Annotated in this window: 51 protein-coding genes (2 of these 51 only partly in view); 32 read left to right on the forward strand and 19 right to left on the reverse strand. The window is 33.3% G+C overall.

Annotated elements, in window-relative coordinates; translation table 11 throughout:
* The 8 genes from ABD963_RS14440 to ABD963_RS14475 all read left to right on the forward strand — a co-directional run.
* On the forward strand, positions 1-333 hold the 3' end of the coding sequence (locus ABD963_RS14440) for a T9SS type A sorting domain-containing protein (RefSeq protein ID WP_345278022.1). 2,133 nt of this gene lie to the left of the window's left edge; the window shows 333 of its 2,466 coding nt (coding positions 2,134-2,466); its start codon lies off the left edge, out of view; its stop codon occupies positions 331-333.
* A 12-nt stretch (positions 334-345) separates the two neighbouring features.
* Positions 346-3,552 (forward strand): SusC/RagA family TonB-linked outer membrane protein, encoded by a 3,207-nt coding sequence (locus ABD963_RS14445; RefSeq protein ID WP_345278024.1) that lies wholly within the window; start codon positions 346-348, stop codon positions 3,550-3,552.
* 11 nt (positions 3,553-3,563) lie between these two features.
* Positions 3,564-5,150 (forward strand): RagB/SusD family nutrient uptake outer membrane protein, encoded by a 1,587-nt coding sequence (locus ABD963_RS14450; RefSeq protein WP_345278026.1) that lies wholly within the window; start codon positions 3,564-3,566, stop codon positions 5,148-5,150.
* Positions 5,151-5,164: 14 nt separating this feature from the next.
* Positions 5,165-6,991, forward strand: a complete 1,827-nt coding sequence (locus ABD963_RS14455; RefSeq protein ID WP_345278029.1) for a sulfatase family protein — start codon at positions 5,165-5,167, stop codon at positions 6,989-6,991.
* A gap of 28 nt (positions 6,992-7,019) precedes the next feature.
* Positions 7,020-8,348, forward strand: coding sequence for a sulfatase-like hydrolase/transferase (locus tag ABD963_RS14460; protein WP_345278031.1), 1,329 nt, complete (start codon positions 7,020-7,022; stop codon positions 8,346-8,348).
* A 189-nt stretch (positions 8,349-8,537) separates the two neighbouring features.
* Entirely contained in the window at positions 8,538-9,272 is a 735-nt protein-coding gene (locus ABD963_RS14465) for an alpha/beta hydrolase (protein ID WP_345278033.1), read from the forward strand.
* A gap of 178 nt (positions 9,273-9,450) precedes the next feature.
* A complete protein-coding gene (locus ABD963_RS14470) occupies positions 9,451-9,774 on the forward strand; it encodes a hypothetical protein (RefSeq protein ID WP_345278034.1) in 324 nt (107 codons plus the stop codon).
* 27 nt (positions 9,775-9,801) lie between these two features.
* On the forward strand, positions 9,802-11,304 hold the full coding sequence (locus ABD963_RS14475) for a T9SS type A sorting domain-containing protein (protein WP_345278036.1): 1,503 nt from the start codon (positions 9,802-9,804) through the stop codon (positions 11,302-11,304).
* Positions 11,305-11,448: 144 nt separating this feature from the next.
* On the opposite strand, the gene ABD963_RS14480 is transcribed toward ABD963_RS14475, so the two are convergent.
* Positions 11,449-12,468, reverse strand: coding sequence for a LacI family DNA-binding transcriptional regulator (locus ABD963_RS14480; RefSeq protein WP_345278038.1), 1,020 nt, complete (start codon positions 12,466-12,468; stop codon positions 11,449-11,451).
* Positions 12,469-12,619: 151 nt separating this feature from the next.
* Between ABD963_RS14480 and ABD963_RS14485 the strand changes: the two genes are divergently transcribed.
* Both ABD963_RS14485 and ABD963_RS14490 read left to right on the forward strand, forming a co-directional pair.
* Positions 12,620-13,666, forward strand: coding sequence for a PfkB family carbohydrate kinase (locus ABD963_RS14485; protein ID WP_345278040.1), 1,047 nt, complete (start codon positions 12,620-12,622; stop codon positions 13,664-13,666).
* Between the two features lie 32 nt (positions 13,667-13,698).
* The gene (locus tag ABD963_RS14490) at positions 13,699-14,367 is read left to right on the forward strand and encodes a bifunctional 4-hydroxy-2-oxoglutarate aldolase/2-dehydro-3-deoxy-phosphogluconate aldolase (RefSeq protein ID WP_345278042.1); all 669 of its coding nucleotides are present in this window, start codon (positions 13,699-13,701) and stop codon (positions 14,365-14,367) included.
* Positions 14,368-14,557: 190 nt separating this feature from the next.
* On the opposite strand, the gene ABD963_RS14495 is transcribed toward ABD963_RS14490, so the two are convergent.
* Positions 14,558-15,403 carry an AraC family transcriptional regulator gene (locus ABD963_RS14495; RefSeq protein ID WP_345278044.1) on the reverse strand — a complete coding sequence of 282 codons (846 nt, stop codon included), beginning with the start codon at positions 15,401-15,403 and terminating at the stop codon, positions 14,558-14,560.
* A 154-nt stretch (positions 15,404-15,557) separates the two neighbouring features.
* On the opposite strand from ABD963_RS14495, the gene ABD963_RS14500 reads away from it, so the two are divergent.
* The 5 genes from ABD963_RS14500 (at position 15,558) to ABD963_RS14520 (ending at position 21,985) form a co-directional block, all read left to right on the forward strand.
* Positions 15,558-16,487, forward strand: a complete 930-nt coding sequence (locus tag ABD963_RS14500) for a dihydrodipicolinate synthase family protein (RefSeq protein ID WP_345278046.1) — start codon at positions 15,558-15,560, stop codon at positions 16,485-16,487.
* A 174-nt stretch (positions 16,488-16,661) separates the two neighbouring features.
* Complete coding sequence (locus ABD963_RS14505) at positions 16,662-18,245, forward strand: aldehyde dehydrogenase (NADP(+)) (RefSeq protein ID WP_345278048.1); 1,584 nt, start codon at positions 16,662-16,664, stop codon at positions 18,243-18,245.
* Between the two features lie 14 nt (positions 18,246-18,259).
* Complete coding sequence (locus tag ABD963_RS14510; protein ID WP_345278050.1) at positions 18,260-19,270, forward strand: 4-hydroxyproline epimerase; 1,011 nt, start codon at positions 18,260-18,262, stop codon at positions 19,268-19,270.
* A 1-nt stretch (position 19,271) separates the two neighbouring features.
* Positions 19,272-20,519, forward strand: a complete 1,248-nt coding sequence (locus tag ABD963_RS14515; RefSeq protein WP_345278052.1) for an NAD(P)/FAD-dependent oxidoreductase — start codon at positions 19,272-19,274, stop codon at positions 20,517-20,519.
* 137 nt (positions 20,520-20,656) lie between these two features.
* Positions 20,657-21,985 carry a sugar MFS transporter gene (locus ABD963_RS14520; protein WP_345278054.1) on the forward strand — a complete coding sequence of 443 codons (1,329 nt, stop codon included), beginning with the start codon at positions 20,657-20,659 and terminating at the stop codon, positions 21,983-21,985.
* Positions 21,986-22,099: 114 nt separating this feature from the next.
* On the opposite strand, the gene ABD963_RS14525 is transcribed toward ABD963_RS14520, so the two are convergent.
* Positions 22,100-22,252, reverse strand: a complete 153-nt coding sequence (locus tag ABD963_RS14525) for an SsrA-binding protein (protein ID WP_345278056.1) — start codon at positions 22,250-22,252, stop codon at positions 22,100-22,102.
* A gap of 545 nt (positions 22,253-22,797) precedes the next feature.
* Between ABD963_RS14525 and ABD963_RS14530 the strand changes: the two genes are divergently transcribed.
* A complete protein-coding gene (locus tag ABD963_RS14530) occupies positions 22,798-24,768 on the forward strand; it encodes an endonuclease (protein WP_345278058.1) in 1,971 nt (656 codons plus the stop codon).
* A gap of 62 nt (positions 24,769-24,830) precedes the next feature.
* On the opposite strand, the gene ABD963_RS14535 is transcribed toward ABD963_RS14530, so the two are convergent.
* Together ABD963_RS14535 and ABD963_RS14540 are read right to left on the reverse strand one after the other, a co-directional pair.
* A complete protein-coding gene (locus ABD963_RS14535) occupies positions 24,831-26,648 on the reverse strand; it encodes a M56 family metallopeptidase (RefSeq protein WP_345278060.1) in 1,818 nt (605 codons plus the stop codon).
* A 1-nt stretch (position 26,649) separates the two neighbouring features.
* Positions 26,650-27,009: a BlaI/MecI/CopY family transcriptional regulator gene (locus tag ABD963_RS14540; RefSeq protein WP_345278062.1), complete on the reverse strand. Its 360-nt coding sequence runs from the start codon at positions 27,007-27,009 to the stop codon at positions 26,650-26,652.
* A 220-nt stretch (positions 27,010-27,229) separates the two neighbouring features.
* On the opposite strand from ABD963_RS14540, the gene ABD963_RS14545 reads away from it, so the two are divergent.
* A complete protein-coding gene (locus ABD963_RS14545; RefSeq protein ID WP_345278064.1) occupies positions 27,230-28,180 on the forward strand; it encodes a calcium/sodium antiporter in 951 nt (316 codons plus the stop codon).
* A 307-nt stretch (positions 28,181-28,487) separates the two neighbouring features.
* Here ABD963_RS14545 and ABD963_RS14550 read toward each other — a convergent pair whose 3' ends face one another.
* A complete protein-coding gene (locus ABD963_RS14550; RefSeq protein WP_345278066.1) occupies positions 28,488-29,510 on the reverse strand; it encodes a glutamine synthetase beta-grasp domain-containing protein in 1,023 nt (340 codons plus the stop codon).
* Between the two features lie 268 nt (positions 29,511-29,778).
* Between ABD963_RS14550 and ABD963_RS14555 the strand changes: the two genes are divergently transcribed.
* The 5 genes from ABD963_RS14555 to pyrF all read left to right on the forward strand — a co-directional run bounded on the left by ABD963_RS14555 (position 29,779) and on the right by pyrF (position 36,718).
* On the forward strand, positions 29,779-31,965 hold the full coding sequence (locus tag ABD963_RS14555) for a glutamine synthetase III family protein (protein WP_345278068.1): 2,187 nt from the start codon (positions 29,779-29,781) through the stop codon (positions 31,963-31,965).
* A gap of 82 nt (positions 31,966-32,047) precedes the next feature.
* A complete protein-coding gene (locus tag ABD963_RS14560; RefSeq protein WP_345278070.1) occupies positions 32,048-33,226 on the forward strand; it encodes an AIR synthase related protein in 1,179 nt (392 codons plus the stop codon).
* Positions 33,227-33,387: 161 nt separating this feature from the next.
* A complete protein-coding gene (locus ABD963_RS14565) occupies positions 33,388-34,347 on the forward strand; it encodes a DUF3078 domain-containing protein (protein WP_345278072.1) in 960 nt (319 codons plus the stop codon).
* 399 nt (positions 34,348-34,746) lie between these two features.
* Complete coding sequence (prfA, locus tag ABD963_RS14570) at positions 34,747-35,823, forward strand: peptide chain release factor 1 (RefSeq protein ID WP_345278074.1); 1,077 nt, start codon at positions 34,747-34,749, stop codon at positions 35,821-35,823.
* Between the two features lie 79 nt (positions 35,824-35,902).
* Complete coding sequence (gene pyrF, locus ABD963_RS14575; RefSeq protein WP_345278076.1) at positions 35,903-36,718, forward strand: orotidine-5'-phosphate decarboxylase; 816 nt, start codon at positions 35,903-35,905, stop codon at positions 36,716-36,718.
* Here pyrF and ABD963_RS14580 read toward each other — a convergent pair.
* Both ABD963_RS14580 and ABD963_RS14585 read right to left on the reverse strand, forming a co-directional pair.
* Positions 36,711-36,860: a hypothetical protein gene (locus ABD963_RS14580; protein ID WP_345278078.1), complete on the reverse strand. Its 150-nt coding sequence runs from the start codon at positions 36,858-36,860 to the stop codon at positions 36,711-36,713. The two genes, pyrF and ABD963_RS14580, sit on opposite strands and share 8 nt — an antisense overlap.
* A gap of 78 nt (positions 36,861-36,938) precedes the next feature.
* Positions 36,939-37,139, reverse strand: a complete 201-nt coding sequence (locus ABD963_RS14585; RefSeq protein ID WP_345278080.1) for a Lacal_2735 family protein — start codon at positions 37,137-37,139, stop codon at positions 36,939-36,941.
* Between the two features lie 173 nt (positions 37,140-37,312).
* On the opposite strand from ABD963_RS14585, the gene ABD963_RS14590 reads away from it, so the two are divergent.
* Entirely contained in the window at positions 37,313-37,816 is a 504-nt protein-coding gene (locus ABD963_RS14590) for a hypothetical protein (RefSeq protein WP_345278082.1), read from the forward strand.
* 33 nt (positions 37,817-37,849) lie between these two features.
* Here the strand turns inward: ABD963_RS14590 and ABD963_RS14595 are convergent, their stop codons facing one another.
* The gene (locus ABD963_RS14595; protein ID WP_345278084.1) at positions 37,850-38,554 is read right to left on the reverse strand and encodes a DUF4197 domain-containing protein; all 705 of its coding nucleotides are present in this window, start codon (positions 38,552-38,554) and stop codon (positions 37,850-37,852) included.
* Positions 38,555-38,598: 44 nt separating this feature from the next.
* Here ABD963_RS14595 and ABD963_RS14600 point away from each other — a divergent pair, with 44 nt between their 5' ends.
* On the forward strand, positions 38,599-39,561 hold the full coding sequence (locus tag ABD963_RS14600; protein WP_345278086.1) for an MBL fold metallo-hydrolase: 963 nt from the start codon (positions 38,599-38,601) through the stop codon (positions 39,559-39,561).
* Here the strand turns inward: ABD963_RS14600 and purU are convergent.
* A complete protein-coding gene (purU, locus tag ABD963_RS14605) occupies positions 39,556-40,410 on the reverse strand; it encodes a formyltetrahydrofolate deformylase (RefSeq protein ID WP_345278088.1) in 855 nt (284 codons plus the stop codon). The two genes, ABD963_RS14600 and purU, sit on opposite strands and share 6 nt — an antisense overlap.
* Positions 40,411-40,556: 146 nt before the next feature.
* Here purU and ABD963_RS14610 point away from each other — a divergent pair, with 146 nt between their 5' ends.
* The gene (locus ABD963_RS14610; RefSeq protein ID WP_345278090.1) at positions 40,557-43,997 is read left to right on the forward strand and encodes a methylmalonyl-CoA mutase family protein; all 3,441 of its coding nucleotides are present in this window, start codon (positions 40,557-40,559) and stop codon (positions 43,995-43,997) included.
* Between the two features lie 384 nt (positions 43,998-44,381).
* On the opposite strand, the gene ABD963_RS14615 is transcribed toward ABD963_RS14610, so the two are convergent.
* A complete protein-coding gene (locus ABD963_RS14615; protein WP_345278092.1) occupies positions 44,382-44,777 on the reverse strand; it encodes a hypothetical protein in 396 nt (131 codons plus the stop codon).
* A 123-nt stretch (positions 44,778-44,900) separates the two neighbouring features.
* On the opposite strand from ABD963_RS14615, the gene ABD963_RS14620 reads away from it, so the two are divergent.
* The gene (locus tag ABD963_RS14620; RefSeq protein WP_345278094.1) at positions 44,901-45,344 is read left to right on the forward strand and encodes an Lrp/AsnC family transcriptional regulator; all 444 of its coding nucleotides are present in this window, start codon (positions 44,901-44,903) and stop codon (positions 45,342-45,344) included.
* Here ABD963_RS14620 and ABD963_RS14625 read toward each other — a convergent pair.
* Positions 45,337-46,314: a YpdA family putative bacillithiol disulfide reductase gene (locus tag ABD963_RS14625; protein ID WP_345278096.1), complete on the reverse strand. Its 978-nt coding sequence runs from the start codon at positions 46,312-46,314 to the stop codon at positions 45,337-45,339. The genes ABD963_RS14620 and ABD963_RS14625 overlap by 8 nt on opposite strands.
* Entirely contained in the window at positions 46,290-47,525 is a 1,236-nt protein-coding gene (locus ABD963_RS14630; RefSeq protein WP_345278098.1) for an MDR family MFS transporter, read from the reverse strand. Before ABD963_RS14630 ends, ABD963_RS14625 begins: the two co-directional genes overlap by 25 nt.
* A gap of 262 nt (positions 47,526-47,787) precedes the next feature.
* Between ABD963_RS14630 and ABD963_RS14635 the strand changes: the two genes are divergently transcribed.
* Complete coding sequence (locus ABD963_RS14635) at positions 47,788-48,390, forward strand: DUF1684 domain-containing protein (RefSeq protein WP_345278100.1); 603 nt, start codon at positions 47,788-47,790, stop codon at positions 48,388-48,390.
* Between the two features lie 79 nt (positions 48,391-48,469).
* Here ABD963_RS14635 and ABD963_RS14640 read toward each other — a convergent pair whose 3' ends face one another.
* The 3 genes from ABD963_RS14640 to ABD963_RS14650 form a co-directional block, all read right to left on the reverse strand.
* Complete coding sequence (locus ABD963_RS14640) at positions 48,470-49,096, reverse strand: tRNA (guanine-N1)-methyltransferase (RefSeq protein WP_345278102.1); 627 nt, start codon at positions 49,094-49,096, stop codon at positions 48,470-48,472.
* Between the two features lie 140 nt (positions 49,097-49,236).
* Complete coding sequence (locus ABD963_RS14645; RefSeq protein ID WP_345278104.1) at positions 49,237-50,685, reverse strand: glyceraldehyde-3-phosphate dehydrogenase; 1,449 nt, start codon at positions 50,683-50,685, stop codon at positions 49,237-49,239.
* Positions 50,686-50,824: 139 nt separating this feature from the next.
* Positions 50,825-52,234: a trypsin-like peptidase domain-containing protein gene (locus ABD963_RS14650; RefSeq protein WP_345278106.1), complete on the reverse strand. Its 1,410-nt coding sequence runs from the start codon at positions 52,232-52,234 to the stop codon at positions 50,825-50,827.
* Between the two features lie 152 nt (positions 52,235-52,386).
* Here ABD963_RS14650 and dapF point away from each other — a divergent pair, with 152 nt between their 5' ends.
* The 5 genes from dapF to ABD963_RS14675 all read left to right on the forward strand — a co-directional run bounded on the left by dapF (position 52,387) and on the right by ABD963_RS14675 (position 56,409).
* The gene (gene dapF, locus ABD963_RS14655; RefSeq protein WP_345278107.1) at positions 52,387-53,160 is read left to right on the forward strand and encodes a diaminopimelate epimerase; all 774 of its coding nucleotides are present in this window, start codon (positions 52,387-52,389) and stop codon (positions 53,158-53,160) included.
* Complete coding sequence (locus ABD963_RS14660; RefSeq protein WP_345278108.1) at positions 53,157-53,681, forward strand: GNAT family N-acetyltransferase; 525 nt, start codon at positions 53,157-53,159, stop codon at positions 53,679-53,681. The genes dapF and ABD963_RS14660 overlap by 4 nt, the downstream gene beginning before the upstream one ends.
* Complete coding sequence (mltG, locus tag ABD963_RS14665) at positions 53,682-54,725, forward strand: endolytic transglycosylase MltG (RefSeq protein WP_345278109.1); 1,044 nt, start codon at positions 53,682-53,684, stop codon at positions 54,723-54,725.
* The gene (locus ABD963_RS14670; protein WP_345278111.1) at positions 54,725-55,636 is read left to right on the forward strand and encodes a DUF2279 domain-containing protein; all 912 of its coding nucleotides are present in this window, start codon (positions 54,725-54,727) and stop codon (positions 55,634-55,636) included. Before mltG ends, ABD963_RS14670 begins: the two co-directional genes overlap by 1 nt.
* A gap of 110 nt (positions 55,637-55,746) precedes the next feature.
* Positions 55,747-56,409 carry a peptidoglycan-binding protein LysM gene (locus ABD963_RS14675; RefSeq protein ID WP_345278113.1) on the forward strand — a complete coding sequence of 221 codons (663 nt, stop codon included), beginning with the start codon at positions 55,747-55,749 and terminating at the stop codon, positions 56,407-56,409.
* A gap of 6 nt (positions 56,410-56,415) precedes the next feature.
* On the opposite strand, the gene ABD963_RS14680 is transcribed toward ABD963_RS14675, so the two are convergent.
* The 3 genes in view from ABD963_RS14680 to dnaA are tightly spaced (at most 11 nt apart) and all read right to left on the reverse strand, a layout consistent with a single transcriptional unit that may run on beyond the window.
* Positions 56,416-57,132, reverse strand: a complete 717-nt coding sequence (locus tag ABD963_RS14680) for an SAM-dependent methyltransferase (RefSeq protein ID WP_345278115.1) — start codon at positions 57,130-57,132, stop codon at positions 56,416-56,418.
* Entirely contained in the window at positions 57,125-57,583 is a 459-nt protein-coding gene (locus ABD963_RS14685; protein WP_345278117.1) for a low molecular weight protein-tyrosine-phosphatase, read from the reverse strand. The genes ABD963_RS14680 and ABD963_RS14685 overlap by 8 nt, the downstream gene beginning before the upstream one ends.
* Before the next feature lie 11 nt (positions 57,584-57,594).
* Positions 57,595-57,671, reverse strand: the final stretch of a protein-coding gene (gene dnaA / locus ABD963_RS14690; RefSeq protein ID WP_345278119.1) for a chromosomal replication initiator protein DnaA. 1,351 nt of this gene lie beyond the right edge of the window; the window shows 77 of its 1,428 coding nt (coding positions 1,352-1,428); the start codon falls outside the window, past its right edge — the gene reads right to left on this strand; the stop codon is at positions 57,595-57,597.

Below are 57,671 nucleotides of genomic sequence, written 5' to 3' on the forward strand. Positions count from 1 at the left end.
GGTAAGTGGATAAAAGAACCAGATGGAACTTGGGGTGTTGCTGCCAGTTTTTTGATGGAACAATGGGCTTCGACGCTTTCTTCTGAAATAAATATAGCATTGAAAAATCAAATTAAATTATTTCCAAATCCAGCTAAAAGTTTTATTCAGTTTAAAGGTCTAAAAGACAATAATAAAATTTCATTTTTTGATATGAATGGAAGAATCTTAAAATCACTACCCTATTCAAACAATGATATAATAAATATTAATGACTTTAAATCAGGGACTTACATTGTAAAAATTCAAGATTCTTATAATGCAATTGTATTTAAAAAACTAATTATAAACTAATTATCTAAACTAATGAGAAAATTATTTCTATCAATTTTATTGTTACCTATGGTATTGGTAGCTCAAGAAATTACAATAAACGGAACTGTTATGGAAGAAGAAACTAGGCAACCACTTCCAGGAGCTTCGGTACTTCTAAAAGGTACCGCAAAAGGAACCGTTACTGATTTTGATGGAAAATTCCAATTGGATGCCAAAAAAGGTGATGTGTTGGTATTTTCTTTCATTGGTATGAAATCCAAAGAAATTACGGTGTCATCAACTACTGTTGAGGTTTTTTTAGAAACAAATATTTCACAGCTTGATGAAATTGTTATCAGTACTGGTTATTTTGACATAAACAAAAGAGACTTATCAGGCTCTATTTCCCAAGTGAATTCTGAAAAATTAGAGCAACAAAGAACGCAATCTGTAGAACAACTTTTGCAAGGCCAAGTTGCAGGTGTTGTGGTTACAGAAAATGGAGAACCTGGTGGGGGTGTAGCCATTTCTATTAGAGGTACAAACTCATTCCTGGGAGGTACCCAGCCTCTATACATTGTTGATGGTTTACCAGTAGATTCGGTAGAAGACGCACAAGGAAATGCAGGTGCTGGAGCTTCTCAAAATTCTTTAAGTTTTCTTAATCCAAATGATATTGAAAAAATTGAAGTTTTAAAAGATGCTGCAGCGACTGCGGTGTATGGGGCAAGGGGTGCGAATGGGGTAGTTTTAATTACTACAAAAACAGGTGGTAGTACAAATGGAAGAGATAATCTGACAATTACAGTAGATAATTTTTTAACCACCATTACCAATAAGATAAATGTTATGGATGGTCCTACGTTTGAAAATTACATGAATAGAAGAGCCATTAATCAATTATATATTAATATTACAAATCCATTGGATAATACGGATCCATTTGATGGTTCTCAAGCTTTAACGGTTGCTAATTACCCTCAATTAGATGGGTTTAGCATTCCTTATCCAACAACTACAGGTGTTAATACAGACTGGCAAGATGTGGTTTTTACAGAGGCTTTTTCACAATCATATAATCTGTCTTATAGAGGAGGTGATAAAAAAAATAATTTCCTCGTAAGTCTGGGTCTTATTGACACTGAAGGTGTTATTATAAATACAGGCAATAAAAGAGTTACCTTAAATGTAAATGGAAGTAGAAAAGCATTTAATGATAAAATAGATATTTTTTCTAAAACAAATATTGCTTATAACAAAGGAAATTCTGCCTCAGTAGGAAATGGCGACTTATTGTTAAATAGAAGTGTGACTTCTCAAGCTCTTCAATTTCAACCTGTTTTTGGACTTTTAGCTATTGGTGAAGATGACACTGAATATGCAGAGCTCAATGAAGGTAACATAATTTCTAATCCTTTCACTTTAGCAAGAGATGTTACCGATCTTAAAGAGAATTACAACCTTATTCAGAATCTGGCTGTAACGGCAAAGATTACCCCTAATCTTACTGGTGTTGTAAAAGGAGCATATAATTTTCAAAAAAGTGACCGTGATATTTATTACCCAACTAACACTACAAGGGGGAGACGAAACAATGGGGAAGCATCTCAAGCCTCCAGACAATACAGAAAATTATATGGTGAAGTTAATTTGAGGTACAGAAACCGTTTCGGAAAACATAGAATCGATGCCGTAGCTATAGGAACCGTGGAGGATGTCAGAATAAGAACTATGTTTAATAGAGCCTTTGGTTTTGGGAGTGATGTGTTGGAATTTTACGATCTCAGCGCCGCAACTGATATTTTACCACCTGAGTCTAATTTTTTGGATTCTAGGTTGTTATCTAGTATCCTAAGAGTAGGATATAATTATAAAAGAAAGTATTTTTTAGACGTTAACGCTAGGATAGATGCTTCATCTAAACTTGCCAAAGGAAATAAAGCTAATTTCTTTCCATCTGTGGCATTGGCTTGGTTGGCATCTGATGAGAAATTTCTAAGAAAATCAGAAGCAATCTCCAATCTTAAATTTAGATTATCCTACGGTAGAGTGGGTAATGATGCCATTCCACCATTCCAATCATTATCGCTAGGTGAAGCTATTCGTTATAATTTTAATGGTCAAATAGCTACTGGTTTCATAGAATCTAATTTGCCAAATCCCAATTTAAAATGGGAACTTACAGACCAATTTAATTTTGGTGTAGATTTAGGATTAAAAAATGATAAGGTAAATGTTACTATAGATACCTATTACAAGCTTACAAGTGATTTATTGCAAAATGTTATTCTTCCAGCTTCCAATGGTTTTGTTACAATATTAGACAATTTTGGAGAAGTAGAAAATTATGGTCTCGAAATAGCTTTAAACTCCAACATTATTAGTAACGATAATTTTAAATGGGATTTTGGAACCAACTTTACCCTAAACCGAAATAATCTTAAAAGTTTAAATTCGAATTTAGATTTTCAATTGGGACCCAACGTGGGTTTTGCTCAAGAAAATCCTATTTTATTCAATGTTGGTAGTCCTTTAGGAATTTTCTGGGGTGCTCAAACAAATGGTATATACGAATCTTGGGAAGAAGCTAATGCCAGCGGTATAGCAGGTGCAGCACCAGGAGAAAGAAGATATATCAATAATGATACGAATACTGTTGACAGTAATGGCAATCAAGTTATTAACTTTGATGATTACGCACAAATTGGGGACCCTAATCCTGATTTTAATATTGCTATAAATAACAATTTTAAATATAAAAATTGGGATTTGAGTATGCTTATTACAGCACAAAAAGGAGGCGATATTTTTTGGGTAGATACTTGGCCAATAGCTGGCAACTCAAATACTAGAAATGGTCTAGCTTCTGCTTTCCAAGATTCTTGGCAAGCGCCGCTAAATGTTGATGCTACAGGTAATGTCTTTTCTGATCCATCTGTAGGCAAAACATCAGGTGTTGCATATCCAGCTCCAATTATCGATGCCAATAGCCCAAGAATAATTTCATCCGATAGAAACGTGTTTGATGGCTCTTTCATAAGATTAAAAAACGTCAACTTGGGTTACACTTTTAATTTTAAAAATAGCAATAGCCTTAGAGTATATGCTACAGCTCAAAATTTGGTAACTATTACAGATTATCCAGGATATGATCCTGAAGTGACAACTTTTAACAAAGACCCTCAACGTAGAGGTGTGGATTTTGGAGGATACCCTGGTGTTCAAACCTACTCTTTTGGCTTAAATTTCAATTATTAAAACTAACAAACATGACAACGACGTACATTCAAAAAATTATATTGTTTATCACTTTGCTGTTAACCTCGGCTGTATTTACAAGTTGTGAAGGATATCTTGATGAAGAACCACGAATACAGGTTGATATCGATGCTTTTTATCAAAATGAATCCAATGCTCTGGCCGGATTAACGGGTGCTTATGCTCAGCTTAAAAGTGCTAATGGGTATTATAGGCAACAATTTTTATCCAACTTATATGCAGCTTCAGATCAAGGGCAAGGTAGTTTTAATCATCGCGACTTTAGGTTTGGGACTATAACAAATGCAGAACCTTTGATAGAAAGATCTTGGGTAGATATTTATGTAGCCATAAAGGAGGCGAATAATGTTATTGCAAGAGTACCAGATGTGCCAGAAATGGATGAGGAATTAAAGTTAAGAATTCTTGGTGAAGCAAGATTTTTAAGAGCATTACATTATTTTAACTTAGCGAGATGCTATGGGGAAGTACCTCTTAGATTAACTCCAGTCTTGCCTGGTGAAAAAGGTTTACCATTATCACCATTGGAAGATATATATGGGGCAATAATCGAAGATTTAGAATTTGCTAGCGAACATTGTTGGGGTTACAATGAAACTAGAAGCGGGTTTAGTAACAACATTGGTAGAGTAACCAAGGCATCGGCTCATGCGCTTTTAGCCAAGGCTTATATTCAAATAGCTTCATCCTTAAGAACGGCACAAGCTGGTATTGAAGGCAATGCTAAGTATTTAGGATTCACCAACAATCCAAATTTTTATTATCAAAAGGCCATTGAACAGGCAAATTTCGTGCTTCAAGAACCTTTTTATAGACTATCAACAGACTTACAAGAATATGAAACAATTTTTGATGCTAAAAACGGCAACAATTTTGAAATGCTTTTTGATATCCAAGGGGCATCTATAGCAGGTGAAGGTACTGCTGTTTCTAACTTATTTACGCCTCGAAATTCTGGTCTTGCAGGTGGTGGTTTTGGAGGAACAAATATGCTACAACCACAATTTATCAACGCGAGTATAGATAAATTTGATGCAAGGTATCTTAATACAATCATTCAAAATTATCAAGATGAAAACTTTATTTATGCATTAGGTTCTGGTCTAACAGGTTATGCAAGAACAAGAATTGAAAATGGTTCTCCAGCAGGTAATTTATTTAGAGTTTTTACAGGTAAATACATAGATACCGATGCTACTACCGAATATACAAGTCAACAAAATTGGCATGTAATTAGACTTGCCGATGTTTATTTGCTTCGAGCAGAGGCACTGGCAGAGGCAAATCAATCTCCCGAATTGGCAAATAATGATATTAATGCGCTAAGAAATAGAGTAGGATTAGATGATGTAGATTATTCTGGATTTTCCATGGATGATTTTAGGAAAGAATTATTAAGAGAGAGAGGCGTAGAATTATATATGGAAGGTCACAGGTTTTTTGATTTAACTAGAATGGGTGTTTACGACGAGTATTGCAGAATAACCTACGGTAATTCAGTTGGAGCAAGAGGACCGGAGGATTATACTTGGCCTATTCCGCTGATTGAAAGTTCTGCAAACGAGAATATTGATTAATTTAAAATGATACTTTGAAAAAAACAAGAGCTAATATTTTAATTATATCCTTATTTACAATATTTGGTTTTTGTCAAGAAAGTCAAAAGCCCAATGTTGTTTTAATTATATCCGATCAGCATAAATTAGAAGCCACTGGAGCATATGGAAGCGACTTAGCAATTACGCCTAACATCGATGCATTGGCAAAAACTGGGGTCATTTTTAATCATTGCTATACGCCGGCACCAGTTTGTGCACCTGCAAGAGCCTCCCTAATTACAGGAATGTATCCTTATGCTAACGGAGCTATTTATCATAAAGCCCCAGTTACCATGCCTAACGGAAAAATAAAAAACATTGGAAGTGGTTATTTAAGGGAAACAGGCTATCATGAGGGTATTAAAACCATGCCAGAAGTTTTTAGGCAACAAAATTATATGACGGCTTCTCCTGGAAAGATGCACGTTCATGGTGAATTACAAAAAAATGTTGATGAGGATTTTAAAGATGGAAACGATTTAGGATTTGATGAAATTAGTGTTCGTTATTACACTTATTTCCCTGGAGGTCATTATGAAGATGAGGTTGGTGAAGATGCTTATATGCGCTACAGACAATTTAAAAAATACAGCGATGTTTACAAAAGAGGTGCCATGCATTTAAACGAGGAGTACGTTCCTAGTTTAGTAGAAAATGATGAAGACAATTTTGATATGGTGGTTGCCAAAAAAAGTACAGAGTTTATAGAAAAAAGGGGAAAAGACGGAAAAAACTTTTTTTTACACGTAGGCTTTGAAAAACCACATGCCCCTTTTACGACTACCAAGAAATACTTGGCCATGCATAATCCCGATGATTTTGAATTACCCACAACCCATGATGATTGGTATAAAAAAGGTAAATATCCGTGGGTCTCTAATTGGGTGCATTCAGGAATACCAAAGCAACTTCAAAATGCTAAAAATGTCATGGCGGCATACAATGCTTGTATAACAGAAATGGATGATATGGTTGGAAGAGTTGTTCAATCACTTAAAGATAATGGCTTATATGAAAATACCATTATTATCTATACTACAGATCATGGAGAGCATATGTTTGAACACGGTTTAAGGGGAAAACATAATATGTATGAAGATGCGGTTAACGTGCCATTTATAATTTCATACCCAAAATTATTCAAACAAAACGTATTCAATAATACGAATGTTAGTTTTGTTGATGTTATGCCAACTCTTATCGAATTGATTGATGGTGAAATACCAGAAACTGCTCAAGGCATATCATTAGTAAAATTACTTAAAGATAATTCAGAAATTAAGGACAGAGTGGTATTTTCAGAATTTAGAGGAACCGATTATAATCTTATACCAGGTATCAAAAATCTACCTTCAAGAATGATGAAAAAAGGGGATTATAAGTTTATTTATACTCACGGTATTATTGATCAGCTTTATAATTTAAAAGACGATCCAGACGAACTGAATAACTTAATTTTTAGTAAATCCCATCAAACCATATATAAGGACATGTATTTCCAAACTATGGCCGAATGGCGATTTCAAGAGTACTCCCCAATAAAAACCACTATTAAAAACAATCAAATAAGCTGGAATGCTACAAACGACTTTAAATCATATTCGTTGTTTTATTCAAAAAACCCTGATTGTAAAGATGCTTTTTTATTGAAAGATAATATTGAGGAAGCGTTTTACGCACCAAAAGAAAAGGGCTTTTATTGGGTATTAGCTTCACCAAAACTAACTAAAACCTCTGATTTTTATGGTGAATCTGTACCAGTAGCTGTTAAAGACTATTCGTACATACTCCCAATATCCGATATTATTGAATTTGATTAATAGTTCAAATTTTAAAAACCGGGAAAAAATGAAAAAATTTATTCAAAAAAGTAAATTAAAAACAATCATTATTCTCGGTTTTTCTTTGTTTTTTATCGGCGTTAGCAGTCAAGAAAAACCCAATATTATTTTCATCCTAGCGGATGATCTTGGTTATGGCGATTTGAGTTGTTATGGCGCAAAAGATATACAAACTCCAAATATTGACAAATTGGGTAAAGATGGTATTCGGTTTACTAGAGCTTATGCAAACAGCACGGTTTGTTCCCCTAGTCGCGCAGCTATTCTTACTGGGAATTATCCCGACATGGTTGGTGTGCCAGGTGTGATTCGTGATATGCCCTACAACTCTTGGGGAAACTTAAAGGATGATGTTAAAACACTTCCAGAATCTTTAAAAACCTTAAATTATTCAACGGCACTCATTGGAAAATGGCACCTAGGCTATAAAGCTCCCGATTTACCCCACTATAGAGGTTTTGATTTTTTTAAAGGTTATGTAGGCGACATGATGGATGATTATTATACCCATCAAAGACATGGTATAAACTGGATGCGAGAAAATAATTTGGAAATCAAACTTGAAGGGCATGCTACGGATTTGTTTACAGATTGGGCTTTGGATTATATTCAAGAACAGAAAACTCCTTTTTTTCTGTTTTTAGCTTATAATGCTCCTCACGATCCAGTACAACCCCCCAATGAGTGGTTGATTAAAGTTCAAAGGAGAGAATCTCATTTAACATTAAAAAGGCAAAAGATGATTGCCTTAATCGAGCATTTAGATTATAGTGTTGGCCGTATTTTAAATCATTTAAAAGTTAATCAATTAGAAAATACCATCATTGTATTCACTTCAGATAACGGTGGAGCGCTTCAATATGGTGCAAGTAATGCACCTTACTCTGGAGGTAAAGGCGATATGTTAGAAGGTGGTATTCGCGTGCCTTGTTTGGTGAAATTACCCAATCAATCACAAAACGAAGTTGTTAACACACCTTTAATTTTAATGGACTTTTATCCAACTATTTTGGAGTTAGCTGGATTTAATAAAAAACTTGATCTTCCATCTAGACCAATTCCTATTTTAACAAGCCCTCAAGAGCCTATTAATGCCAATAGAAGTTTGATTTGGATGCGCCGCGAAGGACATAAGTATGGGGGTAGGAGCTATTATGCGATTACTGATGGTCGATACAAACTGTTACAAAATGATCCTTTTTCATCCTATAAATTATTTGATTTGTTGGAAGACCCTTTGGAAACAAAGCCAATTAACCTTAAAACTAAGGAAGAATCCTTGTTCAAAGAATTAACGAAACACATCCAAACTTCTGGTTCTATTCCTTGGCAATAGATTGATTTTTAATCACTTTAATTCTTTTTAATGGTTCCAATGATCAATAAAATAAAAATCCAGCAAATAAAAACAATTATGAAGGGAGCATATATTTTTACAATACTAATTAGTTTATTATTTATTAAAACTAATTGCTTTTCCCAAGAAAAAATCCAGTATAAACAAATAGATAGTACTAAATTATTTATGCAAGTATACTATCCTGAAAAAATGGATGCAAAACAACAATACCCTGCCATGGTATTTTTCTTTGGCGGTGGTTGGAATAAGGGCAGCATGAAACAATTTGAACCACATGCTAAATATTTTTCTAAACGTGGTTTAGTTTGTTTTCTTGTGGATTATAGAGTAACAAATAGACACCAAAGCACACCATTTGAATCGCTTAAAGATGCTAAATCGGCTATTCGATTTGTTAGAGAAAACGCAATTAAATATCATATAGATCCTTCAAAAATTATTGCTTCAGGTGGTTCTGCAGGAGGGCAATTGGCTGCTGCGGCCGCATTGATTGAGGGTTATAATGAGGACACAGATAATACAATAATAAGTTGTAAGCCTAATGCTTTAGTTCTTTTTAATCCGGCAATTGATAATGGTCCTGCTGGTGTAGGTTATGATAGAATCGGTAACGCTTATAAAAATTTTTCACCACTGCACAATATTGAAAAAGGCGCGCCACCTACCATTATTTTTCAGGGAACTATAGATAATTTAATTCCCGTTGAAACCGTAAAATACTACCAAACCGTTATGCAAAAAGTAGGAAGCCCATGTGAACTTTTATTGTATGAAGGAAAAGAACATGGATTCTTTAATTATAATAAAATCGAGAATTACAAGGATACAGTTTCTAAAACGGATACATTTTTACAGACGCTTGGGTACTTAAAAAAGGAACCGATAATAGAAATTAGATAATAAATTTTCTATCAATTATTCTATAAAAGTCACAAAAATGTTCACATAGATACTTCAAATCTTCCATTTAAAATCGTTTATAGTTTGAGTGGTTAGTATTTAAACCTTTTCGATTAGTGCGAAAACCATATTCAATTTATAACTATCTACTTTTATGTAAACTTAAACAAATATAACTATGAGATTTTTAATTACAATAATGGTATTAATGTTCGCGCTAACTTTAGGCGCTCAACCAAACCCTGCAAAAAAAGCACAAAAATTTGCAGATGAAATGACAGAAGTTTTATCCTTAAGCAAGGAGGAGTCCAAAGCTATTTACCAAATACAATTAGACCGATTTAAAGAAAATCAAGCTATTCAAAAGGAATATGCCGGTGACCCTGAAATTATAAAAGAGAAACAAAAAGAATTAGGTAATAAAGTTTACAATCAAGTAAAAAATGTTATTGGTGTTGAGCGCCAAAAACAATGGAAGGCCTATAAATCAAAAACGAAATAATTAACTAAACAATTAAAAATTAAAATTATGATTCAAAAAATTACTTTTTTATTTTTTACTGTTTTTTCTCTGGTGCTATCTGCACAAACAGTAAATATTGAAGGAGACCCCTATGCAGGTAATCCTTACGCCACTATTACCGACGCTATTGCGGCTTCTACAAATGCTGCAGATGTGATTTTGATAACTGGGATTCATACTGAGCCCATTACAATAGACAAAAGTATCACAATAAGAGGGACAGACCCTTTAACTGATATAATTCAAGCGGCAGCATCGGCAGTTTCAAATGGAGCAGGGAGTAGAGCAATCAGTATATCTGAAGGAGCTTTTACAATCAATATCGAAAATTTAGGTGTGAGATATGGCAACGATCCTGAAAATGGAGGAGGTGTAAACATAGATAAAGTAACTGGATTCGTTACTCTAAATAATGTGATTATAGAAGAAAATTACACAGCTAAAAATGGTGGTGGAATTGGAGTAGCTGGCTCTAATGCCAATATTGTTAAATGTATTATTAGAAACAATTCATCAGCTTTAGATGGTGGAGGTATGATAGCTGCCCCAAATAATGGCTCAGGAATAAACAGCACTGTAAATCTAACCCAATCTTTAATATTCAATAATTTAGGACGAAATGGTGGTGGTATTTACATTAATGGCAACAACAATTTTGGAAACGATTATTTAATCGATGTAAATATAGAGAACAGCACTATTTCTACAAACTCAGCTTTCAGTGCATCTGGCGGTAATGGTGGCGGTGCTATTTTTTCGGCGTCATTTCCCTGGACTTCCAACACATCTGTTGGCAATGTAACTTTGAAATTAGTACACGCAACTGTTTATAATAATACACATGCAGCTTTAAATAAGTCAGGGCTTCAGTTTGGCTCGGGTGCTGCTACAAATTTAAGTGCTTTTAATTCTATTATTGTTAGTTTTGGAGATGATGTGGCTACCAAAGCATTAAATTTTGCTAATAGCAACACAACTGATGTAGTTAATTGTATTCTTGGAGGCCTTAATGCACCACCTTTAGCAATTATTGATGATGTTGCCAAAAACAATCAAAAAGGAAGAACTGCAAACCAATCTGGATTAACTGGAGCACTTACAGATGAGGGAGGAAATACGTTGGTAATGGCCATAACCGATGGTAGTGCAGCTGATGATTATTGTACGGCTGCCACTGGAGAAACTATTCCTACAATTGATCAAAGGGGCTTTAACCGTGAAGGAATAAATGACGCTGGAGCATTTGAGTTTGCAGGTACCCTATCCACATCCAATTCAATTTCAGGAGGCTTAGATGTAAGAATTTTTCCTAATCCAGCTAATGATTTGGTTAAGATAAGTGGAGTTCTAAATATTGATTTAGTTCGAGTTTACTCCATATTGGGAACTCTAGAAAAAGTCGTTTATAGCCAAAAAGAAATTGATGTTTCTGACTTGTCAAGTGGATTACACATGATGGAAATTCAAAGTGAAGGGCAAAAAACGGTTAAGCGTATTATAATAAAATAGAGCTTTATAAATCTTTCTTACCAATGAAGCCAAATACATTTGTTTATTTGGCTTCATTTTTTTAAATAGTTAAAAAAAAGCTTAATGGTTTAACAAATTATAATTGCATTTTCGTTAAATTTTATCTTATAGTTTAAAGTCGTTTTATTTGGAAGAATCTCTAATAATTAATTCGGCATCCAGAATTTTTTTAGTTAGACTTTGTTTTAAATTTTCAGATTTAACCAGGCTTAAAAAAGTTTCTGCTGCTAATTTACCAATATCGGCACTATGTTGATTTATACTGGTAATAGAAGGTGAAACTAATGAAGTAAAAGGCTCATTGCCAAATCCCACTAAACGCATATCATCAGGTACTTTAATATTATTTTCCTGTAAAATTTGTAAAGCTCCCAATGCGGCATAATCACCAGCTACATAAACTGCATCCGGTTGCTTGTTTAGGTTTAATAATTTTTGCATTTGGATGCGACCATCTTCAAGTGTTAAATCACTTTCAATAAGTAAGTCATTTTCAAAAGACAAATGGTGTTTTTTAATGGCATCTAAATAACCTCTAATTCTGTTATTAAAAATCCGAGTTCTTTTAAAACCACCTATATGGGCAATTCTTTTACAACCTTTTGAAATTAAATGCTCTACAATCATGTGGCTACTATCGTAATCATTAATTCCTATATAATCAACATTTAAATCATTTTCACCTCTATCAAATAAGATGAGTGGAATTCCTTTAGATTTTATTTTTTCATAATGCGATAAATCAACGGTTTCATTAGCCATAGATGCTATGATGCCATCAACCTGAGTAAATAATAAGGTGTCTATGTTAGCACATTCTTTTTTATAGGATTCGTTGGATTGGGTTATGATGATATGATAACCTTCTTTATTTAAAACTTCTTCAATATTTTCAATAACTGAGGAGAAGAAATTACTATTGGTTCTTGGTACTATAACCCCAACTAAATTACTTTTCCCTTTACGTAAGGCACTAGCTAAATGGTTCGGTTGGTAATTTAAATCTTTGGCAACTTTTTTTACGGCCTCTTTTGTTTTTTTACTTATGCGAGAGTCATCATGTAAAGCTTTAGATACGGCGGCTGGGGAAATATTAAGAACATTGGCTATGTCTTTTATGGTTATTTTTTTTTTCGTATTCAAATTTTTTATATATTTGCTTAAACGTTTAAGCAAATATATTGTAATAGTTTGTATAATCAAAACAAGACATGTAATATGTGGTTTTGATTTTATTTTAAAATATTGCTTAAACGTTTAAGCAAATACAAAATTTAAAATAAAACCAATTAATATGAGTAGAGTAGTAACATTTGGAGAAATCATGTTAAGATTAGCTCCACAAGGATTTTTAAGATTTTCTCAAGCCGATAATTTTGATGTGGTTTATGGCGGTGGAGAATCTAACGTAGCGGTGTCATTAGCAAACTATGGCATTTCAGTCGATTTTGTAACACGCTTGCCAAAAAATGATATTGGGCAATGCGCGATGATGGAAATGCGTAAGCGCGGCGTTGGTGTTGATAAAATTGTATGGGGAGGTGATCGTTTAGGTATTTATTTCTTAGAAACAGGAGCGGTATCTAGAGGAAGTAAAGTGGTTTACGATAGAGCCCATTCTGCAATGGCAGAAATTCAATCTGGAATGGTTGATTGGAATAGTGTTTTTGAAGGCGTTGAATGGTTTCACTGGACAGGAATAACACCGGCAATTTCTCAAAGTTCGGCTGATGTTTGTTTGGAAGCTGTTAAAGCGGCTAGTTCGAAAGGGATTACTATATCTACAGATTTGAATTATAGAGCTAAGCTTTGGAAATATTGTGATTCAGCTCATAGAGAAAAAATAATGACAGAATTAACATCTTACTGTGATGTTGTTTTAGGGAACGAAGAAGATGCAGAAATGCACTTTGGAATAAAGCCAGAAGGATTAGCCGTTCAAACTCATGGACATGATGTAAAGGCTGAAGCCTTTTTATCTGTATGTCAGCAAATGATGAAAAAATTCCCAAGAGCTAAAAAAGTAATTACTACTTTAAGAGGATCTATTTCAGCATCTCATAATACTTGGGCTGGCGTTTTATATGATGGTAAGCAAATGTTGCAAACTCGTCAGTACCAAATTACTGATATTGTAGATCGCGTAGGTGGTGGCGATTCCTTTATGGGAGGTTTAATTTATGGTTTGTTAATCTATCCAGACAACGATCAAAATGCTTTAGATTTTGCAGTGGCTGCATCTTGTTTGAAGCACACTATTAAAGGTGATGCTAACTTAGTAACGGTTGAGGAAGTGACAAAATTAATGGGTGGCGATGCTTCAGGTAGAGTAGCTAGATAATAAACCATTCAACAAATAAACATTTATATAAAATGGCACAATTTTCAAGATTAGAAGTGGCGCAAGCCATGAAAGAAACAGGTATGATTCCTCTGTTCTTTAATAACGATTTAGAATTAAGTAAAAACATTTTAAAAGCATGTTATGATGGAGGTGCCAGATTAATGGAGTTTACAGCCCGTGGTGACTTTGCTCACGAAGTTTTTGGTGAGTTAACAAAATACGCGGTTAAAGAACTTCCAGGCATGATTATGGGTGTAGGTTCGGTAACGGATGCAGCCGCAGCATCTCTATATATGGCTTTGGGAGCAAATTTTATAGTAACACCAGTTCTTAGGGAAGATATTGCTATTGTTTGCAACAGACGCAAAGTTTTATGGTCTCCAGGCTGTGGCAGTTTAACTGAAATTGCTAGAGCGGAAGAGTTAGGCTGTGAAATAGTAAAATTATTTCCAGGAGACTTATACGGTCCTAAATTTGTAAAGGGTATCAAAGGGCCGCAACCTTGGACAAGTATCATGCCAACAGGTGGTGTATCACCAACAGAAGAAAATTTAAAAGGCTGGTTTGATGCTGGTGTAACCTGTGTTGGAATGGGGTCTCAATTAATATCAAAAGAGATTCTCGTAAATAAAGATTATGATAAGCTTAAGCAAGATGTTGCCAATGCTTTAAACATCATTAAAAATTTAAATAAATAACATGAACAATAAAATCCTATTTATAAAGAAACAAATGTTTTCATGTTTTATTATTTGATAAGTTCTTACTAGATAGGTTTTAAAATTTAATCTTTTTTAAACGAAAATAAAATCCTAATGCACAAATTTGTGTACTAGGATTTTTATTTTACATAGGTTTTTAACGGATTTATTTTATTAACGATTGTTTTTAGATATTCATTTTTCTGTACTTGGATGGCGATTCTTTTTTATAAATCTGAAATTGCCTATTAAAATTAGAAATATTATTATACCCGCAATGTTCCGCTACTTCAGCTATACTTATTTCTTTATTTTTTATTAATAAATTACAAGCATTTTCAATCCTTAATTCTGTTAAAAACTGAATGTATGTTTTATTAGTTCTTTTTTTAAAGTATTTACAAAACGCATTTTTGGTCATATTTGCTATACCAGCGATGGTTTGTAAAGAAATTTCTTTTTCAAAATTATTCATGGTGTATTCAAATACATTTCTAATTCTATATCCTTCATTATCAGAGTATTTTTTATCGTATATGTAGGATGATAAATTTTTATAGTTGCACTTAGAACCTATTTTTAAAAGCTGAAGTAATATCAAGAGTTTTTCAAGTTTTGTAGATTTTTCGAGGTCTAAAAATAATTTTTTAGCTAGTTTGTTTTTTGAAGTCAATTTAAACCCTTGTTTAGACCTTTTAAAAAAGGTCTGAATTTCTTTTAGTTCTTCCAATTCAAAAAACGACTTTCCAAAAGAAATTTGAGTAAAAAATAAAGAAAGCATTTTTGAGTTTGTAGAAGTATTCAAATCACTTTTAAATACATGTGGAATGTTACTTCCTAGAACTATAATATCATCTTTTTTATAATAATTAACACGATCGCCAACAATTAAAGTGCCTTCACCTTCAACAATAAAACTTATCTGTATTTCTTCATGCTGATGTAATTTGTCAAAAAAAGTAATATCATTATCTATTTGAAACACAAAAGCATCTGGCTCTGGTTTAGGTATTTTAAAAGGTAATACTTTCATTAGGTAGTATTGTAATATATCAATATTGTGCAAATAATATTCAAATATATATTTAAAATTAATAAAATGGATAATATAGTACTATTTAAGGATAATAATTCATTATTTGAAAGCCTTTTCAATAGGTAATTTTGTGTTATTAAAAAATTAAATTATGAGTATCCAATGGAAAGGGGTAATGCCTGCTATAACAACACAGTTCACAGCCAGTGACCAGCTAGATTTAGAGTTATTTAAAATTAATATTAAGGCACAATTAGATGCGGGAGTACACGGGTTGGTTCTAGGAGGTACTCTTGGAGAAGCAAGTACTTTAACTGATGAGGAGAGACGTATTCTAACTAGAGAAGCTGTCGCTTTGGTAGAAGGTAAAGTTCCTGTTTTAATGAATATCGCAGAACAAACTACTAAAGCCGCCATTAATTTGGCAAAAATAGCTGAGGAAGATGGGGCAAAAGGTTTAATGATGTTGCCACCAATGCGCTATAAAGCTAGTGATGATGAAGTTGTTGCCTATTTTAAAGCGGTTGCAAATAGTACCTCTTTACCTATCATGATTTACAACAACCCTATAGATTATAAATTGGAAGTGACCTTAGATATGTTTGAAGAATTATTAGTAGCATGTCCTAATATTCAAGCAGTAAAAGAGTCTACCAGAGATACCACCAATATTACCAGAATAAAAAACCGTTTTGGAGATAGATTAGCAATCATGACGGGTGTTGATACCCTCGCTTTAGAAAGTTTAGTGCTTGGTGCCGATGGCTGGGTAGCTGGTTTAGTGGATGCGTTCCCAGCAGAAACTGTTGCTATTTACGAGTTGATTAAAGCTGGAAACATAAAAGAAGCTATCAAAATTTACCGTTGGTTTATGCCATTGTTAGAATTAGATATTCATCCTAAATTGGTGCAATACATTAAATTAGCTTCTGTACACACCAACATAGGCGCAGAGTATGTAAGAGCACCTAGATTAGTTTTGGAAGGAGAAGAACGTAAAAGAATTGAAAAAATAATAACAGATGCATTAGCTTTAAGACCAACATTACCCGATTACAAAAACTTGAGTATTTTAGTTTAAATCATTTGGGTATTACCCTTTAGGTCGGGCTTTTCACGATATCTTTTGCAAAAGCAAAAGGATGCCGTTACAATCCCTAACACAAAAACAACTATTAAAAAGAGATTCAGTTTTAATAAAAATGGTTTATAAACCAGTAAATTTGGTAACGCACTACACAAAGATTAACAAAACATGATTACAGGAAAAAATTATATAGGGCATCAAGCGTCAGCAAGCGGAACCAAAGTTTTTAAAACATTTAATCCTTTATTGAATGTTGAAAACGATTGGAAGTTTACAGAAGCGTCTATCCAAGAAGTAAATGAGGCTACGTCATTGGCTTCTGAAGCATTTAAAACATATTCAAAATTTCCTGGACCCAAAAAAGCTGAATTTTTAAGAGCTATTGCATATGAAATTGATGCACTTGGCGAGGAATTACTAGATGTTTATACCTCAGAAAGCGGTTTACCCAAAGGGAGAGCAATTGGAGAAAGAGGCAGAACCATAGGGCAATTACGAGCTTTCGCAAATCATGTTGAATTAGGAAATTGGGTTGATGCAACAATTGATACTGCAGAACCAGAACGACAACCAATTCCTAAAGTAGATTTAAGAAAAATGAATATCCCTTTAGGGCCGGTGGTAGTTTTTGGAGCTAGTAATTTTCCTTTAGCATACTCAACAGCAGGCGGGGATACTGCCGCAGCCTTGGCAGCTGGTTGTCCGGTTATCGTTAAATCGCATCCTATGCATGCGGGAACAGGCGAGTTAATAGCTTCGGCTACTGTTAAAGCAGCTAAAAAAACAGGAATGCCAAATGGTGTATTTTCAAATTTAAATAGTAGTGGTATTGAGGTTGGACAATTATTGGTAAAACACCCCAATATTAAAGCAGTTGGTTTTACTGGTAGTATTGTTGGTGGTAGAGCTTTATATGATTTGGCTTCTCAGCGGGCAGAGCCCATTCCAGTTTTTGCAGAAATGGGCAGTGTTAATCCAGTGATACTTTTACCAAAAGCGTTAGATAACAGAGCTACAGATATTGCTAAGACTTATGCAGGTTCAATTACTTTAGGAACGGGACAATTTTGTACTAATCCGGGTTTAATTTTAGGAATTAAATCTGAGGGTCTTACTAATTTTGCAAATACACTTGCAAAAGAAATCGTAAATATACAGCCAACTGTGATGTTACACCCTAACATTATAGGAGCCTTCGAAAAAAATAAAACCAGAGCATTATCACAAACAGGAACGCAACTTTTAGCTGGTTATAAAAATGAAGTAAAACCTAACTTCGCAAAACAAGTTGTTACAACAGTAGAAGGCGATACTTTTTTAAATAATTCAGCATTGCATCAAGAAGTTTTTGGACCCTATTCCATGGTTGTTCAATGTGAGAATTCTTCACAATTAGAAGACATTATTTCAAGATTAGAAGGTCAACTTACAGGTACAATTATTTCAGATGATAATGAACTAATTAGTTATTCAAGTTTAGTGAATGCACTTCAAGATAGAGTGGGACGAATTATTTTTAATGGGGTTCCAACAGGTGTTGAAGTGTGTCCTGCAATGGTACATGGGGGGCCTTATCCCGCTTCCACAGATAGTCGTTTTACAGCAGTTGGAGTCGATTCTATCAAGCGTTGGGTTCGACCTTTTAGTTATCAAAATTGGCCAAATGAATTATTGCCTGACGCATTAAAAAACGAAAATCCTATAGGGATATTTAGAATTGTTAATGGGAAATTGACAAAAGAAAGTATTTAATAATAATTTATTAAATGAGTAAATCAAAATTTGTGTGTATTGATGCGCACACATGTGGTAATCCGGTTCGCGTTATAATTGAAGGACATCCAAACTTATTTGGTAATTCTATTAACGAAAAACGACAACATTTTTTGAAAGAGTATGATTGGATTCGCACAGGCCTTATGTTTGAACCGCGTGGACATGATATGATGAGTGGAAGTTTTTTATTCCCACCTAATAATCCAGAAAACGATTTTGCTATATTATTCATCGAAACCTCAGGATGTTTGCCCATGTGTGGGCATGGAACTATTGGCACTATTACGGTGGCTATTGAAGAAGGTTTGGTAATGCCAAAAATACCCGGTAAAATTAGAATGGAAGCACCTGCAGGACTTGTTGAAATTGAATATCAGCAAACTAATGATAAAGTTGATTGGGTAAAATTAACCAATGTAAAAAGTTATTTAGCCGCTGAAAATTTATCCATTGAATGTCCAGAATTGGGAGAGATTACTTTTGATGTAGCCTATGGGGGAAATTATTATGCTATTATAGATCCTCAAGAAAATTTTTCAGGAATTCATGATTTCACCGCAAGTAAAATTATACACTATTCCCAAGTAGTTAGAGAAAGAATCAAAAACAAATACCCAAATTTCTTTATTCATCCTGAAAATGACACTATTAGAGATGTTTCGCATATATTATGGACAGGGAATCCAATCGATGCTGCGTCATCAAGTAGAAATGCCGTATTTTATGGAGATAAAGCTATTGATCGCTCACCTTGCGGAACAGGAACTTCTGCAAGACTCGCTCAGTTATATGCTAAAGGAAAACTAAAAATTGGAGAGCCTTTTATTCACGAAAGTTTTATTGGTAGTAAATTTATTGGTCGTATTGAAAAAGAAACTATTTTAGATGGTAAAATTGCTATTATTCCAAGTATTCAGGGTTGGGCAAAAGTGTATGGGTATAACACTATTTTTATTGATGATAAAGAAGACCCCTATGCTCACGGATTTCAGGTAATGTAATATGCAAAAGAAAATTATTATTATTGGAGGAGGAATTATAGGCTTGAGTACTGCTTATTTTCTCAAAAATGAGGGCCACAAGGTTACGATAATAGACCAATCGAATATGGATGCTGGAGCCTCTTATGTGAATGCTGGTTATTTATCGCCAAGTCATATTATTCCGTTATCTGCTCCGGGTGTTATGAAGAAAGGATTAAAATGGATGCTCAATTCCTCAAGTCCATTGTACATCAAGCCTCGTCTAGATTTGGATTTTTTCAAATGGACTTTAGCTTTCAACAAATCTTGTAATGTAAATCATGTAAAAAAAGCGATTCCTATTATTAAGGAAATATCCTTATTAAGTCAAAGATTATATGAGGATATTAATAATACGGAAGGATTTAATTCCCATTATGAAAAGAAAGGATTGTTGATGCTTTGCCAAACAGAGCAAATGCTAGAGGAAGAATTTAAAACCGCTCAATTGGCTAAACAAGAGGGTTTGGATGTTATGGAGTTAAACACTGAAGCGATAAAACAATTAGAACCCAATGTGAAATTGGATGTTAAGGGTGCTACTTACTATAAATGTGATTCGCATTCTACGCCAAATGAATTTATGGAATCAATAAAAAAGCACTTAATAAAGGAAGGTGTTCAGTTTTATTTTAATGAAACTGTTGATGATTTAGAGGTTGAAAACGGTCAAATAAAAACCATTCAAACAAGTAAACAAACTTTAAAAGCTGACGAGTTTGTTTTATCCGCTGGCTCTTGGAGCGCTTTATTGAGTAAAAAGTTGGGTTTAAAATTATTGCTTCAAGCAGGTAAGGGATATCGTATTAATTCTTTTCAACACACTGGAATTTCAATACCAGCCATATTAGCCGAAGCGAAAGTAGCGGTAACTCCTATGCATGGATTTACACGTTTTGCTGGCACCATGGAAATTGCAGGAATAAACCCTAATATAAGAAAAGAACGTGTTGAGGCTATTGCAAATGCTGTAACTAGATATTACCCAGACATTCATTTAACATCAGAAGAAAAAAGCAGGGTTGCTTGTGGTTTAAGACCTTTATCACCAGATGGATTACCTTATATTGGGAAATCTTCAAAATGTAAAAACTTATCCATAGCAACAGGCCATGCTATGATGGGTTGGAGTATGGCTACTGCGACGGGTAAGTTAGTTTCAGAAATTATTTCAAACAAAAATACCTCAATGGATTTATCACCATTTCATCCAGATAGAGGATTTTAATTAAATTATTGTTATTGAATCTAAAAGCCAAGATTAAATTATTTTCCATAAGGTTCATTTAAAACATCAATCGTTAAGTGTTGATATTTTTATAAATTGCAGCCATTACAATTGTATTAATAAACTAAAAAATAAAAATGTCTAGCGTAAATAAATTGTCGTCATCAAATAAAAACAATACAGTGCCCATAATCATTATAGCTGGACTATTTTTTATTTTCGGGTTTGTTACTTGGATTAATGGAGCTTTAATTCCTTTCATGAAAACTATCAATGAATTAACTGAAGCGCAATCTTATCTTGTAGCTTCTGCATCTTATATTTCATTTGTTGTAATGGCCTTACCAGCTTCTTACATTTTAAATAAAATTGGCTATCAAAAAGGGATGTCATTGGGTTTAATTATTATGGGAATTGGAGCCTTAGTTTTTATACCTGCTGCCGAGGCACGTACCTATAGTTTGTTCTTACTTGCAATTTTTATACAAGGTTTAGGAATGACCATACTACAAACGGCCGCAAATCCATATATTACAATTTTAGGCCCCATTGAAAGTGGTGCGAAACGAATAGCAATAATGGGCATAGCTAATAAAGTAGCTGGAGCCCTCGGATCGTTAATATTTGGTGCCATTTTGCTGTCTGGTATAGATGAAGTGAAAGATAAGTTAGGTTCAGTTTCAGATGTAGATAAAGTCCAATTGTTAGATAAAATGGCGGATAGTGTGGTTATGCCTTATATAGTAATGGCCACTGTACTATTTATTCTAGGAATATTTATTAGAAAAGCACCCCTGCCGCACGTTGAAGCGGCTTCATCGGAAGAAGTGAAAGCAGGTGAGACTGAAAAAACGAGTATTTTTCAATTTCCACATTTATGGTTTGGTGTTTTAACTTTGTTTGTTTACGTTGGGGCTGAGGTTATCGCTGGAGACAGTATTATAGCATATGGTATTTCATTAGGTTTTTCATCTGAAGATGCTAAGTTTTTCACCACATTTACTTTATTAGCCATGGTGGTAACTTATGCTTTAGGGGTATTTTTAATACCTAAATATTTAAAACAAGATGCTGCTTTAAAAATCAGTGCTATTTTAGGGATTGTTTTTAGTATATGTATTTTATCGACAACTGGATTTGCATCTGTATTATTTGTTGCAGCTCTTGGAATTGCAAATGCTTTAGTTTGGCCGGCTGTTTGGCCACTTACCTTAGAAGGTTTAGGAAAGTTTACAAAAACAGCATCAGCTTTGTTAATTATGGCTATCGCTGGAGGTGCTATCATACCTCCTCTTTATGGGCGATTGGTAGATGCGGGTAAACATGCCTTATTATCCAATGGAATGGATGAAGCTTTGGCAACCGCTTCTGCATCAACACGTAGTTACTGGATTTTAATACCCTGTTACACAATTATATTGCTTTTTGCTTTTTGGGGATATAAATTAGGGAATAAAAAGGGTTGAGAAAACTTTAGATGTTATTAGAAAATGGTACAACTATTTTTTTTCTAACATAAACTTCAAATCATGTTTTCTAAATATAATTTAAATAAAATAGGAGTTACAGATTTGCAAAAACTAATCTAAGGCGTTTTTAGTAACAAACCATTTCCAGCCAATAATAGCCATTTGAAGCTTGGTGGCTTTGGCTAAATCTAAGCGTTGTTTTGAGTAACTGGGTAAAATTAACTTATTAATCTTCGATAAGAATTTAAAAACTTGCTTTCTCACATCATTTGGCTTGTATTACAAAAATAGTAAAACTTATTCTAGACTAAGTTTTACCTTTTGTTAATTTAAATTAATGATATAATTAACATGATTATATCGATTACAAATTCTGCAAGTAGTATCATAGTTTTTAGGTTTTAAAGGTTAGCAAATAGGCTGTTTTTTAATTATGTTTTTTGAAGATATATAATAGCCAATATTCCTTCCAAGATTTTTTCTCAAAATCTATAAATTTGAATACAGATTAGTAACTAAAAAAATCAATATTGTTTTAAATATTATATATTATTCTATAATAAAGTATTTATTTGTAACTATAAATAGGTTTTTGGTTATAAATAGTAATTATTGTAGCGTATTTTTAAGTTACTTTTTTTAAACCTAGAGAGCCTTTATTAAAAAAAATGCTATTTTTTTGATTTTTATCTTTTTTCTTTTTTAATTATCATCTAAATAAACCAATAAGCCCATTATTAATGTTTTTTATATTGTTTGAGATTTTAAGTGATTCAAATAACAAGTGTACATTTGCATAAATCATCTTTATGAAAAAGAATCTACTAGTCTTTGCTATTTTTTTACTAAGCCAATTTGCAATTTCACAAATAGTTATAAATGAATTGGATTGTGATACACCTGGAATAGACATACTTGAATTTGTAGAATTAAAATCTGATACACCAAATTTTCCTCTAGATGGTTATGTTGTCGTGTTTTTCAATGGTTCTACTAATACTACTACAGGACAGGGTAGAAGCTATTTAGCGCTAGATTTAGATGGATATATAACTGATGTAAATGGGTTATTATTAATTGGGAGTAATTCAGTGTCTCCTTTACCACAGTTAATAATTCCTGAAAATACTATTCAAAATGGAGCCGATGCGGTTGCTATTTACCAGGCAGATGATTTAGACTTTGAGATACCTACTTTCGCTTATGTAGATGAAACGCTTATTGATGTGTTGTTATATCAAACAAATGACAGTGACGGTGCAGAATTAATTCCAATTTTCTCTCAATTCAATTCAAACATTCAGATAATAAATGAAGGACCTGGAAATAATACTAATTCCATACAAAGAAATAGTGATGGGTCTTATTTTGTTGGAAGCCCAACACCAAGACAGTTAAATGACGGCAGTGGAGTAGTACTTAATGGTATTGCCATTACCATTGCCCAAAACCAGTATAACGAAGGTGATGTTTTTGATATCACTTTTACAACGGAACAAAATGTAACATCCAATTTAAACTTCGATATTATTTTGGATTTTGGTACATTCAACACTTCAGATTTTACAGGAAATACCTCCTTAACAATACCAAGCGGCCAAAACACAACCTTTACAACTATCACATTAACAGACGATTCAGATGATGAAGGCGATGAAGTTTTAAAAATTAGTTATGTTAGTTTACCACCTGAGTATTTAGTCTTGAATAGTAATTTACAAATTAGAGTAGTTGACAATGATTTTAGTGTAGCATCTTTTGGAACCCCATTAAATCCTACTTTTGGAACAGTAACTAGTACACAACCGAATGGCTATTATGATAGTCTCGATGGATTGTCTGGTGATCCTTTAAAGCAGGCTTTACAAGATATTATAGCTAATCCAGCTATTGTAAGAGCACAAACTTATGCCGATATTGTAGATATTTTAAAAGAAGCCGATCAAAACCCAGCAAACAGCAACCAAGTATGGTTATTATATACTGAACAGGGTAGAGCCAAATTAGATTACCAAACATCATCAAATAATACAGGGAAATGGAATAGGGAACACACTTTTCCACGTTCTTTGGCAGGTTATTTTAGTATAGAGGCTGATGATATAGCCGATGGTAAAAATATTTTCTGGACCACAAAAGCAGATTCACTTCGACATGGAAACTCTGATGCCCATGGGCTTAGAGCTGCCGATGGTCCCGAGAATAGTATTAGAAACAACCAACACTATGGTCAATATACGGGTCCTTCAGGAAATGCAGGTAGCTTTTATGGTGATGTAGCGAGAAGCCTTTTATACATGGAAATTAGATATAATGGGTTACAAATTGTGAATGGTTTTCCCAATGTTACTGGTCAGATGGGGGATTTGGCAACACTTCTAAATTGGCATAGAAATGATCCTCCTGATGATTTTGAAATGAATAGAAACAATGTAGTTTACACGTGGCAGTTTAATAGAAACCCGTTTATTGACGAACCTGATTTGGTAGAATATATTTGGGGTAACATGGTGGGGCAAGTTTGGAGTAAATCTTTAAGTATTAACGAGAATTCAGAGTTAAAAGTTCAATTGTATCCAAACCCAAGCGATGGTGAAATTTTTATAAAAGGACTTCATAGCAAAGCCATGATTGAAATATTTTCAATTGAAGGCAAAAAGATTAAAACCTATCACAATTTTAAAGAATCATCTTTAAAATTAAACCTTCAAACAGGTATTTATTTATTGAAGATAAATTCTGATGAGAAAAAGGTGATAAAAAAGATTGTTATGTTTTAAAAAATATAAAACCTCCTCAAATCAGAAATTTGAAGAGGTTTGCTTTTATTTTGTTTAGTAAGCTAGTTTTTCTTTTTTGTGATAATTTCAATAACACCATTTTTGGCTTTTTCACCGTGCTTTTCAATTGCAGAATTACCTTTTAAAACATTGATACTTTCAAAATCACTTGGATCAAGATCCTTCATCTTAACTTTCGTTTCTACCTTTCCATCAATGATATATAAAGGGTCTCCATCATCTTCAGTGGTTATAATAATTTTGCTATCACCTTTGGTTTTACCAATGGTTTTTGCTTTATAAGCTTTCCCAGTTTTCACTTTAGCAATAATGATATCTTCAGTTTCATTTCCAGCATCGCTTTCAACGATAACTTCTACCTCCTTATCATCATCAGAAATAATTTCCACGTTATTGTTTCTTCTAATTTTTATGTGTTTGGTTTCATTACCTGAAGTAACAAAATGGATAGAATCTCCATGAATTTCATGTACTTCATCATTATCCGAAATAAAGTAAGCTTTAGAACCTTTTCCTGAAGCATGAACCTTATGGACTTTTACATTATCATCTTTAGAAAAAACATAAGATTCTCCTTTTGCTTTTCCTAAATTACCAATGGAGAGGGAATCATCTTCATTGTTATATGAAATCTTTATGGGTTTAATGGGCTCATCTGAGTTCAGATTAAAATTCGTATTCGAATTTTTTGAGCTCGCATCAATTTTAATTGCAGTTATCTCACCGTTGCTGTTGCGCTTAACACTTTTAAATTTAATTGTAACACGATGGTCTTTCAACATAGATGCTATTTTATCAAATTCAGCATCGGTAGTGTTTTTTGTAACCATAGCTTCTACCAAATCTTTTTTTGGAGATGCCTTTTTTGTCTGTTTTTCAAGACTTGGTTTTACAGGGGTTTCAGGTTCCTCAATTTTACTTTGAGAAATAGCTGTAATATTATTAGTCATTGGTTTATTATCAACTTCCAAAGCAATTTCAGGAACAAGTAATTCGTTTACCGGAATTTCCTTTTCTACATAAACCGTTTTAGTATTAAAGCTCATTAAAAAGAGCACCAATAATGGAATAACTAGAGCAAATTTAATTTGATTGATTTTTTTTGATTTTGATTTGTGTAACATAACGATTCGTTTTTTTATTAATGAATTATAAAAATGATTACTTAAAGCCAATTGATGAGTTGGCAAACTTGTTTTAAGTAAGGTGTATTGATACGCTTTTTTGCAATGGGAATAGTTTATGGCAGCATGGTCTGCCAAAAACTCCAAATTTTGTTTTAAATCTTTGTTGTAAAGCCATATAAACGGATTAAACCAAAGGAAAATACAAGTTATTTGTATTAACAGAACATCCACAGAGTGGTATTGCTTTACATGTATTTTTTCATGGGTTATAATCTGCTCCAACTCGGTTTCACTAAATTGGTTTGGGTTGTAAACAATATAATTGAAGAAAGAAAAAGGAGATATATCTTTATTAGTTTCCACATAAATATACGAGCCCTTTTTGCTGCTTTTATTCTTGGAAATTAAATGGAATAAAGAGCTTATTTGAATTAAAAATCTTAAAGCAAAAAACACAACACCTGTAGCATATACCAAAGGTAAATAGTCCATAATGTTAAAACTGTTAACGGTTTTATTGGCAATTACCTCACCAAAAGCATTGGTATCAATAACCATAGGAGTATATTCAACATACTCGGTAATTACAAATAAAGGAACCAGAAAAGCAGAAATCAACCCAACTAACAAAAACCATCGGTTCTGCTCAAAAAAAGTGTCACGTTGTAAAAATAGTTTATAGATAAAATAAAAAATGACAACAACTGCACTAACTTTCAATAAATATTCCATGTTATTTCTTTTTTTCTATTAAAGCAATAATCTCTTTAAGCTCTTCAACACTTATTTTTTCTTCCTTAGCAAAAAATGATACCATGTTTTTGTAAGAGTTGTTAAAATAGTTGTCAATGGCATTATTCATGAACCCTTTACGGTACTCCTCTTTGCTTACAATAGGATAGTATTGATGTGTTTTTCCATAGGCATTATAAGACACATATCCTTTTTCTTCCAAATTTCTTATGATGGTAGAAAGCGTGTTGTAATGAGGTTTATCGTCTTTAATTTCGGCAAGCACATCCTTTACAAAGGCCTTTTCTAGCTTCCATAAAATATGCATGATTTCCTCTTCTTTGTTAGTTAATTTTTCCATGTGTTGCTTATCCTTTTTTGGTGTTACCCTATCGGGTCGGTCTTTCGGTACTAGGCGTTAGTTTTCTTTAATCCTTAACACAATACAAACTTAAAACTATTTTTATAGTTATACAACTAAAAATATAGTTATTTAACTAAATTTTAAGTTTTCAAAAAAAACTTTTCACTTTTCACTTCTCAATTTTCACTTTCATTTATCTTCGCAAAAAAAATAGTTTATGAGTTTACTATGGGTGATCCTAGGTTTTATATTGTTGGTAGTAGGAGGTGAGTTTTTAGTACGTTCATCTGTGGCCTTATCATTTAAATTCAACATCTCCAAAATGGTGATAGGGATGACGGTAGTTTCCTTTGCAACTTCAGCACCAGAATTGTTGGTGAGTTTACAAGCGGCTCTAACGGGCTCTCCGGCTATTGCTATTAATAACGTAGTGGGCTCCAATATTGCAAACATTGGTTTAGTGCTCGGCATTACAGCTATGGTTAGTGCTATTTCTGTAGATAAGTCCTTTTACAAACTCAATTGGCCTGTAATGATAATTTTTTCCATAGCATTGTATTATTTTTTGAAAAATGACCAGATACTTACAGCTATGGAAGGTGCTATTTTATTTTTAGGTCTCATAGCCTTTTTATTCATTCTAATTAGAAGTGTAAGAAAAGACAAGGTTATTGAGGATGTTGATGAATCGTTGGCGGTGGTTTCTAACTTTAAAATTATTTTATGGTTGCTTATTGGCGCTGTATCACTTTATTTTGGTAGCGAATGGTTGGTAGAAGGCTCAAAAGAAATAGCCCTTTCCATTGGGGTAAGTGAGGCTGTTATAGGAGTTTCTTTAATTGCCGTTGGAACGAGTGTACCAGAATTAGCGGCTTCCGTAATCGCGGCGGCAAAACAAGAAAAAGCCATATCATTGGGTAATTTAATTGGCTCCAATATCTTTAATATAGGATCCGTTTTAGGACTAACAGCCATCATTAAACCCATACCAGTTACTGAGCCTCAAATACTTTCCAGTGATATTTTCTGGATGTTGGGTTTTGCTGCCATATTATTGCCAATGATATTTATTAAAAACAAAATGCAAATTAGCAGAATTAAAGGTTTTGTTTTAGTAATTGCTTATGGCGTTTTTATGTTTTTGGTGTTTACTAAAGGTAAGATTTAAAAAGGATTTTTGGAGGAATTAAATACCGAACGATAATTTTTAAACTGGGTTTTCAATTGAGTTCAGAGTATAAATTTTAAAACTATTTCCTGTTTCTAATTTTAAATGGTTTGATTAAATTCATTTGGTAATTAATCTTAAATATTTTTAGTCTCAATTTTACCAACTAGGGTTGCGAATTTTATTATTAGGAGTTAGAGTAAATTAAAATGAAAACATAATAAAGCTAATATCCTATTCCATAAAAAAAGCACTTACCATATTTAGTAAGTGCTTTTTAAATGAACAAAACTTGTTGCAGTTATTATTAAACTTTTGCAGATTTAACAGTTTTAATAATTCTAGCCGCAATTTTATATGGATCTCCGTTGGATGCAGGACGTCTGTCTTCCAACCAACCTTTCCAGCCTCTCTCCACAGTACCAATAGGAATTCTAATGGAAGCACCTCTATCAGACACACCATAAGAAAAATCATTTATAGAAGCCGTTTCGTGTTTACCAGTTAAACGTTGGTCATTAAACTCACCATAAACCGCTATATGTTCTTTAACTACTGGACGGAACGCTTCACATATTTTTTCATAAACAGCTTTATCTCCACAAGTTCTTAAGGTTGTATTGGAGAAGTTAGCATGCATACCAGAACCATTCCAATCCATATCTTTACCTAGTGGTTTTGGATGGTACTCAATATAATATCCGTATTTTTCAGTTAATCTTTGTAATAAATATCTAGCAACCCAAATTTCATCACCAGCTTGTTTAGCACCTTTAGCAAATAATTGGAATTCCCATTGTCCACAAGCAACTTCTTGGTTAATCCCCTCAAAATTTAAGCCTGCATCAATACATTGGTCAGCATGCTCTTCAACTAAATGTCTTCCATGAGTATTTTTACCTCCCACAGAACAATAATACATACCTTGGGGTGCAGGATAGCCTCCTACTGGGAATCCTAGAGGTAATTGGGTTTCAGTATCCATAATGAAATATTCTTGCTCAAAACCAAACCAGAAATCATCATCAGAGTCATCAATTGTAGCACGGCCATTAGATACGTGAGGTGTACCATCAGGGTTTAAAACCTCGGTCATAACCAAATAACCGTTTATACGGTCTGGATCTGGATATATAGCTACAGGTTTTAATATACAATCTGAAGAACCTCCTTCAGCCTGTTTAGTTGATGACCCATCAAAGGACCAATTACCTAACTCCTCCAATGTACCCTTAAAATTCTCGTGCTCCTCTACCTTAGTTTTACTTCTTAAATTTTGAGTTGGGAAGTAACCATCTAACCAAAGGTATTCTAATTTAATTTTTGCCATAGTTTATATTTATTTTGAATATTTGATAATTACACAAATATAAATTTTTCTTAAGACACTTTAAATTTTAGGGGTAGTTTTATAAAAAATGACAGTTATTTTTATTTATGCCCTATTTTTTATGGGTATATTTTAAAAAAAGCATTATTTTTTATTCATATACTGAAAAATTAATAATAATAATATTTTCATGTTTTAACTAAAATCTAATTTTAGGTAGTTATTTTTGTAAAGCTAATTTCATTATTTAAAACTAAAAAATTACAAAATGTCAACATTAAGATTTCATGCCATAAAAGAGTCCTTGTCTTTCAAACCACTTCAAATTCAAGAAAAAGAAAGGCGATCAGATATTTTTGGAAAAAATGTTTTTAATGAAAATACCATGCGTCAATACCTTACAAAAGATGCCTTTGAGAGTGTTTTAAATGCTATTCAATATGGTAAAAAAATAGACAGAAATATGGCCGACCAGGTAGCATCCTCAATGAAGGATTGGGCATTGTCTAAGGGGGTTACACATTACACGCATTGGTTTCAACCATTAACTGGAGCTACTGCAGAAAAACATGATGCTTTTTTTGAAACAATTGGTGGTGGCATGGCTATTGAAAAGTTTGGTGGTAGCCAATTAGTTCAACAAGAACCCGATGCCTCCAGTTTTCCAAGTGGTGGTATAAGAAATACGTTTGAAGCTCGGGGTTACACCGCATGGGACCCAACATCGCCAGCCTTTGTTTATGGTACAACACTCTGTATTCCTACTATATTTGTTGCTTATACTGGTGAAGCTTTAGATTACAAAACACCATTGTTAAGGGCTCTAAATGCTGTTGACAATGCTGCGACCGATGTTTGCAAATATTTTGATAAAAATGTAAAAAAGGTGACATCCTCTTTGGGTTGGGAACAAGAATATTTTTTAATTGATAAATTGTTGGCAGCAAGTAGGCCAGATATCATATTAACAGGTAGAACCTTATTAGGGCATTCCTCGGCTAAGGGACAACAATTGGATGACCATTATTTTGGAGCCATACCAACAAGGGCTTTTAATTTTATGCGGGAATTAGAAACCGAATGCATGCTTTTGGGGATTCCTGTAAAAACCCGTCACAACGAGGTGGCACCCAATCAGTTTGAATTGGCACCTATTTTTGAAGAAGCTAATTTAGCCGTAGATCATAATTCGTTGTTAATGGATATCATGGGACGTGTAGCATCGCGGCATAATTTAAAAGTGCTGCTACATGAAAAACCTTTTGCAGGTATCAATGGGTCGGGTAAACATAACAACTGGTCTTTGTCAACAGATACTGGTGTCAATTTATTATCTCCAGGGAAAACACCTATGAGCAACTTACAATTTTTAACCTTTTTTGTTAATACTATAAAGGCGGTCCATGAAAATGAATCGATATTAAGGGCAGCCATAGCATCGGCTAGTAACGACCACCGTTTGGGTGCCAATGAAGCACCTCCTGCCATCATATCGGTGTTTATTGGAGAGCAATTAACCAAAGTTTTAGAAGAATTGGAAGGCGTAACCAAAGGGAAGTTATCACCTGAAGAAAAAACCGAACTTAAATTGAACGTCATTGGTAAAATACCAGATGTATTATTGGATAACACTGATAGAAACCGAACCTCGCCTTTTGCATTTACAGGGAATAAGTTTGAATTTAGAGCTGTAGGATCCATGGCAAATTGTGGAAATCCAATGACCGTTTTAAATACCATAGTTGCTAAACAACTAAAAGATTTTAAGGTTGAAGTGGATGCCTTGATTGAAAAGAAAGGCCTAAAAAAGGATGAAGCGGTTTTTAATGTTTTAAGGGAATATATAAAATCATGTAGAAACATTTTATTCGAAGGAAATGGCTATGGTAAAGCATGGGAAGAGGAGGCTAAAAGGCGAGGATTAAGTAATAATAAAACAACCCCAGAAGCCTTGAAAGCTAAAGTTTCCAAAGAAGCCATTTCATTATTTGAAGAAATGAATGTAATGAGTAAAATTGAAACCGAGGCTCGATATGAAATTGAAATGGAGGCCTATATCATGCATATTCAAATAGAAAGTAGGGTAATAGGCGATATTGCTAGAAATCATATCGTACCTACTGCAGTTAAGTACCAAAATATATTGATTGAAAATGTAAAAGGTTTAAAAGAAATTTTTGATAAAAATTTCACATCAGTTTCTAAAGAACAGATTAATTTAATTGAAGAAATATCAGGTCATATTGAGGCTATCAATGCAAAAGTAACTAAAATGATTGATGAACGCAGAAAGGCCAATGCCATAAGTTCAGTGGAGGATAGAGCTCTGAATTATTGTAATAAGGTGAAACCGTTTTTTGAAGACATTCGTTACCATTGTGATAAATTAGAATTGCTAGTTGATGATGAAATTTGGCCGTTAACAAAGTATAGAGAATTGTTATTTACACGATAGTGTTCAAAACTTGTTAAATCCCGTTTTAAAAAAACGGGATTTTTTAATTCAAAAAAGTAAATTTGCACTTGAATAAAACATTATGAGTCAAGAAGTTTCAAAGCGATACGCACAACGCGGTGTTTCTGCATCAAAAGAAGATGTGCACCATGCTATAAAAAATATCGATAAAGGATTATTCCCTAAGGCATTCTGTAAAATAGTTCCCGATTATTTAACCGGTGATAAAGATTACTGTTTGATTATGCATGCCGATGGGGCTGGAACAAAATCTTCCTTGGCATATATGTATTGGAAAGAAACGGGTGATATTTCAGTTTGGAAGGGCATTGCACAAGATGCGTTAATCATGAATATTGACGATTTGTTGTGTGTAGGTGCTACCGATAATATTATGCTATCTTCAACCATTGGAAGAAATAAAAATTTAATTCCCGGTGAAGTTATTTCTGCAATCATAAATGGGACTGAAGAATTAATTTCAGAGTTAGGAAACTTTGGGGTTACCATTCATTCTACCGGAGGTGAAACCGCTGATGTTGGTGATTTGGTACGAACCATAATTGTGGACTCTACAGTAACTGCAAGAATAAAAAGGAAAAACGTGATTGATAATTCCAATATAAAGTCAGGTGATGTTATTGTAGGTTTGGCAAGTTTTGGACAATCTACTTATGAAAAAGAATATAATGGAGGGATGGGGAGTAATGGATTAACTTCAGCACGCCACGATGTATTTAGTAAATATCTAGCAAAAAAATATCCCGAAAGTTTTGATGCTTCGGTTCCTGAAGATTTGGTTTATTCTGGAAATATAAAATTAACGGATACTATAGCAAATTCACCTATTGATGCTGGTAAATTAGTGCTTTCTCCTACGCGTACGTATGCGCCTATCATAAAAGCTATCCTATCAAAATACAATAGTGAAGATATTCATGGAATGGTGCATTGCTCTGGAGGTGCGCAAACAAAAATCCTTCATTTTATTGATCAATTTCATATTATAAAGGATGATATGTTTCCTGTACCGCCACTTTTCAAATTAATACAAGAACAGAGCAAAACAGATTGGAAAGAAATGTATCAAGTATTTAATTGTGGTCACAGGATGGAGCTATACGTAACTCCACAAATCGCCGAAACCATTATTGAAATATCGAAGTCCTTTAAAGTAGATGCCAAAATAATTGGTAGAGTAGCCGAATCAAAAAGTAAAAAGCTTACAATAAAATCAGAGTTTGGTGAGTTTAATTATTAATTATTCATCCTTTTTTGTTCAAATGGAACAATTATTGATGAAAATTTAATTTTTAAAATAATTTCTACCAATGATGATATTGGCTAGGCCTAATCCTTTTTTCAAATGAGATATTAAATGGCCAGTTACATCTGGATAAATAAAAAAATAATAATCAACAGATGAAAAATTTAGTAATTCCTCTTTTTTGTTTTTTATTTCAATTTCTTAATGCGCAACCAGACTCATTATTTTTAAAGCCCAAGAAAAAAAAATATGATGGTCCACAGTGGACTCAAAAAAACAAGGCGCTCCTAGATTTAAATCAAGTATCATTTACCAACTGGAATTCAGGTGGAACCAATTCCATCTCTGGCCTACTTGGTTTGAGATCGGAGTATAATTATAAAGATAAATTTTTTGTTTGGAAAAACAATGCTTTGGTTGATTATGGCATCAACAAACAACAAAAAAGAGAGACTAGAAAAACCGATGATTTATTTGAATTTAATTCAAATATTGGTTACAAACCAGATAGTATTTCAAATTGGTTTTATTCCGCTCGATTAAATTTTAGAACTCAACTTACTAATGGTTACAAATATCCAAATAAAGATGTCCCTATTTCAAGGTTAATGGCTCCCGGATATTTATTTTTTGGTGGAGGTGTAGAATATGGAAAAAATATAGAGAGATTGTCATTTTATTTTTCTCCAATAACGCTTAAGGCCACTTTTGTTTTAGATGAAGATTTAGCAAATGTAGGTTCTTTTGGTGTAACACCAGCCATTTTAGATGATGCTGGTAATGTAATAATACCAGGAGAAAGGATTCGCAGAGAAGTGGGTGTTTTAGTAACCAATAGTTACGAAATGGAATTTATAGAGAATGTAAACGTAAAACATCAAGTGAGTTTATATTCAGACTATATTAATAAATTTGGAAATGTGGATGTTGACTGGCGTATTGATTTTGACTTTAAGGTGAATAGTTTTATTAGAGCTACGTTAGGTTCTCACTTACGTTATGACGATGATGTTAAAACCACGAAGCCCTCAGAAATTGAAGGTGAGTTTGATGAAGCTGGACCTAAAATTCAATGGAAACAATTTTTAGGAGTTGGATTTGCAGTAGATTTTTAAATATACTCTTGGAAGATCAATAAAAAGGGTAAACTCAAAATCAAGTCAAATAAAAATAAAAAGAATAACAATTTTAAAGTTGAAATTTCTTGATTTCTATACAAATTCAGTGTACGCTTTGCATGAATTTCATTAAAAAAATACCATAAAAAAAATGCCATAAACAACTTCAATAAAAGAATATATAAAATATCAAATTTTAGAAATGAAAATAACATGTTAATTGCCATGGACCACAAAATGAGAGGTTTATAAAAAAATAATATGGATAAAAATGGCCGCATGATAAGTGTATTAACGGTAATTTTCAAATAATATTTTTTAAAAAAGATAACTCTATCAGCAATCACTTAAAATTCATAAATTATCGTATTTTTGAATCCCAATTAAAAAAGGCAGATGTTAGAGAAATTACAAATAATAAAGCAACGTTTTGATGAGGTTAGCGATTTAATTATCCAACCAGATATAATGACCGATCAAAAGCGCTACATTGAATTAAACAAAGAATACAAAGACCTTAAAATCCTTATGGATAAAAGGGAAGAATATATTGAAGCTACCAATAATTTGGAAGAAGCTGAAAGTATAATTTCTGAAGGTGGGGATGCAGAAATGGTAGAAATGGCTAAAATGCAATACGATGAAGCTAAAGAGCGTATTCCAAAATTAGAAGATGAAATCAAGTTTCTTTTAATACCGAAGGACCCTGAAGATTCTAAAAATGCGGTGGTGGAGTTACGTGCAGGAACTGGTGGTGATGAGGCCAGTATTTTTGCAGGCGATTTGTTTAGAATGTATACCAAATATTGTGAAAGCAAAGGTTGGAAAGTTGAAACCGTTGATTTTAGCGAAGGTACCAATGGTGGTTTTAAGGAAATACAATTTGAAGTTTCGGGTGATGATGTTTATGGAACCTTAAAATTTGAAGCTGGTGTACACCGTGTTCAGCGTGTGCCACAAACCGAAACCCAAGGGCGTGTGCATACCAGTGCGGCTACGGTTATGGTATTTCCAGAAGCGGAGGAATTTGATATAGAAATCAATCCAAAAGATGTTCGAATAGATTTTTTCTGTTCATCAGGACCTGGTGGGCAATCAGTAAACACGACCTATTCCGCAGTGCGTTTAACACACATTCCAACAGGTTTAGTAGCGCAATGTCAAGACCAAAAATCGCAGCATAAGAATAAAGAAAAGGCGTTCAGGGTATTGCGTTCACGTTTATACGATATGGAGTTGGCTAAAAAAATGGAAGAAGATGCTGCAAAGCGTGGTAGTATGGTAAGTAGTGGTGATAGAAGTGCCAAAATCAGAACCTATAATTACCCACAAGGGCGTGTAACCGATCACAGAATTGGTTTAACACTTTACGATTTAGGTAATATTGTAAATGGCGACATCCAAAGAATAATTGATGAATTGCAATTGGCTGAAAACACAGAAAAACTTAAAGCTAATACGGATGTGATTTAATTATGTTTCCTATGAATGCTGGAACCCAACAATCACATATATTTAAAAAGTCAGTAGTGAATTCGTTGTAAAATAAAATATGACAACAAACCAACTCATTCTACAAATCAAAAAAAAGAAGTCCTTTCTATGCATTGGTTTGGATGTTGATTTAAATAAAATTCCTCAGTATTTACTAAAACAAGAAGATCCTATTTTCAGTTTTAATAAGGCCATTATAGATGCCACCAATCATTTATGTGTTGCTTACAAACCCAATACGGCGTTCTACGAAGCTTACGGATTAAAAGGTTGGAAATCTTTAGAGAAGACCATTCATTATTTAAATGAAAACTATCCAGAAATTTTCACCATTGCCGATGCTAAGCGAGGTGACATAGGTAACACTAGTAGTATGTATGCGAAGGCTTTTTTTGATGATTTAGCTTTCGATTCGGTAACTGTGGCGCCTTACATGGGAAAAGATTCTGTAGAGCCTTTTTTAGACTTTGAAAATAAACACACCATTTTATTGGCATTAACCTCCAATCAAGGCGCTTTCGATTTTCAAACAAAAACAGTGGATGGAAAAGAACTTTATAAACAGGTTTTAGAAACTTCTAAAACTTGGAAAAACGCTAAAAACTTAATGTATGTTGTAGGTGCTACAAAAGCAGAGTATTTAGCTGACATCAGAAAAATTGTTCCTGATAGTTTTTTGTTGGTGCCAGGAGTAGGAGCACAGGGTGGAAATTTGCAAGATGTTTGCAAATACGGATTAAATAAAGACGTAGGGTTGCTTATTAACTCATCGAGAGGTATTATTTATGCTTCAAACAAAGAAGATTTTTCACAAGCTGCAACTGTTAAAGCAAGTGAAATTCAAAAGGAAATGGAGCAGCTTTTGTCTAAATAGAGGCTGTATCAAATCCGTCCTCATATTCAACTTTACTGACATCTTCAACAAAATTTGCAATATTGTTTTTTAATTCTTTTAAACTTAATAATTTATTTAAGTTGGGTTTTATTTTTCCAACTTTACAAAAATGGGGACTCATAACATGTTATTTTATATATAAAATACGTGTAAATGAGATAATTAGATGTTTTTAAAAGGTTAAAAAATTACAAAAAAACTAAGAAGCGACTTGATGCTTGAATTCTCTGGAAAGATATTTCAACCTATTTAATTTGTTAAGTAACTTGATAGCATCAAATTCTGAAATGTCACTTAAAGCAGAATCCGTTTGACGTAAATTATAAGCTTCCTCAATAAGCACTTTATATTTGTCAATGAGTTTTAGCTGTTTATTTTTTATGTTATCAATCGGTTTCATTTACTACTTGAAAAACAGGTATTTAAATATACATTTTTTTATTTAAAGTGAAACAAATGTTTATTTGTTTTTTTATAACATCGATAAAATGAAATTATAATGTTCTGTTAATTGATTCATTACTCACATGAATTTTTGTTAGTTTTAGTAATAAATCAAATTAAATAATCGGTATGAGATCCTTATTAATAGTCGTTTTTTTTACCGTTTCATTTAATATTAATGCTCAAAATAATCAATGTAATTGTTGTACTGAAAAGCACTCTGAATTTGATTTTTGGATTGGCAGTTGGAATGTGATAAACCCTCAAGGTGTTTTAGTCGGGACTAACGAAATTGATAAAATTCAAGATAATTGTATTTTGCGTGAAAACTGGAAAAGTGCTAACGGAAGTGTTACAGGAACCAGCAATAATTTTTATAATAAAGCAACAAATCAATGGGAACAGATTTGGATTGATAACCAAGGCGGCAGTCTACATTTAAAAGGCAACAGGATTGGTAACCAAATGATTTTAAGAACTGATCCCACTAAAGATTCAAAAGGCGAGCCTTTTTACCACAAAGTAACTTGGACGTTGTATGATGATGGTACTGTTCGTCAGTATTGGGAAACTATTATAAACGATAATAAAATTACTGTAGCTTTTGACGGGTTGTACAAAAAAACAAATTAAGCGAATCCCTTTGGAAGGAATTTAGGATAGGCTTCAATCTTGCAAAGCAAAAACCCTTCTCAATAAATCGGTCGTTCTGGAAGCCACTTTGTTTCGTATTTCCTTTTCTTCAACAGCAATCATGGTGTAAACTCCTTTTAAAGCTTCACCAGTTACATAATCGGTTAAGTCGGGGTTAACATCATTGGTGAAGGGGATGGCATTGTATCTATTAATTAAATTATTCCAAATTTCATCTGCACCCACTTTACTGAACGAGTTTTTTATGATCGGGTTGAATTTATTGTAAAGAGCATTTTGGGTTTTGCTGGTTAAATACTGTGTAGCAGCGTCATCATTACCTAACAAAATATTTTTGGCATCGGCAAACGTAATACCTTTAACCGCATCCACAAAAATGGGTGTTGCTTCTTTTACGGCATCTTCGGCAGCTCTATTTAGTACTTTTAAACCTTCTTCGGCCAAACTACTTAAGCCAATATCTCTTAACGCTTTATCAACTTTTTGTAACTCTTGTGGCAAAAGAATTTTTGCCAATTCATTTTTATAAAACCCATCGGTTTGGGTAAGTTTGGTAACTTGTTTATCAATACCAAAATCTAAAGCTTGTCTTAAACCTGAAGCAATTTCTTCGTTACCAATAGTGCCTCCTTGTGGTAATTGATTTACTACTTGCTGCAATTCTGCACATGCTGTTAAATTAAAAATAAGTAAAATGGTTAAAGCTTTGCGTATCATATAAATTGGGTTTTATATCTTTAACAAAGATAGATATTTTACAAATGAAACTAAGTCAAATACCTCACCTCGTTATTGTTTTATTTTTAGTGAATTGTATCGACAAACAAAACGAAAGGGTTTTTAATTCACAAATAACCCTAAAAACGAACCAATATATTACTGTTTTGGGTGTCGCTCAAGATGCGGGTTTTCCACAAATTGATTGTGAAAAACCGTGCTGTAAATCATTTTATAATGGAAAAGAGGACAAAAAATTGGTATCTTGTTTAGGTTTGGTTGATTTGGATGATGAAAAGAAATGGATTTTTGATGCCACACCAGATATTACCTCACAAGTTGAAACTTTAAAGACTAACCATTTAAGTAATGGTTCCATTGTAAATGGTGTGTTTTTAACGCATGCGCACATGGGACATTACACGGGGTTAATGCAGTTAGGTAGAGAAGCTATGAATGCAAATGATATACCTGTTTACACGATGCCAAAAATGAAAAATTTCATTGAAAACAACCAGCCTTGGCAACAGTTAGTGAACTTGAAAAATATTGACTTGCAACCTTTAAAAAAGGATTCGACACTTGTTTTAAATTCAAATTTAAAAGTAACGCCTTTTTTAGTGCCACATAGGGATGAGTTTTCTGAAACGGTTGGATATAAAATTGAAAGTAAAAATAAATCGGCTTTATTCATTCCAGATATTAATAAATGGAATATTTGGAATAAGCAGATTGTTGAGGAGGTTAAAAAAGTTGATTACGCCTTTTTAGATGCTACTTTTTTTAAAGATGGCGAAGTTCCTAGGCCTATGAGTGATATACCCCATCCGTTTATTTTTGAGACTGTAAAGCTTTTTGAAAACGAATCAATTGAAACAAAATCAAAAATTTATTTTATTCATCTAAACCATACCAATCCAGCACTTAAAAAGTCGCATAAACTAAAGGATAGCATACAAAATTTAGGATTTAATTTTGCAAAAGAAGGGGACAATTTTTCGTTATGAGAAAATAACAGTTTTATTATTAAAAACCATCACCTTACGATTGGCGTGAAGTTTTACGGCATTAGCTAAAACTATCTTTTCCAAGTCCCGTCCTTTTGCTATCAAATCTTCAATGGCATGGGCATGTGTTACCCTCGTTACATCTTGCTCAATAATAGGTCCAGCGTCAAGCTCTTCAGTGACATAATGGCTTGTAGCACCTATAATTTTGACTCCGCGTTTATAAGCGGAGTGATAAGGTTTAGCACCAATAAAAGCAGGTAAAAATGAATGATGGATATTAATAATCTTGTTGTTATACTTATTAATTAATTTAGCTGAAACTATTTGCATATAACGGGCTAAAACAATAAAATCAATTTCGTATTTTTCTAAAAGTTCTAATTGTTTGTTTTCGGCGTCTTCTTTGGTTTCTTTGGTAACAGGTACGTGGTAAAAAGCAATTTTAAAACTTTCTGCAATGGATTTTAAATCCAAATGATTACTGATAATAAAAGGAATTTCTAAATTTAGTTCTCCCGAGTTGTAACGGCCTAATAAATCGTATAGGCAATGATCATATTTTGATACAAAAAGGGCCATTTTTGGTTTGGCTTCCGATGAGTAGATGCGCCATTTCATTTCAAATTTATTTGCTAGTGCCGTCTTGAAAGCAATTTTAAAATCTTCAGTTGAAAACGATTCCGTAAAAAATTCACTTTCCAAGCGCATAAAAAAGATATTCTGTTCTCTATCAACATGTTGGTCTATGTAAACAATATTTCCACCTTTTTCAGCAATAAAATTGGTTACAGATGCAATTATATTTGGCCGGTCTTTACAATGGATTAAAATGGTAATCTTATTCATTTAATTAATAATCTAGATGGTCTAAAATTAGGTTAAAAATAATATAGGTTAGAATTTGTATAAAAATTTTAGATAATTTCATGTAAACACTTTATTTTTTTGAATATTTCGTAAATTGCAGCTCTAAAATTCAATATTCTTTAAGAATGAACCAATCTTCGCCATACAGTCCTAAACACAAAGTTCGCATAGTTACTGCGGCCTCACTTTTTGATGGCCATGACGCTTCAATAAACATCATGCGTAGAATCATTCAAGCAACTGGTGTAGAGGTCATACATTTGGGACACGACAGAAGTGTTGAAGAAGTTGTGAACACTGCTATTCAGGAAGACGTGAATGCTATTTGTTTAACTTCATACCAAGGGGGGCATAATGAATATTTTAAGTATATGTTTGACCTTTTAAAAGAAAAAGGTGCTGGAGATATTAAGATTTTTGGCGGTGGCGGTGGTGTTATTTTGCCATCAGAAATTAAGGAACTGATGACTTATGGGATAACCAGAATTTATTCACCTGATGATGGACGTAAAATGGGACTTCAAGGGATGATTAATGATTTGATTGAAAAATCAGATTATGCTATTGGAGAGAAATTGAATGTTAAAGTTGAAAACCTTTCCAATAAAAACTCCAAAGATATTGCTAGAGTAATATCATCTGCTGAAAATTTTCCAGAAGTTGCCAAGAGCACTCTAAATAAAATCCATGAAAAAAATAGAAATTCAAAAACACCTGTTCTTGGCATTACAGGTACTGGAGGTGCAGGAAAATCGAGCTTAGTTGATGAATTGGTGCGTCGATTTTTGATGGATTTCCCAAAAAAGACTGTTGGGATTATATCAGTAGATCCATCGAAACGAAAAACTGGTGGCGCCCTTTTAGGTGATAGAATTCGTATGAACGCCATTAATAATCCTCGTGTTTTTATGCGTAGTCTGGCTACACGCCAATCTAATTTGGCGCTATCAAAATATGTAAATGAAGCGGTTGAAGTTTTAAAAGCAGCCGAGTATGATTTAATTATTTTGGAAACGTCTGGTATTGGGCAATCGGATACTGAAATTATTGACCATAGCGATGTATCACTTTATGTGATGACACCCGAATTTGGTGCAGCAACTCAATTAGAAAAAATTGATATGCTCGATTTTGCCGACTTGGTAGCCATTAATAAATTTGATAAAAGAGGCTCATTAGATGCGTTGCGCGATGTGAAAAAGCAATACATGCGAAATCATAATTTATGGGATATTGACCAAGATAAATTGCCTGTTTTCGGGACGATTGCATCACAGTTTAACGATCCAGGCATGAATACGCTCTACAACGCTATTGTGGAAAAGTTAGTAGAGAAAGCAAAAGCAGATTTGAAATCCTCTTTTGTGATTTCGGATGAAATGAGTGAGAAGATTTTTGTGATTCCACCAAACCGTACGCGATACTTATCTGAAATTGCCGAAAATAATCGAGCTTATGATAAAACTGTTGACGAACAGGTAGAAGTAGCGCAAAAACTTTACGGAGTTTATAAAACTATTGAATCGGTTTTAAATGTCATGTGGGGTAAAACGAAGCAATCTTTTATTGACAAAAATGGTATCGACCAAGATAAGGCTCTTAAACTAGCGCAAAATGAGAATGACAGGAATTTTTTGAAGTTACTATTTCAAGAATTCGATCGTATAAAACTAAACTTAGACCCACATAATTGGGAAACTATCACAGGATGGGAAGAAAAAGTAAACAGGTATAAAAATCCAATTTATGCATTCAAAGTTCGCGGAAAAGAAATTAAAATAGAAACACACACCGAGTCGTTATCGCATACGCAAATACCAAAAGTAGCGTTACCAAAATACCAAGCTTGGGGTGATATATTAAAATGGTGTTTACAAGAGAATGTACCAGGTGAGTTTCCTTTTACCTCAGGCCTTTATCCTTTTAAAAGAACGGGCGAGGATCCGGCTCGCATGTTCGCAGGTGAAGGCGGTCCCGAACGCACCAACCGTCGTTTTCATTATGTGAGTATGGGCTTGCCAGCAAAACGCTTGTCAACGGCTTTTGATAGTGTGACGCTTTATGGAAATGATCCTGACTACAGACCTGATATATATGGAAAGATAGGTAATGCGGGCGTCTCAATTTGTTGTTTGGATGATGCTAAAAAATTGTACTCTGGTTTTAATTTAGCCGATGAAATGACTTCGGTGAGCATGACTATTAATGGGCCTGCACCCATGCTTTTAGGGTTTTTTATGAACGCAGCGATTGATCAACAATGTGAAATTTATATCAAGGAAAATAATTTAGAGAAAGACGTAGAAACTAAAATAGCTGAACTTTACAAAGGAAAAGAGCGACCAAAATACCATGGGAAGCTTCCAGATGGCAACAATGGATTAGGGTTAATGCTTTTGGGTATTACCGGCGATCAAGTTTTACCAAAAGCTATTTATGATGACATTAAAGCTAAAACTATAGCTCAAGTTCGCGGGACCGTACAAGCTGATATTCTGAAAGAAGACCAAGCACAAAACACTTGCATTTTCTCAACCGAGTTTGCACTTCGTTTAATGGGTGATGTTCAAGAATATTTCATTCAGAACCGTGTGCGTAATTTTTACAGTGTATCTATTTCGGGTTATCATATTGCTGAGGCCGGAGCGAATCCCATTTCACAATTGGCTTTTACTTTATCCAATGGCTTTACTTATGTGGAATATTACCTGTCAAGGGGTATGGATATCAATAAATTTGGCCCTAACTTGTCGTTCTTTTTCTCCAATGGTATAGACCCAGAATATGCTGTTATTGGCAGAGTGGCTCGAAAAATTTGGGCAAAGGCCATGAAGCATAAGTATGGTGCCAATGCCAGAGCCCAAATGCTAAAATACCATATTCAAACCTCTGGCCGCAGTTTGCATGCGCAGGAAATAGACTTTAATGATATTCGTACAACCCTTCAAGCCTTATATGCAATATATGACAATTGCAATTCGTTACATACCAATGCATACGATGAAGCCATAACAACCCCAACCGAAGAATCGGTGCGTCGTGCCATGGCTATTCAACTTATTATAAATAAAGAATTAGGGCTTACAAAAAACGAAAACCCAATTCAAGGCTCTTTTATTATTGAAGAATTAACCGATTTGGTTGAAGAAGCCGTTTTAATAGAATTTGATAGAATCACAGAGCGTGGTGGTGTTTTAGGCGCCATGGAAACCATGTACCAACGCAGTAAAATACAAGAAGAAAGTTTGTATTACGAGACTTTGAAGCATAATGGTGATTTCCCTATTATCGGCGTAAATACTTTTTTAAGCAGCAAGGGTTCACCAACTATTTTGCCAGCAGAGGTTATAAGGGCTACCGAAGAAGAAAAGCAAATTCAAATAGAAACATTACAAAATCTTCATAAAGCAAATGACACTAAGGATTTGTTAAGAAGGCTTCAGAATAAGGTCATTAATAATGAAAATATCTTTGAAGCTTTAATGGAGGTTTGTAAATCCTGTTCTCTAGGACAAATTACCAATGCGTTATTTGAAGTAGGAGGTCAATATCGTAGGAATATGTAAAAGCATTTTTATCGATAATTTTTGCACTCTTATGCTGCTCATGGTTGAAGGTAAACCATTCAACTAATTTATTTTTTGTTTTTACTGCAAAATTAAATCCTAATGTAGATTTGAATAGTTGGAAGTTTATAACCAAAGGACTTTCAACCCCAAATAATTAAAATCTACGCCTATGGAAGCTAAACTTAATTATAATTTCAAGAGACAATCAAAGAGTTATATAGATTGGTTGGTAAACTTTATCAAGTCTGAAAAGTATTATCAAATGGAAGCTTGTATTATCGACAAAAATGGAATGCATATAAATTAGTTATAATCTATTAAGAACCCTCAAAATTGGCCTCAAAGCATTTAAATACTTTGGGGTTTTTTATTTCAATAAATTTAAAGTGTTAGCATCCATGAACTTTGAAGTTTTTTGAATTTTTTAAGTTCACTTCTTAAAATGGGTAAAAAATCTTTACCATTACTATTTGATCGTTCTAATCGATAGGAGTTTTTGTATAGTTTATTGGTAAGTCGCTTAAGGGAAGCAATATGTTTGTATTTATTTTCTGAATAGCGCTCTAATTCGGCATTAACAATTTCTGGTGCTAATGAAACAGATTGCTGTACTATATCTCCTGAAAAATAAATATTATTGTCTTCTGAGCCATCAGGTTTTAAGCTAGATAGATCATCGGTTAAATACATAGAAATACTCTGTGATAAAGCAAAGATCTCTAGAGCCTTCTGATAAATCGGTAATTCCGATAGGTTTAATGGGGTATTGTAAGACATAATTAATTTTTCTCAGCAATTTTATCAAAATTACTCACAAGAAACCACATTCATCTTTAGATTTTAAAGTAAAATTGTATATTTGATTTAAATTTTAATTTATTATAGCAAAAATTCTTTTAAATGATCATAGACTCCCTTAATAGTAAGATTTTGAAGTGTTTACAGGAAAATGCAAGACTCTCTAACGCCGAAATTGGCAGACAAGTAGGGATAAGTTCACCAGCAGTTTCTGAACGTATAAAAAAGATGGAAGATATGGGTATTATTGAAGGCTATAAAGCATTGGTGTCTCCTTTTGAGATTGGTTATCAACTAAAAGCTATTATTACGCTTAGGGCTTTTATGGGGAAACTTAAACCCTTTTTGGAAAAGGTAAAAACCTATGATGAGGTTATTAATTGTTATAGGATTACTGGAGACGAAAATATAGTAATGGAAGTGGTTTTAAAAAACAATAAACATCTAGAATCTTTCATAGATCAGTTAATAACTTACGGGGAGTCTAAGACGCAAATAGTTTTATCTAGAGTTGTAAAGCAAAAGGAGGTTATTCCTTTTAAATAGTTTTAGAGACCATTTCTACATGGTTTGCAATTAATTTGGCATGTACTCTAGAGTTCTCTATAAACCATTTGTGGGTTTCTTTACCACCACAAATAACGCCTGCCAAATACAATCCTTTAATGTTGGATTCCATGGTGTCGGGATTATATTTAGGAATCATTTTGTCATTACTGGATAAAATAATTCCGTTCGATTTTAACAAATCAAAATCTGGTAAATATCCGGTTAGCGCTACCACATAATCGTTAGATATATTAATTTTACCATTTGGTGTTTTTATGTTTACGGAATCTGTATTTATTTCAGTGATTTCAGAATTAAAATACGCTTTGATACTTCCTTCTTCAATGCGATTCATAATATCGGGGCGTACCCAATATTTAACACGTTCACCTATATTTTCACCTCTAACAACCATAGTGACATGCCCACCCTTTCGCCAAATTTCTAAAGCGGCATCGACAGCTGAATTACTAGCGCCAACTACCACAACATTTTGCAAGGAATAATTATGGGCTTCTTTGTAATAATGGGTTACCTTTGGTAAATCTTCACCTGGAACATTTAATAGTTTAGGTATATCATAAAAACCTGTTGATATAATAACATAATGAGATTGATATGCTTTTTTATTGGTTGTGACCGAAAATATGTCTGCTTCTTTATTAATACTTATTACCTTTTCGTATAGGTTTATTTTTAAATTATTAGAGGTTACAACGCGACGGTAATATTCCAAAGCTTCATCTCTATTTGGTTTTGGATTGTTGCTAATAAAAGGAATGCCATCAATTTCCAATTTTTCTGAAGTTGAAAAAAAAGTCATGTTTTTCGGATAATTGAATAATGAATTTGTTAACGCCCCTTTTTCTAAAACTACATAACTCCAACCACGTTTTTCACATTCCAAAGCACATGCAATTCCTATTGGGCCACCTCCAACGATTATGATATCTTTTTTGTTTTCCAAATTTTAATAGATTTTTGAGTTTTTAAATTTTTATTTAAACCAAATAATATCAAGGCGCAAATAGCTGCAATACCCGTAATAATAAACCACGTGTTGTCGAATCCCAAATGTGCTGTCATTTGTAAACCTGCATTGTGTCCAAAAATGTGGGCGATTGAAAACGATATGGAATATAACGCCATATACTCACCTTGATTTCCTTTTTTAGCACGTTCTACAGCAAAAGCGTTTGAAAAGGGAAAGGCTACCATTTCACCAAATGTCATTAACAACATACCAATTACCAAAACACCAGACCAATTCGTTAAATTTAATATAAACAAGCTTAAACCCGTTAATACAATACCATAAAACATTAAACCTAGTTTGGTGTATTTTGTATTCTCAAGCCATTTAATTAAGGGCATTTCAAAGATAAAAATAAGAAAACCATTAAGTCCTAATAGAATGCCTATTTCAAGTTCACTTAAAAAATGAACATCTTTGTAATAAATGGTAATGGTTGAAAAATATTGCAAAAATACAATACCAAATAGTGTCATGGCAACTAAAAATACTAAAAAAGCTTTATCAGAGTAAGCTGAAACGGGATTTTCATTTTTAACATCGTCTAAAACTTTTGCTTTTTTAGGATGCAATACATTTACCATAACTATGGTTGCCAAAATACAAGTGATGCCATCAACCCAAAACAATCCATCGTAACTCAAACCAGTAATGATGAGGCCACCAATGGCAGGACCTGCAGAAAACCCCAAGTTTATAGCAAGCCTTATTAAAGTTAACGACCGAATTTTGTTTTCAGGTTTGCTATAAGCATTTAGAGCCACAAACATAGCAGGCCTGAAAGAATCAGCAACCAACATCACTACAAAAATTCCAATACAAATAGAAACAAATGTGTGTAGAAACTGCAAGGCAATAAATAAAAATCCAGTTAGAAGTAAACTTCTAACCATAACTTTGTAATATCCTAGAGTATCGGTTAATTTCCCACCTAACCATGAGCCTGCTACAGACCCTAAGCCAAAAGCACTCATAACCCAACCCACATCACTTACAGAAAAACTCAAATCCTCCTTTAGGTACAATGATAAAAAAGGAATGACCATGGTTCCTGCTCTGTTTATCAACGTTATTAAAGCAAGCCACCAGATTTCCTGTGATAGACCCTTAAAGGTATTTAAGTATTTTTTAAAAAGTGTTTTCATTAACCTAAGTTTAATCTTTTCTTATTAAAGCCGATTTTGATATCGACTAAAAACAGAAAGTCCGACTGTGAAGTCGGACTTTTACATATTGTAATATTTTAAAATCATATCACCACAACATATAACAAGCCCCACTCTTTCTATTTGCAGAGGTACATTGTTTCTGAAAAATTGTGACGTTACTACGCATGTTTTTATTTTTGTCAGTTCAAATCTATATAAAATAATTGGAAGTTGTATTTTTGAATTGAATTTTTTTAAAATGAAGTACTTAGTTATATCATTACTGTTAATCACAGCATTTAGTTGTGCTCAAGAAAAAAGGCCCTTAGTAGGTGAAACCGAATTTCAAAGAAAACTTAATGCAGAATATAAGGACGTTACTACATCGCCATTAAAAGACAAGGATAGAAAGACTTTTAAAGGGCTCGAATTTTTTAAGTTCGATTCTTCTTATGTTGTTAAAGCATATTTTACAAGAACGCCTGATGAAAAACCTTTTAAGATGAAAACAACTACAGATAGACTGCCTATTTATGTGAAATATGGTGAACTAACGTTTAGTTTAAAAAACGAAAAATTTAAGTTAAATATATACCAAAACCAAGATTTAATAAAAGAAGAAGGTTATGAAGATTCCTTGTTTCTTCCTTTTTTAGATGAAACCAATGGAATTGAAAGTTATGGAGGCGGGCGTTATATTGATTTAAGAATTCCTGAAGGCAAATTCCTTGAAATAGATTTTAATAAATCGTACAACCCATATTGTGCTTATAATGATAAATATTCTTGCCCTATAGTTCCACGAATTAACTACTTAAAAACAAGAATTGAAGCTGGAGTAAAAGCTTTTCAAAAGCATTAATTTTTATTGGAGGATTTTATAAACAATAAAAAAATACACAATTTTAATTTGTGGATTTTCTATGTTGTTTGCACTGAAATTAACCTTTCTTTTGTTTGTTAATTTCGTCCTGTAGCTGCCGTCTTACTTTTTGCTCACGTTCTAAAGCTGTTTTTCGGTGTTCTTCAAATTCTTCTTCTATTTCATCTAAAGCCTTTTTGGCATCACGAGTTATTGCATTACTATTTTTAAACTTATAAATAAAGAAAAGTAGCAAGGCCAGTGAACCTCCTATAATAGTCCACATAAGGACATTATAACCCGTTTTACTCATTTGTATTCCAAATAATGACATACTATCTTTTTCTTGCTTGGTATTTTCCAATTCATTTTTAGTTTCCGAAAGATTTGCCTTTAAATCGGTAATTTCTTTGATTTGAGCCTTTACAATCGCTTGGGTATCAGCTAAATCTTTATAAGCAGTCTTTAAGGAATCTATCGTATGAGCTCGTAAAGTAAGAAACATGTTAAGATTAACTGCCTCATACATTTGCCCATTAGTGCCTCTGAAATTACCAGATTTTCTTAATACATATTCAAATTGATTATCAATAGTACCACTGTTTAATGATAGTTCCATGTCATCGGTTTGGTTAGTTTGAGAAAATAATGTTAGATTTAAAAGGCAAGTGAATACAATAATAATTACAAATTTGATAGAATTCATTTTCAGATAGGATTTAATAGTTGTATTTGGTTTACTAATTTAAAAAATAATGTTTACTATACTATTATAAAGTAATTAAAAAGCCTCATAAAATGAGGCTAATTTATATACGATTGAATTTTTAATTTAGATGTTTTAAGTTAATAGTAGGTATAACGTCTAACTTTAGCTATATATTTCGCGAGTCTTATTACTTGGTGGCTATATCCATATTCGTTATCATACCATATGTATAAAATGATATTCTTTCCATCTTTTCTGACTATTGTAGCTTTGCTATCATAAATAGAGGGAGCCGAACTTCCAACGATATCTGATGAAACTAGCTCATCGCTTAATTCATATTTTATTTGTTCTACTAAATTACCCTCTAAAGCGTATTTCTTTAAAATGGTATTAACGCCCTCAAGTGAGGTTTTCGTTTTCAATTCCAAATTAAGGATGGCCAATGAGCCATTGGGCACAGGAACACGAATAGCGTTGGAAGTAAGTTTACCCTCTAAACTTGGCAGTGCCTTTGCAACAGCACTTCCGGCACCAGTTTCTGTAATCACCATATTTAAACCTGCGGCTCTTCCTCGACGGTACTTACTGTGGAAATTATCAACTAAATTTTGATCATTTGTGTAAGCGTGTATCGTTTCTAAATGGCCACTCTTTATTCCGAAAGAATCTTCAATAGCTTTCAAAACAGGCGTGATGGCATTAGTTGTACAGGATGCTGCCGAAAAAATATCTATTTGGTCTGGATTGTTTTCTAAATGATTTACTCCATAAACTATATTTGGTATCCCTTTTCCGGGTGCTGTAAGTAAAACTTTGTCAACTCCTTTAGCCTTTAAATGTCTACCCAAGGATTCGGCGTCTCTAAAAGCTCCCGTGTTGTCAATTACTAAAGCATTATTGATGTTGAATTTTGTATAATCTATATCTTCAGGAGCATTAGACGAGATAATATTAACTGTAGTTCCATTGATGATTAAAGCACTATTTTTAGCATCTACAGAAACAGTCCCAGGAAAATCGCCATGCACAGAGTCGTTTCTTAGCAAATAAGCTCTTTTTTCAAGTATTTTCTCATCAATATTTCCCCTAGTAACAATGGCTCTTAAGCGCAACTGACTTCCCTTACCAGTTCTTGCCACAAGTTCACGAGCTACTAATCGACCTATTCTCCCAAAGCCATAAAGCACCACATCTTTTGGTTTTATATTACCATTTTTACTGGCATCTTTTAGCTTTGATGATACAAAAGCAGTAGCATTTCCGTGCTTATTGTCTATTAAATGATACTCGTAAGTTAGTTTGCCAATATCTAATTTTGCTGGTGGAATGTTTAGAGTTTTAATAGCCTGTGCAATTTCAACGGAATCAAAAATGGAGATGGGTTTTTGAACAAATTTACCGGCATACTCATGTAGATTTAAAATCTGGCTAACGTTCCTGTCTATAAGTTGGTTTCTAAAAAGAACTAATTCTATTGATTTGTCATACCACAAATCGCTTACAATTTTAATAAATTCTACAGTTGCCTTTCTTCGATCAGCTTGAAAGGCTAATTCGTTTTCATAAGTTTTGGTAAAACTCATAGTTTAAATAATTTAGTTTTGTTGAAAATTTTTCGCAAAAATACCACAATTCAAACGTTTTCGTAAGCGGATCATCAAAAAAAAATAGCCCTTCAAAAACAATTTCTTTTTGAAGGGCTATGAGGACAAAAGAATTTAACTATCTAAAATTGTATCGTTCCTTTTCACCGTTAGAGTTAATAAGTTCAATTCTTAAAGGTTCATAAGGTGATCTGTTTTTTATGGCTTCTTGAGCATCATCAACGGAATTTATTTTAGTATCGTTGATGGCTGTAATTATGGAGCCTTCTTTTACGTTATTTTTTGTCCAGTATGATTCATATTCATTGTCTAACTCAATAATTTTAACACCATTAGAAGCATTTAATTTTTTCAAATCTTCTTTTTTAGCATTTTTTATACGACCTACTAGAGGAAGGGAGTAGGTTTCATTTCTGGTTAATGTAACGGGTACCGTTTTTAATTTACCGTTTTTTAAAAGAGTTAAGTTTACGATATCTCCTGCCCGTTTTGCGCTGATATGTCCCGTTAAGTCTGCAAATTTTGAAATTTTGATATTATCAATTTCTTTGATAATATCCCCTTTTTCTATACCAGCTTTTTCAGCGCCAGAATCTTCAATGACTTCCCCAACATAAATTCCTTCAGTATCATTAACTCCTAATTCATCTGTAACCGAACTGCTTAATGAAACCCCACTGATACCAAGTATGCCGTTTTGCACATTCCCATATTCCATGATGTCTTCAATAACTCTTCTTGCGATATTGCTCGGTACAGCAAACGAATAGCCTATGTAAGAACCCGTTTGTGATGAAATAGCTGTGTTAATACCAATTAATTCCCCATTAGTGTTTACAAGTGCACCACCTGAGTTACCTGGATTTACGGCAGCATCAGTTTGTATAAAAGATTGTGTGTATTTGCCTGTTGGGTCTAAATTTCTAGATTTAGCGCTAATAATTCCCGCAGTTACTGTTGATGTTAAATTAAAAGGGTTACCAACTGCCAACACCCATTCACCAATTTTTGCATTATCTGAATTTGCGAAAGTGACATAAGGTAAGTCTTCATCGGCGTTAATTTTTAAAAGTGCAATATCGGTTTTTGGGTCAGAACCCACAATTTCCGCCTTGTAAGTTTTGTTGTTATTTAAAGTAACTGATAACTCATCAGAATTGTTAATCACATGATTATTGGTAATAATGTACCCATCCGCATTAATAATGACTCCAGAACCCGTACCCATTTGTGCACGTTGTGGACTTCTACCCAAAAACAAATCTTGAAAGGTCATTTGTCCAGAACTGATAGTAACATTTTTAACATGTACCACTGCATTTACAGTATTTTCCGCTGCAATGGTAAAGTCCGGAGTTTCTGTTGTGTTAAATAAAGTACTTACATTACTTGTGGGTAAAAATGTTGGATTTTTATCTGTTGTGGTTAACACAACTTGTTTTTCTTCTTCTAAAAAAAGTTTGTAGGTTCCTAGGGTAAAAATACCTCCCAATGCTGAAACCAATACTAATGTTAAAATTTTCTTCATAATTTTTTCCAATTTTAAATTATAATGATAACGATTAAAATTAAATATTTATTGAATTTCAAATCTCCTTTTAACGGTTTTTAACTTCAATTTTAACGACTATTTAACACACACAAAAAAACGGTTTAATATTTATATATTTGTGCTTAGTTATGTTACAAACTTTTTACAAATATCAAGGAACAGGAAACGATTTTGTGATGATTGATAATCGTCAACAAACTTTCGACAAAAATAATACCAAATACATTTCATTTTTATGCGACAGACGTTTTGGCATAGGGGCTGACGGACTTATTTTACTTGAAAATCATCCAGATTTAGATTTTAAAATGGTGTATTACAACGCTGACGGTAGGGAAAGTACTATGTGCGGAAACGGAGGCAGATGTTTGGTGGCTTTTGCCCAACATTTAGGTGTTATAGATAATAAAGCGGTTTTTGAAGCAATTGATGGAGTACATCACGCCTCTATTGATAGTAATATGGTAAAACTTCAAATGCAAGATGTACCGGTAATTGAGAAACATCAAAACCATGTTTTTTTAAATACGGGATCTCCGCATCACGTTCAATTTGAAGAAGCCATTGATAATTTCGATATTAAAAATAAAGGAGCATCTATCAGATATGGGGAACCTTACAACGAAGCTGGCAGTAATGTGAATTTTGTAAAAAAAATATCAGAGACCACTTTTAGAGTTAGGACCTACGAGCGTGGTGTGGAAGATGAAACTTTGTCATGTGGTACGGGCGTTACAGCGGTCGCTTTAGCAATGCACTACATAGGTGAAACAGAAAAAAATAATATTACGATTCATGCCGAAGGAGGTGAATTACAAGTCACTTTTGATGTTGAAAACGGTTTGTATAAAAACGTTTGGCTTGTTGGTTCAGCAAAATTTGTTTTTAAAGGCGAGATATGACTACCCTAAAAGGAGAACATATTTATTTACGGGCTTTGGAGCCAGAAGATTTGGAATTTGTTCATAATATCGAAAACGATGAAAATATTTGGGAACTAAGTAATACCCAAACACCATATTCTAAATTTCTGATAAAGAATTATATTGAAAATGCCCACAAAGATATTTTTGAGGTCAAACAATTACGTTTGGTAATTTCAAGTTATGAGGATGTTACGTTGGGAATGATAGATTTATTTGATTTTGATTTTAAAAACAAAAGGGCAGGAGTGGGTATTTTAGTAAAAGAACCCAATGATAGATTAAAAGGTTATGGTAAAGAAGCATTGAAATTATTAATCAATTACAGCTTTAAGCATTTGGGTTTACATCAATTATATTGCAATATTTCGGAAAACAACGATCCTAGTATAAAACTTTTCACCAATCAAGGTTTTGAAAGAATAGGATTAAAACGGGATTGGAACTTCGTTGATGGTTCTTATAAAAATGAATATATATTTCAGTTAATCAATAATTAAATGTACATCAAAAAAATACTCATAGCTATAGTTTTAATAGGATTGGTAGTAGCCGCTTTTTTTGCCAATTTTGTATACAAAGCTATGCTAAAACCCAATACGAATTTTAATAACGAGGTAGCTTATGTGTTTATTCCAACCAATGCTTCTTATGCTGAGGTAAGAAATCAATTAGAGCCGTTGTTAGATGATATAGATTCTTTTGACGTTTTAGCTGAACGTAAAAAGTATACCACAAATATCAAAGCAGGAAGGTATCAAATAAAAAAGGGTATGAGTAATAACGATATTATTAACTCTATTCGAAGTAATAATTTACCCATAAAATTATCATTCAACAATCAAGAAACCTTAGAAAAATTAGCAGGCAGGGTTGCCAACCAAATTGAAGCGGATAGCCTATCTCTAATAATTGCCATGAAGGATGATGCTTTTTTAAAAGAAAACAAGTTTAAAGATCAAACGGCTTTAGGAATGTATTTACCCAATAGCTATGAGTTTTTCTGGAACACCTCGGCGGAAGATTTTAGAAGTAGAATGCTAAAGGAATACAATCGATTTTGGACTCAAGACAGATTACAAAAAGCTCAAGACATAGGCTTGTCCCAAGATCAAGTTATTGCATTAGCATCCATAGTATATGAAGAATCAAAACAAGCTAATGAACAACCCAGAATAGCTGGTGTTTATATGAATCGACTAAGAATTGGTATGCCACTTCAAGCAGACCCTACTTTAAAATTTGCTGCATATAAACTTCCTGAATATAAAAACACGGTTATAAAGCGTGTTTTAAATGTTCATAAAGAAATAGATTCACCATACAACACGTATAAGAATTTAGGATTACCACCGGGACTTATTGCGATGCCCGATATTTCAGCCATAGATGCTGTGTTGAACTACGAAAAGCACCAATATTTATATTTTGCTGCCGATGCCAACCGTTTTGGTTTCCATAAATTTGCTAAAACACTTACACAGCATAATATAAATGCTCGGGAATACCAACGTTATTTATCCGCACAAGGTATCAATAGGTAGTGAAGGGGATAAAATTAAATCATATTGCTCTTTTTGTTTTATTACCCATTTTTTCGCTTTCACAATCTCGTCTTGATAATTTTTTAACCCCAAGTGATACGCTTAACATTTCAAGAAGAAATGCGGTAGTTATTTCTGAAGCTTCTTTAGCAAGTTTAACCTTATTGGGCTTGAATGAGCTTTGGTATGCCGATTATGATCGTTCGAAGTTTCGTACCATTAATGATAATGATGAATGGTTGCAAATGGATAAATTTGGACACGTTTTTACATCCTATCAAATGGGAAAACATGGCGCCCAGTTATTAAATTGGAGTGGGGTCAGAAAAAAAGACCAAATACTTTATGGTGCTACACTCGGTTTTACCTTTTTAGCTGCGGTTGAAGTTCTGGATGGGTTTTCAGAAGAATGGGGGTTTTCATGGGGTGATATTATAGCTAATGGCGCAGGTACTGGATTATATATAGGGCAAGAATTACTCTGGAATGAACAACGAATTACCTTAAAATACTCTTTTCATCACACAAAATTTGCCTCACAACGTCCAGACAAGCTCGGTGAAACGTATTTAGAGCAAACTTTGAAAGATTATAATGGGCAAACCTATTGGCTAAGTTTTAATTTATATTCATTTTTTAAAAATAGTAAAATACCAAAATGGCTAAATTTGGCCATAGGTTACGGGGCTGAAGGCATGTTGAGTGGGATTAAAGATATTGACAATCAGGTGTTAACAAGTAATACAAGGTATCGACAATACTATTTAAGTTTTGATGTAAATTTAAATGCGATTAGGACAAATTCAAAATTATTGCGAACAGTTTTTGATGTTTTTAATATGATAAAAATACCGCTACCAACTATAGAAATTAATAAAAATAGAGGTGTTTTTCATCTATTCTACAACTAAAAATTACATGTAAACGATTAATTTTGATGGTATTAAAAAAAATTCTAATTTTGCACGCTCAAATTTCAAGGTGTATTTTATATTGAAATATGCTGAAAAAATTTAAAACTATGGTAAGAAATATTGCAAGTTACATTACAATAGCACTTACAATATGTATACTGTTACATATTTCGTTTCAATCAAATGAAACAATAGATTTGAGTAAGTACTCTACTGAGGGCTTAAACTTAAATTACACGGTCAGTGATGATACTACCGAAAATAGTGACCTTCTAACTTTAAACACTGCTTCCGACGATGAATTTACGCCATATTTAGGGAAATCCTTTGTTGGTTTCAAAGAAGCCTTAGCGTTCAAGGAATCTGGAGGAAATTATTTTTCTGTTAATACCTATGGTTATTTGGGCAAATATCAATTTGGTTCTGAAACACTGAAATTGATTGGGATTAATAATCCTTCTAACTTTTTAAAGGATCCTAGGTTACAGGAAAAGGCTTTTGTAGCCAATGTAGCCAGAAACAAATGGATCTTAAGGCGTGATATTAAAAATTTTGTCGGAAAACGAATTAATGGTATTATAGTTACAGAATCAGGTATTTTGGCCGCAGCACATTTAGCGGGTCCTGGTAGTGTCAAAAAATATTTAAGAAGTTACGGTTTGGATAATTTTGCAGATGGTTACGGAACTACTGTTCATTATTATATGAAACGTTTCTCTGGTTACGACACGTCTTTTGTTAAACCAAACAAAGTTGCTAAAGTAATTTAAGCTAAATTATCTTTTATGAATAATAAATATGGTAGGTCTTTTATGAAGATCTACCTTATTTTTTTTCCACTCTAAAGCCGTTTTTGTTTTTATAAATTCACTTGTAAGGGTTATATCGCAGGCAACACATAAATCCGTGTTTTTATCGAGATAGTTAGTTAAGTCTTCTAGCATTTTATTGTTCCTGTAGGGAGTTTCTATAAAAATTTGTGATTGGTTAAGTTCTATAGATAACCTTTCAAGTCTTTTAATTTCGTTTTTACGTTCTCCTTTATCGATAGGAAGATATCCATTGAAAGTAAAACTTTGCCCATTCATTCCAGAACTCATTATGGCCATTAATATGGATGAGGGTCCAACCAGAGGAACCACTTTTATGTTTTTTTGGTGGGCCATTTTCACCACATCAGCACCAGGATCAGCAACGCCAGGACAGCCAGCTTCAGATAAAAGTCCAACATCAATACCATTCAAACAAGGATCTAAAAAACTTTGTAATTCAATACTTTCCGTATGCTTGTTTAGTATAAATAATTTGAGTGAGGCTTGAGGTTTTTCTGGACAGATTCTTTTAATAAACCTTCGAGCAGTTTTTTCATTTTCTACAATAAAGGTATCTGTTTTTGCAATAACGTGTTTCACGGTCATAGGTAAAACCTCTAAGGGTTCATTATCGCCTAAAGTAGTTGGAACAAGGTGCAATTTCCCTAAATGTTTATCCATTTTTTAATTTATTGGCTATACTATCACAAGCTTCATCTAACATTTTGTATATGTTTTCAAAACCTTCTTCACCTCCATAATAAGGGTCTGGAACATCGTAATTTTGATTTGGGTAAACTTCATTTAAAATGAAATTAATTTTATGGATGTCTGAATCGTTTCTGGCAAGTTTTGTTACATTGTTGTAGTTAGATTCATCCATGACATAAATGAAATCAAAAGTATCAAAATCAGAAACTTGAAATTGACGGGCTTTTAAATTTGAAATATCCAGTCCATATTTTCTAGCAATGTTAATAGATCTTTTGTCTGGGGCACTTCCAAAATGATAGTTCGCTGTTCCTGCAGAATCAACAATGATGGAACCTTTTTCCAGTTTTGATTTTAAAATACCTTCGGCAAGTGGAGAACGACAAATGTTTCCCAAGCAAACCATCAGAATTTTAGTCATTTATTGTAAAATTAAATAGAAAGCTTTTTGGTGATATCTTCAACGTATTTCCTGAATTGTTTATCAGTTGAGGATAAATTATCCACCG

Origin of the sequence: Litoribaculum gwangyangense (genome assembly GCF_039543505.1) — a bacterium.
GTDB classification, from domain to species: Bacteria; Bacteroidota; Bacteroidia; order Flavobacteriales; family Flavobacteriaceae; genus Litoribaculum; species Litoribaculum gwangyangense.

Bases quoted from the DNA above. Each gene is read 5' to 3' on its own strand.
- ABD963_RS14565 (WP_345278072.1), top strand. From the start codon at position 33,388: ATGAAAAATTTAGTAATTCCTCTTTTTTGTTTTTTATTTCAATTTCTT.
- ABD963_RS14510 (WP_345278050.1), top strand. From the start codon at position 18,260: ATGAGTAAATCAAAATTTGTGTGTATTGATGCGCACACATGTGGTAAT.
- ABD963_RS14500 (WP_345278046.1), top strand. From the start codon at position 15,558: ATGAGTATCCAATGGAAAGGGGTAATGCCTGCTATAACAACACAGTTC.
- ABD963_RS14490 (WP_345278042.1), top strand. From the start codon at position 13,699: ATGGCACAATTTTCAAGATTAGAAGTGGCGCAAGCCATGAAAGAAACA.
- ABD963_RS14635 (WP_345278100.1), top strand. From the start codon at position 47,788: ATGAAGTACTTAGTTATATCATTACTGTTAATCACAGCATTTAGTTGT.
- ABD963_RS14685 (WP_345278117.1), bottom strand. From the start codon at position 57,583: ATGACTAAAATTCTGATGGTTTGCTTGGGAAACATTTGTCGTTCTCCA.
- ABD963_RS14545 (WP_345278064.1), top strand. From the start codon at position 27,230: ATGAGTTTACTATGGGTGATCCTAGGTTTTATATTGTTGGTAGTAGGA.
- ABD963_RS14630 (WP_345278098.1), bottom strand. From the start codon at position 47,525: ATGAAAACACTTTTTAAAAAATACTTAAATACCTTTAAGGGTCTATCA.
- ABD963_RS14650 (WP_345278106.1), bottom strand. From the start codon at position 52,234: ATGAAGAAAATTTTAACATTAGTATTGGTTTCAGCATTGGGAGGTATT.
- ABD963_RS14580 (WP_345278078.1), bottom strand. From the start codon at position 36,860: ATGAGTCCCCATTTTTGTAAAGTTGGAAAAATAAAACCCAACTTAAAT.
- mltG (WP_345278109.1), top strand. From the start codon at position 53,682: ATGTACATCAAAAAAATACTCATAGCTATAGTTTTAATAGGATTGGTA.
- ABD963_RS14590 (WP_345278082.1), top strand. From the start codon at position 37,313: ATGAGATCCTTATTAATAGTCGTTTTTTTTACCGTTTCATTTAATATT.
- ABD963_RS14585 (WP_345278080.1), bottom strand. From the start codon at position 37,139: ATGAAACCGATTGATAACATAAAAAATAAACAGCTAAAACTCATTGAC.
- dapF (WP_345278107.1), top strand. From the start codon at position 52,387: ATGTTACAAACTTTTTACAAATATCAAGGAACAGGAAACGATTTTGTG.
- ABD963_RS14530 (WP_345278058.1), top strand. From the start codon at position 22,798: ATGAAAAAGAATCTACTAGTCTTTGCTATTTTTTTACTAAGCCAATTT.
- ABD963_RS14615 (WP_345278092.1), bottom strand. From the start codon at position 44,777: ATGTCTTACAATACCCCATTAAACCTATCGGAATTACCGATTTATCAG.
- ABD963_RS14560 (WP_345278070.1), top strand. From the start codon at position 32,048: ATGAGTCAAGAAGTTTCAAAGCGATACGCACAACGCGGTGTTTCTGCA.
- ABD963_RS14620 (WP_345278094.1), top strand. From the start codon at position 44,901: ATGATCATAGACTCCCTTAATAGTAAGATTTTGAAGTGTTTACAGGAA.
- ABD963_RS14660 (WP_345278108.1), top strand. From the start codon at position 53,157: ATGACTACCCTAAAAGGAGAACATATTTATTTACGGGCTTTGGAGCCA.
- ABD963_RS14645 (WP_345278104.1), bottom strand. From the start codon at position 50,685: ATGAGTTTTACCAAAACTTATGAAAACGAATTAGCCTTTCAAGCTGAT.
- ABD963_RS14600 (WP_345278086.1), top strand. From the start codon at position 38,599: ATGAAACTAAGTCAAATACCTCACCTCGTTATTGTTTTATTTTTAGTG.
- ABD963_RS14535 (WP_345278060.1), bottom strand. From the start codon at position 26,648: ATGGAATATTTATTGAAAGTTAGTGCAGTTGTTGTCATTTTTTATTTT.
- ABD963_RS14555 (WP_345278068.1), top strand. From the start codon at position 29,779: ATGTCAACATTAAGATTTCATGCCATAAAAGAGTCCTTGTCTTTCAAA.
- ABD963_RS14470 (WP_345278034.1), top strand. From the start codon at position 9,451: ATGAGATTTTTAATTACAATAATGGTATTAATGTTCGCGCTAACTTTA.
- purU (WP_345278088.1), bottom strand. From the start codon at position 40,410: ATGAATAAGATTACCATTTTAATCCATTGTAAAGACCGGCCAAATATA.
- pyrF (WP_345278076.1), top strand. From the start codon at position 35,903: ATGACAACAAACCAACTCATTCTACAAATCAAAAAAAAGAAGTCCTTT.
- ABD963_RS14450 (WP_345278026.1), top strand. From the start codon at position 3,564: ATGACAACGACGTACATTCAAAAAATTATATTGTTTATCACTTTGCTG.
- ABD963_RS14485 (WP_345278040.1), top strand. From the start codon at position 12,620: ATGAGTAGAGTAGTAACATTTGGAGAAATCATGTTAAGATTAGCTCCA.
- prfA (WP_345278074.1), top strand. From the start codon at position 34,747: ATGTTAGAGAAATTACAAATAATAAAGCAACGTTTTGATGAGGTTAGC.
- ABD963_RS14675 (WP_345278113.1), top strand. From the start codon at position 55,747: ATGGTAAGAAATATTGCAAGTTACATTACAATAGCACTTACAATATGT.
- ABD963_RS14610 (WP_345278090.1), top strand. From the start codon at position 40,557: ATGAACCAATCTTCGCCATACAGTCCTAAACACAAAGTTCGCATAGTT.
- ABD963_RS14445 (WP_345278024.1), top strand. From the start codon at position 346: ATGAGAAAATTATTTCTATCAATTTTATTGTTACCTATGGTATTGGTA.
- ABD963_RS14680 (WP_345278115.1), bottom strand. From the start codon at position 57,132: ATGGATAAACATTTAGGGAAATTGCACCTTGTTCCAACTACTTTAGGC.
- ABD963_RS14595 (WP_345278084.1), bottom strand. From the start codon at position 38,554: ATGATACGCAAAGCTTTAACCATTTTACTTATTTTTAATTTAACAGCA.
- ABD963_RS14515 (WP_345278052.1), top strand. From the start codon at position 19,272: ATGCAAAAGAAAATTATTATTATTGGAGGAGGAATTATAGGCTTGAGT.
- ABD963_RS14540 (WP_345278062.1), bottom strand. From the start codon at position 27,009: ATGGAAAAATTAACTAACAAAGAAGAGGAAATCATGCATATTTTATGG.
- ABD963_RS14475 (WP_345278036.1), top strand. From the start codon at position 9,802: ATGATTCAAAAAATTACTTTTTTATTTTTTACTGTTTTTTCTCTGGTG.
- ABD963_RS14460 (WP_345278031.1), top strand. From the start codon at position 7,020: ATGAAAAAATTTATTCAAAAAAGTAAATTAAAAACAATCATTATTCTC.
- ABD963_RS14640 (WP_345278102.1), bottom strand. From the start codon at position 49,096: ATGAATTCTATCAAATTTGTAATTATTATTGTATTCACTTGCCTTTTA.
- ABD963_RS14520 (WP_345278054.1), top strand. From the start codon at position 20,657: ATGTCTAGCGTAAATAAATTGTCGTCATCAAATAAAAACAATACAGTG.
- ABD963_RS14465 (WP_345278033.1), top strand. From the start codon at position 8,538: ATGCAAGTATACTATCCTGAAAAAATGGATGCAAAACAACAATACCCT.
- ABD963_RS14495 (WP_345278044.1), bottom strand. From the start codon at position 15,403: ATGAAAGTATTACCTTTTAAAATACCTAAACCAGAGCCAGATGCTTTT.
- ABD963_RS14505 (WP_345278048.1), top strand. From the start codon at position 16,662: ATGATTACAGGAAAAAATTATATAGGGCATCAAGCGTCAGCAAGCGGA.
- ABD963_RS14550 (WP_345278066.1), bottom strand. From the start codon at position 29,510: ATGGCAAAAATTAAATTAGAATACCTTTGGTTAGATGGTTACTTCCCA.